Here is a 49,222-nt window from a genome sequence, read left to right on the forward strand (position 1 = left end):
GCGAGTGGAATTATATAACTCTTGTGGAGCCTACTGGCGAGTGGCACAGAGACGTCAATATCCAGAAGGATAACGATACGTGGAAGTTTGAGTTTAAGTACTCCGATTCTTCCTGGAAGATTGTTGGCTGCGAACAGGTAGATGGCTAATGTGCTGAGAATTAGCGCATTTCAAAATTCTAGAGTTTTGTATTTCTGAGGATAGGAATTTCTGTGTCTTCTTTTGTTATTAACCGCCGTGCATTGTTCGCTGGCGCCGTGTCCCTTGGTGCGTCAGCTTTGCTCGCAGCGTGTGGTCAGCAGGCAAATAACGAGGCGGCAGCTACCGCATCCGCTGCGCCGAGCGAGTCGGCTTCGGCATCTGCGGTAGCTACCGATTCTCCCTCTGCGAGTGCTACCCCGTCTACTGTCCGTGGCTATTCGGGCGGGTCGAAGGCTCCGGATGGGGAGTACCGCCCTGCTGACAAGCACGGTAACGCTCAGAATGTGCCCAAGCCTAACGCTCCTGAAGAGGGCTATCGCGAGAAGTCTATTGAAGGTATCCGTAAGACGATGGATGCATGGATTAAATGGGGTAATTATGGTGTGCAGACTGGTGACTATTTAATGGCTCGTCAGTTCATTTCACCGACTTTTGAAGTTGAGCTAAAAGAATACGATGATATTGAAGACCTTTATCGACGCGGAGGTTGGGTAATTGACGGAATAGAAAACCTGCGTGCTGATGGTGCGCCTTGGTCAGAAGATGGAGAGATATATTTCTGGAAGGCATACCGAGAATGGAATCGCGAGATATATGTTGAATATGATGGTAGCTGGCGTGGATGGAATAATGATGATAAAAGCGATGATACGTTTAAATATGAATTTAAACATAATGGAACAAAGTGGGAAATTGTGGGCTACGAAGGTGTGGATAAGTAATCATGGAGAAATTTTTGAAGGATTCTGATGTGTTGAGTCGCCGCACCCTGCTGAGTAGCGGTGCGCTTGTGGGCCTGGGGGCCCTGCTTGCGGCGTGTGGCCAGCAGGCAAATAACGAGGCGGCAGCTACCGCCTCCACCGCACCGAATGAGTTGGCTTCGGCTGCGGTATCTGAGTCGCCTTCGGCGAGTGCTACTCCGTCTACTGTTCGTGGCTACTCGGGTGGTTCCAAGGCGCCGGATGGTGAGTACCGCCCTGCGGATAAGTACGGCAATGCACAGAATGTACCCAAGCCTGCTGAGCCAGAAGATGGGTACCGTGAGAAGTCTGTTGAAGGCATGCGTAAGACCCTTAAAGCGTGGGTTGAATGGGCTAACTATGGCACCGAGACTGGTGATTATTCCGTGGCTCGTCAGTTTGTGTCGTCGGAGTTTAAAGATGAGTTGCAGGCATATGCCGATGTTGAGGATCTTTACGCTAGTGGCGGTTGGATTATTGGTGGAGTTGACTATTTTGAGGCTGATGGTGCGCCGTGGTCTGAGGATGGGGAGACGTATTTTTGGAAGGCGTATCGTCACTGGGATCGTGAGATTTATGTTGAATCTGACAGTAGTTCGCGTAGCTGGGTGAATGAGGATAAGACCAATGACACTTTCAAATTCGAGCTGAAGCATGATGGTCAGAAATGGGAAATTATGGGCTACGAAGGTGTGGATAAGTAATTATGAAGAAATTTTTGATGGATTCTGATGTGTTGAGCCGCCGCGCATTTTGAAGCAACAACCAAAGTGAAGCCCTCCTAAACTTTCCGCAAGATAGACCGCCACCCGCCCGGAGGGTAGGAAAGCAATGACAGGTTCCACGTGCGCGCTCGCGCATAATGGAGATAAGCGGGAGACCATGCACTACAACGATGTGGAGGACCAACCATGAACCCGAACATGCTGAACCGCCGCTCAATGCTGACCGGAGGCACACTCATCAGCCTCAGCACCCTACTCGCCGCCTGCGCACCGCACGACATCACAACTGCAGGAGACGGATCCACCGCCTCCGGCAAGTCTGCCACCAACAGCAGCCCAAGCAGTAGTTCCGGCAACAATGCCGGTAACAGCGAATACCGCAAGGCAGACGCCAAAGGCCCCGCCCAGAACGTCCCCAAACCCAACGCCCCCGAAGACGGCTACCGCGCAAAGACCCCCGACGGCCTCCTCAAAACCATGGACGCCTGGAACCAATGGGTCAACTACGGCGTCCAAACCGGCGACTACAGCAAAGCCCGCGAATTCCTCTCCTCATCAAACGACGGAGAACTCAAAATCTACAAGGAAATAGAAGCGCTCTACCAGCGCGGCGGATGGGTCATCGACGGCATCGAACACTTCGAACCCGAAGGCATACCCTGGAGCGACGACGGCCAAACCTACTACCTGAAAACCAACCACGAATGGGACAAACACACCGAGGTAGAACCCGACGGCCGCCAAGAAACCTGGAGCAGCGACAAGGAAGAAGAAATCTACACATTCGCCCTCGAACACCGCGACGGCAGGTGGCAGATCCTCTACTCCCGAATCGAAGCCTAACCGTACCGGCGTATAACCACGACATATACGTCCACGCGTAAGAGGGTAAGAATTAGCGGGCACAAAAATAGGGGAGAGGCCTTGAACCTTCAGGACCTCTCCCCACACCCAACAAGCACAACCCCCACAGAGCCACTAGGGAGCCACACCGCAGGGCACAAACGACTTAGTGCGGGTACTCGCCGTACTTCACCATCGGAACCGGGCGGCGCATACGACGAATCATCATCATACGGTTAAACGCATACATGCCAGAACCACGCTGAACCTCGCCGAACTTCGCAATCAGCTTCTTCTTCAGGCTGCGCCACAAAATAAAGTAGTCAACAACCCACAGAATCATCAGCGCATACATTGCGTACACGGAACCGTAATAAATCGGTGCCGCCGCAGTAGACGTACCCGACACACCCTGAGCAATCCAGCCACCAATAAGCAGAACCAGCAGCACAGCCAACATAAAATCGCCAAGGTTACGGCGCGCATCCACATAATCACGGATATAACGGCGCTGCGAACCACGGTCCACGGCGGGCAGGTAACGTTGATCGCCACCCATCAACGCATCATTCTGACGCTCACGAGCCTTCGCCATCGCCTCACGTTCACGCGCCTTCGCCTCCTTACGGTCATTAACAACCAGAGGCTGACGACGAGCCGCCTGCTGCTCCTTACGCGAAGGAGTAGGACGGCCCTTCTTCGGGGTGAACTTCGGATTAACCGGAGCCTGAGGCTCCTCTACAACCTGCGGCTGAACAGCTTCCGCTTCAGCCTTCTCTTTCTTACGACCAAACACCCTCCCATCATACCCGAACGGCACACACCAAACCCGCCCCCACAAGCCCACACCAGCAACTGAAACAACCCCAACCACCCGGCGGCGGCGGGTAAGGTAGGGGTAAGGTAGAAACATGACTACTGAATTCACCCACCACAGCGCCCTCCGCGACGCCGTCACCAAAAACTTCGAAGCAACCCTGCAGACCCTCACCGAGCTCGTTGCCATCCCCTCCATCGCCTGGGAATCGCACGACCTCACCCAGGTAGACCGCAGCGCCGAGGCAGTCGCCGCGCTCGCAACCAAGGCAGGCTTCAACAACGTACGCATCGAACGTGCCACCTACACCACCGCCGACGGCACCGAAAAGCAGGGCATGCCCGCCGTCATTGCCTCCCGCCCCGCCGCAGAAGGCTACCCGACCATCCTGCTCTACGCCCACCACGACGTACAGCCCGCCGGCAACCTCGACCTATGGGACACCGACCCCTTCGTCGCAACCCGCAAGGGTGGCCGCCTCTACGGCCGCGGCGCAGCAGACGACAAGGCAGGCATCCTCGTGCACCTCGCCGCGCTCGCAGCCCTCAACGAAACTCTCGGCGAGGACTTCAAACTCGGTGTGAAGCTCTTCATCGAAGGCGAAGAAGAGGCAGGCTCGCCCTCCTTCGTCTCCTTCCTCAACACCTACCGTGAGGAACTGTCCGCCGACTACATCGTGGTCGCAGACTCCGCCAACTGGCGTGCCGGCGTACCCGCACTGACCACCAGCCTGCGCGGCGTCGCATCCGGCGACATCGAGGTGCGCGTCGGCAGCCACGCCATCCACTCCGGCATGTTCGGCGGCCCCATGCTCGACGCACACACCCTCATGGCGCAGCTACTCGCCACCCTGCACGACGCCACCGGCGCCGTAGCCGTCGAAGGCCTACACCGCGCCCCCGAGCCCGAACTCGAATACGCCGAAGCAGACTTCCGCAACGACTCCGGAATCCTCGACACCGTACCCCTGGCAGGCACCGGTAGCGTTGCCTCCCGACTGTGGACCCAGCCGGCAATCTCCGTCATCGGCATGGACATCCCCTCCATCGCAACCTCCTCCAACACCCTCGCCGTCGTATCCCGCGCACGCATCAGCACCCGCCTAGCACCCGGCGACAACCCCGAAAACGCACACCGCGCACTCGCCGAACACATCAAGGCACACGCACCCCACGGTGCTCAGGCGAACTACACCGCCGTCGACTCCGGCATGCCCTTCGCCACCGAAGTCGACGCAGACGGCGCACAGACCGCCCTCGACGCAATGCGCGCCGCATGGGACGTAGAACCCGTACAGACCGGCATGGGCGGCTCCATCCCATTCATCTCCGACCTGAAGGACGTCTTCCCGCAGGCACAGATTCTCGTCACCGGCGTAGAAGACCCCGACACCCGCGCACACAGCGCCAACGAGTCCCTCTACATCCCGGACTTCAAGAACGCAATCCTTGCGGAGGCGCTGCTTCTGAGCGCACTCGGCGCTCGCTAAACGCGCTCGCTGACCAGCACCCACTCGGTTAGAAAGTTTCAGGAAGCGCGGGGGAGAAACATCCACAAAAAGTGGGGGAGAAAGGTCACAAACCCCAACCCCCACTTTTTCGGTATCCTAGAAGCAGAATTATTTGTCAAGCCCCCACACCAACACTCACGCCCCCGGCGAACTATGCACACCCTAGGTTGTACATCAAACACCCGGGCGCGTATCGTGAAGGCTAAAACACCCACACGCGGCGCACACGCGGCGCACACGGGCAACCAACAAAACAAAAGGACAACACCAATGAGTGCAACCACCATCGAACTGCCGACCCACGGCGTCAACCTCACCGAAGTAGCACAGACCAAGGTCCGCACCCTCCTCGAGCAGGAAGGCCGCACCGACCTGCGCCTGCGCATCGCCGTCCAGCCCGGCGGCTGCTCCGGCCTCATCTACCAGCTCTACTTCGACGAGCGCGTCCTCGACGGCGACGCAGTCCGCAACTTCGACGGCGTAGAAGTCATCGTCGACAAGATGAGCGCGCCCTACCTCGATGGCTCCACCATCGACTTCGAAGACACCATCGAAAAGCAGGGCTTCTCCATCGACAACCCCAACGCAGCAGGCTCCTGCGCATGCGGTGACTCCTTCCACTAAACCGCCACCACGCGCCACTAAAGCGCAACGCGCCTAATAAACCCCCGTCTCGCATACTGCACCCAACCATGCAGATACGCGGCGGGGGTTTTACACTTAACACATGACTACGCACGAAATCACCTGGAAATACATCCTCAACCAGCTCGTCAAACACCAAAACCTCACCGACACCGAAGTCGCCTGGGCAATGGACCAAATCATGACCGGCCAAACCGAACAGCCGATCCTCGCGTCCTTCCTCACCGCCCTCCACTCCAAAGGCGAAACTCCCGAAGAACTCGGCGCACTCGCAGCCGGAATGATTGCCAAAGCCGAAACCGTCGACATCGACCCCAACGCCGTAGACATCGTCGGCACCGGCGGCGACCAGCAAAACACCGTCAACATCTCCACTATGGCCGCCCTTGTCATCGCAGGCACCGGCGCAACCGTCGTCAAGCACGGCAACCGCGCCTCTACCTCCAAATCCGGCTCCGCAGACGTCCTCGAAGCCCTCGGAATCCGCCTCGACATGCCCATTCCCGCAGTCGCCGAATGCGCTCGCGAGACTGGCATCACCTTCCTGTTTGCCATGACCTTCCACCCGGCAATGCGCCACGTGGGCCCGACCCGCCGCCTGCTGGGCATTCCGACCGCATTCAACTACCTGGGCCCCATGACGAACCCGGCCCGCGTGAAGTCCTCGGCTATTGGCGTTGCTAACCCGGTCATGGCTGAGAAGATGGCTCACGTCTTCGCAGAGCGCGGCGACCACGCCCTGATTTTCCGCGGTGATGACGGCCTGGACGAGCTGACCATCGCCACCACGAGCCGCCTGTGGGAGGCTGTGGACGGCGAGCTGACCGAGTACCGTTTTGACCCGACCGAGTACGGCCTGCAGAACGCGCCGCTGGAGCAGCTGCGAGGCGGCGACGCCGAGTACAACGCGGGTGTTTTCCGTGCCATTTTGGCGGGGGAGGGCGAGGCCCCGAAGAGCCCGCTGCGCGCTATTCACGACGCTGTGCTCATCAATGCGGCCGCAGGCCTGGTGGCGTACCGCCCGGTCAACGGTGAGAGCTTTGAGACCCGCTTCACTCAGGCGCTGGCCGATGCACGCGAATCTATTGCATCCGGTGCAGCAGAGCGTGTGCTCAACGCCTGGGTAGAGTTCAGCTCCAGGCACGCAGAATAAAGAAGCCTAGTAGCTGATGATAGGCACCCGAGATGGGGCGCACCGAATGGTGTGAGCTCGTCTCGGGTGTTTGTCGTTTAACGGGAGGCGTTGAGGAATCCGAGGTTCGGAGCATGTGAGCGTACGGCTAGCTGAGGCGCGCGGAGTTCAGAACCGCGGATGGAACAGCGCGGTCGCACTGCGAGGAGCGCAGGTTTGACCCGTGCCAGCCTGAGCGTAGAAAGCACCGGTGAGCAGTCGGTGGGGTAGTGAAAAATAGGTCTACTTTACATAATGTATATTATCGGCTTTTTAGGGAGGTCTAGAATGAACTCAAGATTCCCGTATCTAAATAAAGTCTTAACAGTTCATGTATTAACCTCACTCGGTCACCAGAACTATCGCCTACACTCAATCCACCTGAAATAATGGATATACCCCGCATCACGAAGGTGCTGTCGCCTCGTGTGCAGATCCAACGTCAACCACGCCGGTTGATGTACATCAAAGGAGAAACTCGTGGATTGGCTCTTTGAGACACCCTGGACACTCTGGGTTGCACTCGCCCTCGTTTTCGCCGTCATAGAAATGCTCAGCCTCGACTTGTTCTTTCTCATGCTGGCGATTAGCGCAGGCATTACCGCAGCAATATCGCCCTTCGTCGATAACATGCTGATTCGAACCGTTATTTTCGTGGTGATCTGCCTGATTCTGGTTCTTGGCTTGCGCCCGCCGTTGCTGAAAAAGCTCAATAAATCAGCAACCGGCGCTGTTACTAATGCTGAAGCACTCGTTGGTGCTGAGGTGCGCGTCACTCAAGATGTGACTAATGAAACCGGTTTGGTGGTACTAGCTGGCGATACCTGGACGGCACGCACCGCCTCCGGAATGCTCCCTGCAGGATCGCACGCGAGGGTACGAGCTATCGAGGGTGCTACCGCAATTGTAGAGCCTCTCCCCCACGACTAAGACCCATCTGAATACCGGCTCCAAATACCAATTCAGATACCCCAAAAACACACCATATAACTCACCGATAAGGAGAAATAATGCCTATCAGCCTTATTCTGACGGTCCTACTCATCCTCTTCGTGCTGACGATGCTAGCCAAGACCGTGCGCGTCATCCCGCAGGGACGAGCCGGCATCGTCGAACGACTGGGCAAGTTCCACGCCGTTCTCAACCCCGGCCTGCACATCGTCATCCCCGTAGTTGACCGCGTGCTGCCCCTCATCGACCTGCGCGAACAGGTGGTTTCCTTCCCCTCGCAGTCCGTGATTACCGAAGACAACCTCGTGGTTGGTATCGACACCGTCGTGTACTTCCAGGTCACCGACCCCCGCTCGGCAACCTACGAAATCACCAACTACATTCGCGCCGTGGACGAGCTGACCAGCGCAACCCTGCGTAACGTCGTTGGTGGCCTGAACCTGGAGCAGACCCTCACCTCCCGCGACCAGATCAACGCGGAACTGCGAGGTGTACTCGACTCCACCACCGGCCGCTGGGGCCTGCGCGTCTCCCGCGTGGACATCAAGGAAATCCAGCCCCCGGTGTCCATCCAGGACTCCATGGAGAAGCAGATGCGTGCAGAGCGTGACCGCCGCGCCGCAATCCTCACCGCAGAAGGCCAGAAGCAGTCTGACATTCTGACCGCAGAAGGTGAATCCCGCGCCGCTATCCTGCGTGCAGAGGGTGAAAAGCAGGCACAGATCCTTCGCGCAGAAGGTGACGCACAGTCCGCAATCCTGCGCGCAAACGGTGAAGCCGAAGCCGTGCAGAAGGTCTTCGCCGCAATCCACGAATCCAACCCCAGCCAGCAGCTGCTCACCTACCAGTACCTGCAGACCCTGCCCAAGCTCGCCGAAGGCGACGCAAACAAGCTCTGGTTCATCCCGACCGAACTCGGCGATGCACTGCGCGGCCTGGGCAACGCATTCGGCACCCTGCCCGCATCCGACCTCGCGGACGCGCCCAAGAAGCCCGCAGCGGAGGCATCCAAGAGCGCACCGCAGGCACCCGGAAGCTACGGCATCAACGGCTAAACGCGAAATCTAACGCATAAAAAGGCGCGAATCACCAAAAATCACGCCGAATAAACGCCACCACGCTGGGCGGGTGGAGACTATTACCGATATAATGGATGTTTTGTAAACGTTCGAGGGAATAGCTCTCCCCCGCCCAACGTTACGCCTAAAGCGCCAAAGAGCGCACCCGACGACACTGGAGGAAAAATGAGCGATCGTAGCCTGCGCGGTATGCGCCTGGGTTCCCAGTCGATGGAAACCGAATCGAACGTACAGCCCGCGCCCCGCCAGCGCGTCGAATACCGTACCGCTGACGGTGACCGCGTTTTCGTGACCTTCGCGGCAGAAGCAGAAATCCCCTCGGTATGGACCGCAAAGTCCGGTAAGGAAGCATACCTCGTCAACGGCGACTCCACCGCAGACGCCGAAGAAGAGAAGCCCGCACGTACCCACTGGGATATGCTCATGGAACGCCGCAGCATCGAAGAGCTGGAAAAGACTCTGGAAGACCGCCTGGAATACTACCGCAAGCACTACGCGCTCTAAAAGCACCGTAGAGGCGCCGTAGAAAGGCTGTAGAAGCCCGCTAAGAGCCACCCGTGCTCTGAGGCGGGCTTCTTGTTTGGTAGGGGGCTTCCCATCGGCACGTGAGCCAGGATAGAGCGCTACAGAAAGCGTAAAAAGACCGGGGCGGATACGTTATGTATCCGCCCCGGTCTTTCGTATAAGTCTCAGAGCGAGGGACGATTACTTGCCCAGAGCCTTCTTCAGCTTCTGAATGCGGTTAGCCATACCCCAACGGGTCACCTTAGACATGGAGTCAAAGATAATGTTGCCGTCCATCTTCGAAGCGCCAATCTCACGCTCAACGAAGGTAATCGGAACCTCAACAATATTCAGGCCAGCCTGCTCAGAACGCCACGCCAGATCAACCTGGAACACGTAGCCCTTAGAGTCAATACCGTCCAGGTTCAGACGCTGCAGGGCCTCACGACGGTACGCGCGGAAACCAGCGGTAATGTCCTTGATGGAGGTGCCCAGAATCAGGCGGGTGTACAGGTTAGCGCCGCGAGAGAGAACCTGGCGGTGAGCCGGCCAGTTCTTGGTCTTGCCGCCGGGAACGTAACGCGAGCCAATAGCCAGGTCAGCGCCCGCCTCCACAGCACGAACCAGAGAAGGAAGCTGCTCAGGCTGGTGCGAGCAGTCAGCATCCATCTCAATCAGAACGTCGTAGCCTGCCTCAAGGCCCCAATCGAAGCCAGCAAGGTACGCGCCACCCAGGCCGTCCTTAACGGTGCGGTGCAGAACGTGAATCTGGGAATCCTTAGCCGACAGCTCATCAGCAATCTGGCCGGTGCCGTCGGGGCTGTTATCATCCACCACGAGAATGTCCACCTCGGGAGCTGCCTTACGAAGACGCTCTACCACGATGGGTAGGTTCTCCTTCTCGTTATACGTCGGGATGACAGTTAGAACGCGCATATTACTCCCTCACAGGTGTATATAAAACAGACCGGTAGATGTCCAGTATACCGGGTAAACATTCAAATCAATGAATTATTGAGGGGTTGAAACCCCTTAAAAAGCCTCTGACAAGCTAAAAATTAGTTACTTTCAGTGTAAATAGATTCCAGGATGGGCAGAGGCGAATCTTCATCCAACACCGGAAGCAGCGGAATGCGAGCGCGGGGGTCGGTGCTCCACGATGCAACGCGGGAGTCGGGTGCTTGAACCATGAGGGCTTCGACGCGCCATTGTGCTACGTATGCGGGGGTGTCGGGGGTGAGCTGACCGGTGAAGGGGTTTTCTTCGTGTGCTAGGCGGTATACGCCGCGGGTGAGGGCGGCGAAGGCGCTGCGTGCGGAGATGCCGTGTTCGTCGTTGACGAGTTCGCGGATGAGGGACCAGGCGCCGGGTGCGTAGAGTTGGGTGTCGGAGCCGAGGGCGATGGAGGTGCCGGTTGCGTTTGCGCGGCGGGCGACTGAGGCAACAGACTCACGCGCTTCTCCCCCGGCGTGTGCGAGGAGTGCCTGGACGGTGTCGTTGGTGGCTTCGTCTTCTTCGGGTTCGCAGACGCTCAGGCCGAGGTTGATGCGTGCTTCTGCTAGTTGGATGAGGTGTTCGTCGGTGATGGGGTCTTGCGGGGTGCTGGTTGCTGCGTCGAGGCGGATGGGCAGCCAGGGGCGGTTTTTGCGTGCGGTGAGTGCTGCGTCGGCTGCGTCGGCAAAGCTGGTGGATGCGTCGATGGAGAGCAGGAGTGCTGCGTCTTCGGCTACCTGTGCTGCTGCGGGTGCCTCGGTGGGTGCGACGGAGATACCGACTAGCTGCAGGCCTTTGATGGCGCGTTCGCCTTCGGTGAGGGGGCGTAGTGCCTTGATGGCGCTGATTAGTTCGTCGGTTTCTACGCCGGTGGCGTTGAGGATGAGGCGGATGTCGGGTACGCCGTGTTCGGCGTTGTAGTAGCTGAGTGCGGAGACGAGGTCGGGTACGTCTTCCATGCCGGCGAGTAGGGTGTGCGTGTGGTAGCCGGCGGCGCGGTATGCCTGCAGGTAGTCGAGGATTTCGGGTGCTTCTTTTCCTGCTACCGGTGCCAGTGCGCGCGCAAAGGCGGGGGTCAGCAGGGCGCCGTCGAGTTCGGTGATGGTGGCTGATTCGTCGGCAATTGAACGTGCCCCGGAGTCGGAACCAACCCAGCGGACGAAGCCGTCTTCGACGAGCATTGCGGTTGCGTACGGGTCGACCGGGCTGTACACGCTACCATCTACAAAAATACGGGTAGACATTAGATTCCTTTCACCTTTGAGGCGCGCCGAGGCGCACACGGGGCGGGCACTTCAATTGTGCTCGCGTAGCTTAGCTGAGCGTCTCATTTGAGTATAGAAGCACCCCCGCTGCCTGTGGTAGTTCGTTCGTCCTTAGATGAGGCGGAACTTAGATGATGCAGAACAATGCACAGTCGCGGGGGTGGTGGCCCGAACCGATCGGGCGCGGTGTAGCACTCTGTACGGTGTAGCACTACGGTGCGGGTTAGACGTCGAGTGCGACTACGCCGCGGCGTACCGCCTCGATTGCTTCTTCACAGCGGGCGCGGATGACCGGGTCCAGTGAGCGGATGTGCGCGATCTGGTCCAGTGCGTCCAGTACCTGCTTTGCCCAGCGCACGAAGTCGCCGGCGGCAAGGCCGGTGTCCTCGATTGCCTTTGCGAGGTGTGCGCCGTTCGCCCAGGCGTACATGGGTTCGACCAGGCCGAAGTCGCATGCGGGGGTCGGGTTGACCTTGAACTGTTCTTCGGCTGCGTTCAGGTCGGCGAGGCGCTGCGTAATTGTCGCGATGGGTGCGCGCAGGGACGGGTGCGGGTAGTGCGCCAGGTATTCTACGGCGTCGCGCTTACCCTGGTAGGTTAGTGCGGCGACGGTTGCCGCGATGGCGGCGGGCTCCAGTCCGTCGAGGAAGTGCGCGTCCAGGCACAGGGCGGTCAGTAGGTCGCGCTCGCCGTAGATGCGGCGCAGCGCCTGGCCGCCGGTGGTTAGCGACAGTTCGTTATCCTCGGTGCGTTCGACGTAGCCGTAGCTCTCCAGCAGACGCGCAATGCGGTTGAAGACCTGCGCAATCGTGTTGGTGCGGCGGGCAATCTGACGGCGCAACCCTTCCGTCTCAGAGTTGAGCTTCTGCCAGCGTTCAGCCCAACGCATATGGTTCGTGCGGTCGGAGCAGCCGTGGCACGGGTGGTTACGCAGCTGAGCCTGCAGAGCCTCCAGCTGCGCGTCAATGCTGTTCTGACGAGCCGGGATGTTCTGCTGTGCGAGCGCACGCGGGGCGCGGCCGTCGTAGAGTGCCTGGCGCATGCGGCTTGCGGTGTCGCGGCGTTCCTTGGCGGTTTTGAGGCTTAGGCGCTTGGGGATTTTGATGCGTGAGACCGGTTCGATGGCGCCTTCGAAATCGCGGGTTGAGGCGGTGCGCTGGTGCGCGTCCTCGGTAAGGATGCCGATGCGCGGGTCGGCGTGCGAATCGGAGCGGGTGATGACGACTGCGTAGCCGCGGGAGCGGCCGTGCGGAATGTAGATGATGTCGCCGGGCAGTAGCTGCTGGATGCTGTGGTGTGCCTGCGCGCGTGCGTGGCGTTCGTTGCTCTTGGATGCCTTCTTTTCCAGTTCGGCGATGTTGCGGCTGAGCTGGACGTATTCGGTGAAGTCGCCCAGGTGGCATGCCATGGCTTCGCGGTAGCCTTCTAGGGCGCTTTCGTTTTTGCGTACGCGGGAGGCGACGCCCACGACCGACTTGTCTGCCTGGAACTGTGCGAAGGAGGATTCCAGGATTTTGCGGGTGCGTTCGGCGCCGTAGGAGGCGATGAGGTTTGCCGCCATGTTGTAGGTGGGGCGGAATGAGGAGTTTAGCGGGTAGGTGCGGGTTGAGGCGAGGGTTGCCACGTGTTCTGGGGACATGCCGGGGCGCCACATGACGACGGCGTGGCCTTCGATGTCGATACCGCGGCGGCCGGCGCGTCCGGTCAGCTGGGTGTATTCGCCGGGGGTGATGTCTACGTGGGATTCGCCGTTGTACTTGGTGAGCTTTTCCAGGATGACGGTGCGGGCGGGCATGTTGATGCCCAGTGCGAGGGTTTCGGTGGCGAAGACCAGCTTGATCAGGCCCTGGGCGAAGAGGGTTTCGACAACCTCCTTGAACAGGGGTAGCAGGCCGGCGTGGTGCGCGGCGATACCGCGGATGAGGCCGTCACGCCATTCGTAGTAGCCGAGGGTGTTCAGGTCGCGGGTGTCCAGGTGAGCGGTTGCTTCCGCAATGTAGGCGCGGATGGTCTGCTGCTGTTCGGGGGTGGTCAGCGTAATATCGGCGGATACGCAGTGGCTGACCGCGCCGTCGCAACCGGCACGGGAGAAGATAAAGCAGATTGCGGGCAGCAGGCCCTGTTTGTCGAGGGCGCGCACCATCTCCGGGCGGGTAATGCGCTGCGGGCGCAGAGGCTTCTGCTCACCGCGCGCATCAAAGTCCCGGTCGTTACTGAAACGATCGTTGCTGAAACGGTCACGACGGTTCGAGCGGCCGCGCTCGCCGCTGCTGAACGTCTCATTGAGCCAGCCTTCACGGCGGTGACGGAAACGCTCACGCTTGCCGCCGTAGCGTCCACGGCCCGGCGCGGAACGGAAGCCGGGGCGTAACGCCTTCAGCTGCGGGTTCAGACGCAGACCGGCAAGCAGTGGGTTGGCGCCCGCCTCCACGGTTGCGCCACGCTGCTTAGCTTTCTGTGCCTTCTTCGCCTGCTTGCGGGAGAGCTTCTCCTCCGGCTCCTGGTTCTTGCCCTGGGTGTGGTTTTTGCCCTGCGCGGAGTTGTCTTCGGGTACGAACAGGTCCACCACGCGGTGACCGACCATCATGTGCTGCCACAGGGGCACCGGGCGGTGCTCGGAAACGATAATGTCCGTGCCGCCGCGCACCGTATCCAGCCACGCGCCGAACTCCTCAACGTTCGACACCGTAGCCGACAGGGAAATGACGTTCACATGCTCGGGAAGGTGAATAATCGCCTCTTCCCACACCGCGCCACGGAAACGGTCCGCCAGGTAGTGCACCTCATCCATGACCACATAGCCCAGGCCGGTCAGCGTGGTCGAGTTGGCGTAGAGCATGTTGCGTAGCACCTCGGTGGTCATCACGACCACGGGTGCTTCCGTGTTAATGCTCGTATCGCCGGTGAGCAGACCCACGTAATCCTCACCGTACGCGCGCACAAAGTCGTGGTACTTCTGGTTGCTCAGCGCCTTAATGGGGGTCGTGTAGAACGCCTTCATGCCGCGGCGCAACGCCAGGTAGATACCGAACTCACCCACAATGGTCTTACCGGCACCAGTAGGCGCGGCAACGAGGACGGAGCGGTCCGCCTCCACAGCGGCACACGCCTGACGCTGAAAATCATCCAGCGGAAAATCAAGGGACGCCTCAAAAGCCCCGAGGGCGGTCTTCGCGTATGCGGCGCGTTCTCGGGATGCGGCGTATGCGGCAGCGTAGTCGGTGCGCTCCGCCGGGGTCTGTGCGTTAGAAGCGTCAGAAGTGTGTGCGTCAGAAGTGTGCTGTGCGTGGTGCTTGCTCATAGTATGTCCAGTGTAACGGTTCACCCGCCGCGAGCCTTCAGAAAGCACCCTGCACGGGCACTAATCCGGTATGGGCGAACAGCGAGCGCATCGGCGGCGTGCGAAAGGGGCGCGGTTTTTCGTGGAGATGTACCGGCGGGCGCTGTAAAAATTCGTCTGTGCGCCTCGGGACGCTGTTGCGGAACATGCGAAAGGGGCAGGGTACAGGTTCTCTGTACCCCGCCCCTTTCGGTTAGGTTGCTCAAAGCGAGCTATTCAATTTAGGAAGTCTTCTCGTCCTCGAAGTAACCCATCTTCGCCAGGTCTTCACTGCTGGTTGCGGTGTTCAGGCTTGCTTCATCCGAACCCTGCGCCAGCTTGGCAAGCTTGCGGTCGCGGCGCTTGTCGTTAATCATGCAGATGAGGATTGCTGCGAAAAAGAAAATCAGCAGCGGCGCCATGAGCACGAACATCATCATGATGTCGCTACCGGGTGCAGTCAGCGCTGCGATAACCGCAACGAGCACAACAACCCAGCGCCAAGACTTCAGGATGGTCTTACCGCGAATCAGGCCCAGCATGTTAATGCCGACCAGAATCACAGGGATGATGAAGGCGCAGGAGAACGTCACAACGAACTTCAGGATGAAGGAGATGTACACGCCCGCGTCAATGTAGTTACTGTCGTTGAGGGGGGTGAACTTCAGCAGTGCGTAGACCACGCCGGGGAGGGTGAAGTACGAAATGGCGACACCGCAGGCAAACGCGAAAATAGATGCGGTGAGGAAGCCGAAGAGATACCTCTTCTCCTTGGTGTGCAGTGCCGGCAGCAGGAATCGCAGCGCCTGGTAGAGCCAGACGGGAGAGGCGATCACCAAGCCGATGTACATACCGACCTTAAGCAGCTGGTCGAAAGGAGATGCGACGCTACCGTAGTTCAGGTTTGCGTTGCGGCCGGTTTCTGCGTTGATCTGCTGCAGGGGCACAGAGATCATTTCGATGAAAGGCTGGTAGAGGAAGACCGTACCGATGATGGCTGCGATGACGGTTGCGATAGCCGCTTTGATGAGGCGGTCGCGGAATTCGCGCAGGTGTTCCTTGAGTTCCATGCGTGCTTCAGGATTGATTTTGCGGTTGCGCACGTCCTGGTCGGGTGTTGCCACGTGGTGTCCTCTGGGTGTCGGTGCCGTGTGTGATTCGGCTGAGGGGGTCTGGTGGGGTGTTTATGGGGTGGTGCCGCAAAACCCGTGCCGGCCGGTGGGCTGGCACGGGTTTGGTGCGTCGGTGGCGGGACCGTTACTTGGTTTCGGTCTTGCCGTCCTTGCCGTTGTCTACGACCTCAGCGGTGACGACCTCTTCGCCGTCCTTCTCGCGGGGGTCCTTCTTGGAATCGTTCTTCAGGCCCTCAACTTCGGTCTTGAAGATGCGCATGGACTGGCCGAGGCTGCGTGCCATGCCGGGCAGCTTGGGTGCGCCGAAGAGGAGGACGATGAGGAGGATAACGACGATGATGGTCGCGGGGTGGCTGAAAATCTGGCCCATGGTGGTGTGCCTTTCTGTTAGAGCAGGTCTCCGATGTTTTGAGGTTGGCCGAGTCGATCTCGTCGGGAGACCCGTCGCTTGATCCGCTCAGACCTGCGTGTCTGCTTACCTTGTTCGTAGTTATTGTATGCCTCGGTGATGGGTGTGAATACCCCGAGGGTGGTGTCTCGCGGGAGTTTTCGGCTTGCGTTCGCTTGCGCTGCGTCGAATTGTCCCTCGATTGACTCGACCCAGGTTACGGTTTCGTCAAGGAGTGTGAAACCGCGAGTGAGTGCTTTGTAGGTGAACCATGCCAAATAGAGGAGCGAGCAGATGATGAGCGCGCCCCATAGCAAAATCCAGAACCACCAAGACATGAGCACCATTATACAAGTTTTAGGTTAATGTTTTGGCCCCTTAGATGGGTTTTTAGGGCGTTTTTGCTTGTGGGTGAAGTTCTATTTTTCTGCGGGCGCACCCCTGCGGCTACTCGCGTTGAGGGTCTGCAACTGGTCAAGCAGCGCCGCGCGTAGGTGCGCAGGGCCGACCAGTTCGAGGGCACCTCGGTGCGCGATGACGGTGTCGAGGATGTTCTTATCGCCAGCGCCGTGGGCGTTGTTGTAGTAGTGGATGCGCACGTACTGGGTGCGTGAAGCCTTCTTCACGTGGTGGGTGCTTCGACGCATGTACGTTGCGGTGAGAGTATCGAGCGGCTCACCGCTGGGAATATGCTCGGTCGGGTGAATCCGTAACTCAGCGAACGGGTTGGTCTGAGTGCTGTGCTGTTGCGCGTGCCAGCTCGGCACGGTGTCACCGGTGACCGGGTGGGTACGACCCGCGCCCGCCTCACGGATGTGGTTGATGCGGCTGAGGCGGAAGTTACGCCAGAAAGTGGGGGTTTTCTCCCCCGCCTCACTGTCGGCAGTCTCGCCGGTGGCTACGTGAGCAAAAGACTCAGGTACCTGCGCGGGTACATACTCGGGCACCTCTTCACCGCGCGCAGCATAGTAACGTTGCTCAGCGGTACGGCACCACGCATGCAGGTACATGTGGTCGCGGTGCAACACCAACGCATACGGGTCCACCAGACGATCAGCGGCACGCTCAGAAGTACCGTACCCAATGGTCACGGCATTGCCGCTACTCAAGGCGGCAGTCGCCTCCTGCAACAGAGGCTCCTCCGGGGCGAAGCACAGGTGCTGCGCATAGACGGGCGCGTTCGGGTACGCGGCGGCGAGCGCCGCACGGATACTGCCCAGACGCGCATCCGCCGGGTGCAGAATATCTGCGGCAGAGAGGGTAAAGACGAGAATGGCAAGCTCAGTGTCAGTAAGTCGCGCGTAGTTCAGCAGCGTGTTCGGGGTAGCGCCGTCAAAATCCGGCAGCAGGTTACTGTAGGTGGGCTTGAGGGCGTCCGGGTCCTTGGGATCAGAATCGAAAGGAACGGTGTCTACCCGCGCGAAAATCTCGGCAATGGTTTTGCCGAGGGCACGGTTCTTCTCGGTGTCCACGCTATAGAGGGCGTTGAGCTGGTTCAACGGCATGGGCTCCTCACCGTGGGCGCTCGCCCAGCGGTCGGCACGGTGCAGACCCAGGAGCAGGTCAACAAGGTCGTCGAGGGAGTTGTTGCGGTTGCGCTGGTTGATATCCGCCCAGGTGCCGGGGTCTTCAACTGCGCCGCTGTGCAGGTCGGTGAGGGTGCGCAATAGCTGCTGCTGGGCGGCGTAGCTGTCACGCTGGCGGGTAGATGCAGCCTCCGATTCCTCGGGCGGCTCGATCAAACAGCTGTAGCTGGTCGCCGCCACAGCGCTATCAATCGTGCCGTACGAGGGCACGGTGAAGGGCTCCGACAGCGTAGAATCGGCGCTGACCTCGGCAACAATCAGGCTCTCTTCGTAGCCCTTAATGTCTTCAAGCCAGTTCTTGGCTTTAAACGTCGCATTGATGGGGGTCGAATCGATACGTGAAAGCATCGTGAGCTTCTGAATACGGCTGGCACGGAACGTGTACTCCTTACGCTCCGCGCTCTCAGTGTAGTAGCCGACAAAATACCAGGTGCCGTAACGGTACCCAATACCGGCAACACTGACCTTCTCCTGCACGCGAGTCGCACCGGCAGCCGTCTGATAGGTGAACGTGACCGTCTTACGCTCCGCATAGGCGGTAAACAGCTCATTCAGGTGCGGGTTATCGCTAAAGTAAATGCGCTGAAGAGGCTCGCGGTAGGTGTACAGGTTCTTCGCGCGCTGACGCTTGCCGGTCTTCGGCTCCAGGATCTTCGCGGCGGCGAGCGCCTCATCGGTGAGGTTCTCGCTGGTCAGCGCAATCTTACGCAGGATGCGGTAGGCGTCATCCTGCAGTTCGGTGCCTTCCCAGCCGCGCAGGATGGTGTTGATGAGGCGGAACTCCTCGGCGGTGGGGTTCCAGGCAGGCAGCTGCGCGGCGTTGCTGGTTTCGAGGCGGTAGCGCTCCCCCAGGTCCGTGGTCACGTGGGTGATGCGTGCGCCGGCATCACGCAGGGTCTGTTTGGCTCGTTCAAAGGCGCGTTCCTGGGCCTCGCTGAGGGAGCCGTTAGCGCGCGTGCTAATACCGAGCAGGGTCAGTAGCTCGTTGCGGCTGATGCCCTGGGTTCGGGTTGCGGCATCGGGTGCCTCGGCGGCGGTGGCGAGGCGGTGAAGAGTCATGTAAAGCTGGGCTGCGGTGGACATGATTCCATCATACCGTGTGTGTTCCGCGGCACTTACTTGCGTGTGGGGTGGCTGCGAGAAGAATGCGCGGGTATAAAATTTCGCGGACGCGCCGATAGCCCAGTACAAAAAAGCCCAGTACAAAAACTTGATACACAAAAGCCCGGCGCCCCTCCCACAATCGGGAGAAAGCACCGGGCTGCGCGTCTCTGCGCGTCTTACGTGAGAAGCGCGAAAAACGCGAGAACCTTGCTAATCCTTAGCGGACGTCCAGCAGGTCCACCACGAAAATCAGGGACTCGCCGGGCTTAATGACCGAACCAGCGCCGCGGTCACCGTACGCCATGTCGGCGGGAATCTCCAGGCGACGACGGCCGCCGACCTTCATGCCGAGCAGACCCTCATCCCAACCGCGGATAACCTGGCCAACGCCCACCTGGAAGGGCAGCGGCTCGCCGCGGTTCCAGGACGCGTCGAACTCTTCACCGGTGGAGAAAGCCACACCAACGTAGTGGGTGAGCACGCGGGAGCCGGGAACAACCTCAGCGCCAGCGCCCTCAATCAGGTCGGTAATGACCAGCTCGGTGGGGGCGTCGCCCTCGGGGAAATCGATTTCGGGCTTTTCGCGGTCGAGGTTACGCTGACCGAAAGACATGGGTGTCTCCTTTGATTGGTTCGACATACATCGAAATAGTGGGTGCGCCCGCCGCCTAAGCCGTATAGGCGACGAGCGCGGTATAAAAATGTGACGTAAAAACGTGGGTCCCGAAAATCTGGGTCCCGGGCTACTGTGCGGTTGCCGAGGCGGTAGCCGCCGGGGTCGCAGAAGCGGTTGCCGAGGCGCTCGCCTCCGCAGCAGCTGCGCTAGAAGCCGCCTGGGCACGCTGCAGGGTCTGCGGGTTCTCCTCCGCGCCCAGAATATCAACCACGAACACGAGGGGACCCGAAGGCTTGGAACCGCCGGTGTCGTTACCGTACGCCAAATCCGCCGGGATGACTAGCTCAACGCGGGAGCCGACCTTCTTGCCCTTCAGACCCTGAGTCCAGCCCTTGATAACGCCCTGCAGGGAGAGGCCCATCGGGGTGGAAGCGTCATAGTTGCCGTCGAAGACCTTACCGTCGGAGTACTGCACGCCAATGTAACGCACGTACACGGTATCGGTTTCCTTGACCTCGGCGCCCTCGCCCTCAATGAGGTTCTTCGAGACGAGCTCAGTGTATTCCTGCTTGGTGTCGGGCAGCTTAATATCAGCCTTGCCGGTGGACTCATCCAGAGTGAAGGACGGCAGCGACGGGTCAGCCTCAACAGCCTTACCGGTTGCGTACTTGGGCAGCTTCGTCTTCACGGTGTACACCTCAACGTTAGTTGCGGCACCGGGCGAAGCGGTCGTAGTGGTCACGCCCGCGGTGCTACGCTGCTGCAGAACGTTGGTGGTGTACGAGAAAGAACCGCCAACCTTAATCTTCTTCAGGGTTTCGTACACCTGCGGTGCAGCCTGCTTCAGCTGATCGTTAATCGGCAGCAGAATCGGCTCGCTGGAGTAAGTGGAACCGTTAAGCTTGCCGTCGGTGCCGTTGAACACGGCAGCCTCAACGAGCACGTAGTCACCATCGTTGATGGAGTCGCCGTTACCTTCCTCAATCACGTATGCGGAGGGGCTAGAAGCGGCGAAGGGAGTCGCGAAGGACGCCTCAGGCGCAGCGGTCGCGTTCTTCAAGGTGTACTGCACCTTGGACAAATCGCCATTGCTGGACTGCGCGCCACATGCGGACAGTGCAAGCGCGAGAGCTGCCGCGCTGGCACCGAAAATAGTGAGCTTAGAGCGTTTGGTCATAGTGTTATCCTCTGGGGTTTTCTGTGAGAGTGGGGCGTGTGAGTGCCCGTGTGCCACAGAACAGTTTACAGGTATAGGTTTAGCTGTTTTATGCTACGGCACGTAGCTGTGTTCAGGCTGTGTCGCGGCGCGGGGTGCGCCGAGAAACTTTGGGGTGCGAACTTTGGGCGGGAACACGCTGTGCCGTAACGGTGGTGATCTGATGTTTTAGCAGGGTCGTTTAGCAGGGCGGCGGGAATGCCGCCTCCTGATGCTGACGCGCCTTGCCCTCCAGCAGGGTCAGCACTTCCTCCAAGCCTTCACTGTCAGTTGCGAACGGGTCCTTACACACCAGCGTGTGCTGCGGGTAGGCGTTGAGCTTCAAGTGCACCCAATCCACGGTGAACTGCTCCCCCGCCGCAACCGCCGCGTTAATGAAACGCGAACGCTGCAGAGCGCGAGTGTTCGGCGGCTGAGTCTTCGCCGCCTCCGCAGCACCCTCGGGCAGGATGCGCTTGACCGCACCGCGACGAACCAGCGCGTGGAAGACGCTACGCTCCGGGTCGATGTCGTGGTACGCCAAATCCAGCTGACGGATGCGGGCGCTCGCATAATCGGCAGGCTGACCAGCCGCGCGGGCGCGGGCAATATACGCATCCAGAAGCTTCTTCTTAATCGCCCAGTCAATCTCAGTGTCAATGCTGCTGTAGTCGCCGGACTCGATAGCATCCAGGGTGCGCTGCCACAGGTCCAGGGCGTATTCCACGTGGCGGTGGTGCGCGCCGTACTGCTGCACGTACTGGCGTGCCGCATCCAGGTAGTGACGCTGAACGCTCAACGCCGTGTAGTGCTTACCGTCCGTGGTTTCGAAGGTCGCGGTGCCGGTCAGGTCGTGGCTGATAGCGCGCAGCGCCGCCGGAACAGACACAATATCCAGGCTGGTGACCGGGAATCGGTCCTCCAGCATGCGCAGCACCAGGTCGGTGCTGGCAATCTTCAGCAGGGTCGTCGGCTCCGCCATGTTCGAATCACCGTTAATGACGTGCATGCGGCGGAACTTCGACGCGTCCGCGTGCGGCTCGTCGCGGGTGTTAATGAGCGGGCGAGCGCGCGAGGTCGAGGTGGATGCCGCCTCCCAAATATGGTCGGCACGCTGCGAGAACGAATACGAGGGCACACCCGTGCTAGACGCCGGGTCGGTCGAGCCGGGCACCGGGCCACCATTCGGGTGGGTCTTACCGGCACCAACCAGAATCTGGCGGGTCACCAGGAACGGCACGAGCTGCTTAATCAGGTCGTTGAACTGCAATTTGCGGCTGATCAGGTAGTTCTCGTGGCTACCGTAGGAGTTGCCCGCCGAATCCACGTTGTTCTTGAACAGGTACAGCTCACCGGCGAGGGGGCGGCCCTCCGAGCCTGCGAGCAGGCGCTTGCGGGCAGTACGCGCCAGATCAGCGAAAAGCAGCTCACCGGCGCGTTCCTGCGCGAGTAGTTCGTCAATGCTGCCGCATTCGGCGGAGGCGTACTCGGGGTGCGAGCCCACGTCAAGGTAGAGCCTACCGCCGTTGGGCAGGAAGACGTTGGTTGAACGCCACTGATCCAGGACGGGCTTGAAAAGGGCGGCGGCGGACTCTTCGATGCTCAGCCGGCCCATGCCGTGCGGGACGTAGCTGAGCCCGAATTCGCTTTCAATGCCGAAAATACGGTGTTCCATGATGCTGACCCGGCGCGGGTGTGCCGGTTACTCGCCGCCCTTCTGGACGAAGCCGGTGACGAAGTCTTCAGCGTTCTCAGCGAGCAGGCCGTCAATTTCGTCGAGCAGGTCGTCGACCTCGCTCACGTCAGAGACAACGTGGGAGGCGGCGAGGGTCAGTTCCTGCTCCTGCTCGGCTGCGGTGGTTTCGGTCTGCTGTGCGCTGATGCGTTCGCGGCTCATGGTTCTCTCCTCAAGGGGTTTTCGGTTGTGGACAAATAAGTTTTGAGTGGGGTCGGGTGCGGGGTGTCAGGGTTTTGGTACCTGGACCTTCCTGCACCCTACTTGTGGGTTATGTGGTTTTTACTCTTCCGAATGGGGGTATTCGCCCCGGGGAAGAATATGAGTTTATGTGGGTTTGCGGCTGTGAGGCGCTACTAGCGCAGGCGGTTCAGCAACTCATCCGAATGGTTCACCTCATCCAGCAGCGGCTCCACCTGGGCGGCACCGTACCGGGTCGGCTCCATCATCGTAAAACGAGTCAGATCCTTCGAATACCTGCCACGGCAGGACACCGTATCCCAGTTAATACCGAGAATCTCCTCCGGCCAACGCGCCATCAACGTGCCACGCAAAAACGCGCGCGTCTCACGCGGCGGCTCAGTCGTCGCACGCTTAATCTGCTCCGCAGAGAACAACGTGCGCATACGGCCACGCGCCACCAGACGGTGATACAGGCTCTTCGACGGGTCAATATCAGCGTACTGCAAATCCAAAGCCTTCAACTTCGGATTCGCATAATCTACGCCCTGAGCGACATAACCGCGCACCAGCGCATACTTCGCCACCCAATCCAGACGATCCGCCAGCGAGAGCGGGTTGGTTTCCAGGGCATCCAGAACCTCACCCCACAGGTTGAGGATCTGCGCGGTCGCAGCATCCACACCCGCCGGGTTCGACTCCTCGTGCGCACGGGAGGCCTCATAGTAGGCGCGCTGAATCTGCAGGGCGCTCGCCGAACCACTCGTGGACACCGGGTTCGGCAGGGTCGCCGAAGACGGCGCCAGCGGCAGCTGAACCGACAGCGACAAATCGTGGCTGACCGCGTGCATCGCCGCCACCGGATCGGACAGGCGCACACCCGGCAACGCGGGGTGCTGCTCGCTGTGCGACTCAATCAGGTTCATCACCAGCGCCGCCGTACCAAACTTCAACAGGTTCGAATAGTGCGACATGTTCGCATCCGCCGGAATCACGTGCAGGCGGCGGTACTTAGACTCATCCGCATGCGGCTCATCGCGAGTATTCACAATCGGGCGGCGAATCGTGGTCTCCAAACCAATCGTGCGCTCAAAGAAATCAGCACGCGAACTAATCTGAAAACCCGGAACCTCACCGTGCGTACCAATACCCACACGGCCCGCACCCGTAAAAATAGCGCGGGTCGCAAAGAACGGCAGGAGTGCATCCGCAACCTGCTCAAACGGAACGTCACGGCTAATCAGGTAGTTCTCGTGGGCGCCGTACGACTGGCCCTTCGAGTCGGTGTTGTTCTTGTACAGCTTCACCTGCGGCAAATCCTGCGCGTGGTTGCCCAGCTCAACCAGCGACTCGTACGCCAGCGCGTCACCGGCGGCATCGTAGAGCACCGCGTCGGCGGGGCTCAGCACCTCGGGCGAAGAATACTCCGGATGCGCGTGGTCCACGTACAGGCGCGCACCGTTGGGCAGGATCGCGTTCATGGTCACGCGGTCCCAATCCAGACGCTCCGGGAAACCACCGCGGCCGTGTACGCCGGCGAGCGCATCCAGGGCGCTGCGCGGCTCGGCGGGTTCGCCCGGTGCCTGCACGCCCGCCTCGCGCATAATCTCCAGGGCGATGTCCTGGCTGGTCAGCTCGGTGCGGGTGTGGGTCATCTGGCTCGAGTGCGCGGTGGAGGCGTCCTGCACCCGGCCGAAGGCGTCGCGCAGGGGCGACTCGGACTCCCCCAGCCACTGGCCCTCGGGTGCGGCGGGGGCGCTGGGTTCGGTCGAGTAGTTCTCGGCTTGGCGGGCCTCCTCGGCGACGAGCTCGGCGGCCAGGGCGCGGCGCTGCAGCTGCTCGCGGAAGGCGGCGCCGCGGCGGAAGGCGAGCTTGGCGTAGGTGTTGACCACCAGTGCGGACAGCACGGTCGGGTTGGTGCCCGGTGCGGAGGGCGCGATGACGCCGTATTCGGTTTCGGCGCCCATGATGCGGTGCACGCCGTAGCTGGGTGTGGAGTTCATGGGGTTCTCCTGAAGGGTTCCTATATAAATTCTGGACCTGCGGTAATGCCGGTTGTGTCGCGGGATAAGCGCTCGGTGAGTGCCGGATGAGCGCGACCCGGCTCATGCGTGTAAAGGCGGTTTAGCGGGCCGGTTCCACCGACACGAGGCGGCCGCGCACACCGGCGACGGTGAGCGCATCCTCGATATCGGGCAGAGGCGGCAAATCCACCTGGTCCTCAAACTCGGCGCGCACAGCCTCCAGCAGGTGGCGGGTGCCAATACCCACACCCGCCGCGCCATTTACCTCGGCCGCACCGGAAGCGCCGGCGGCGGTCAGCGCCTGCAGCTGCTCCTTAATCGCGGCCTTCTTCGCGCGGTCCACAATATTGCGAATCACCGCACCCGAGGCGAAGTCGCCGCGGTAGAGCGTGTGCGTGGAGAGGTGGCCGGTCGCGGCGTTCGAAGAGCCCACAATCATGGAGGAATCCACGGTCGCCACGGCGTACGCGGTGGAGGGGGTACGCGCGTACAGCTGGCCGGTTGCGGCGGCAATCATCGAGGTCAGGGCGGCGCGGACGGATCCGGCGGCGGCCACCTCCGCGGCGTCTAGCGGCAGGTCCTCGGTCAGGTACAGGCCGAAGATTTCGGCGGCACCGGCAGCGTCCGGGCGGTTAATGCGAATCTTCAGGTCCAGGCGGCCAGGGCGCATCACGGCGGCGTCGATGAGGTCCTCACGGTTGGTCGCACCAATGACGATGACGTTCTGCAGCGACTCCACGCCGTCAATTTCGGCAAGCAGCTGCGGCACGATGGTCGTCTCAATATCGGAGGAACGACCCGAACCGCGCATACGGAACAGCGACTCCATCTCGTCAAAGAACACGACGACCGGGTGGCCCGCCTCCGCCTTCTCGCGGGCGGCAACAAAAATATCGCGAATCTGACGCTCCGTCTCACCGACGAACTTATCCAGCAGCTCGGGGCCCTTAATGTTCAAGAAGTAGCCGCGAGTAGCCGAACCCGGGTTCAGCGCAGCCGCACGAGCCGCCAGGGAGTTCGCCACAGCCTTAGCAATCATGGTCTTACCGTTACCGGGAGGACCGTACAGCAGAATGCCCTTGGGCGGTGCCAGGTGGTAGCGCTCAAAAATCTCGGGGTGCAGGTACGGCAGCTCCACCGCATCGCGGATCTGCTCAATCTGCGCGCCCAGGCCACCAATCTGCTCGTAGGTGACGTCCGGGATCTCTTCCAGAACCAGCTCCTGCGAGCGGGAGGCGGGAACCTGCGAGGTCAGCATGCGGGTGCGCGTGTCGAGGGTGACCGCGTCACCGGTGCGCAGCTGCTCAATGTCGAGGGAACCAGCCACACGCGCCACCTGCTGAGCACCCGAGGACGTATCAACCAGCACGCGCTGCTCATCCAGCACCTCGCGCACGGTCACCACATCACCGAAAGGTTCGGTGTCCAGGGCGAGCACCGCCTCCGTCTTGTCATTGAGTAGCACGGTCATGCCGGGGGTCAGCGTGGACAGGTCAATGAGCGGGGACACGGGAATACGCATCATGCGGCCGCTCACCTGAACATCAAGGTACGTATCAATTTCGGCGGGGGTCTTATCGTCCGCGACCTGCTCGTAGGTCATGGTCTGACCCTCATGCACCGCCAGCACAATTGCCGAATTCAGCGGCGGCATAACGTTCTGCGACAGGGACGCGCGCAGACGCTCCACCTGGTAGCGCATGCTGGTGATTGCCTCAACGAGCTTGCGGTTCTTCTCCCCCGCACCACGAATCTGTCGGCTCATATTGTCGCGGGTTGCCTCCGCCGCGGAGAGTCGACGCAGCACGGCATCATACTCCTGCGCGCTGACGGGCTGACTGCCGGGCAGGGAGGTCGACCCGAAAGCAGCCGAGTAGTGCGGTGCCGCGCTGGCTGCACTGTGGGCGGTGCCGTACTGGGGGGTTCCTGCCTGATCTGCAGATTCGTGGGTGGACACGGTAGCTCCTTTAGCTGTTCGTCCTAATCGGCGGCTACTCGGTGCGGGTGGTTGGGCACAGTGAGTAGCCTGGTGAGTGCACTGCGGGGGCTCCAGGCAACGCCCGTGCCCCCGCAGGTCAAAGGTGGTTCAAATTATTCGGCGGATTCAGTCACCGCAGAGTCAGTGTCAGCGGCTGCGCCGTTTTGTTCGAGCGCAATCTCGTTCGCGCGTGCGGCGTGAGCGGCAAGGTTCTTCGCATCGCGGGCTGCGCGGCGAATCTTCTTATCGGTCACCTCACGCTCACCCACGTTCATGGGAATCCACGCGTTCATATCCTCTTCGGAGAAGTCAGTCTTGGACGCGCGACGCTTCGGTGCCAGGCGCACCGCACCGTCAGCGAGGCGACGAGCCACCACCAGGAACGCGGTGTGTGCAACCATGCGGTGGTCGGGGCGCACAGCCAGGCCCTCCACGTGCCAGCCGCGCACAATGGTTTCGTCGCATTCGGGTTCGGTGAAGCGGCCGTCCAGGCGCATGCCCTCAACCAGGCGGGACATCTGGGTCACGGTCGCAACGTAGCAGATGAGCACGCCGCCGGGTGCGAGCGCCTCCGCTACAGCGTCCAGGCATTCCCAGGGTGCGAGCATGTCGAGTACGACGCGGTCGACGCTGCCGGGCTCTTCAACCTGCGGAAGGGTGTCCTGCAGGTCGCCGATGCTCAGCTTCCACGCCGGGTGGGGTCCACCGAACATGGTTTCAATGTTGCCGCGGGCGACATCTGCGAACTCTTCACGACGTTCGAAGGAGTGCACGCAACCGTAGTCGCCGACTGCACGCAGCAGCGCGATAGACAGTGCACCGGAGCCGACGCCGGCCTCGACGACGCGTGCGCCGGGGAAGATGTCTGCCTTGACGATGATCTGGGCGGCGTCCTTGGGGTAGACGACGGCTGCGCCGCGCGGCATGGAGAGCACGAAGTCCTTGTAGAGGGGGCGCAGCGCCTGGTAGAGGATGCCGTGAGTGTTGGCGATGACGGTGCCTTCGGGTGCGCCGATGAGGTCGTCATGCTTGAGGAAGCCCTTGTGGGAGTGGTACTCGCCGCCTTCGGCGAGGGTGATGGTGGTGATGCGGCCGCGTTCGTCAGTGATTTGGACGCGCTCGCCGGGGCGGAAGGGGCCGCGGCGGTTGATTGCGCCGGTGGGGGTGGGGGTGCCGCTGCTCACGGGGTGATTCTCCTCGGGTTTGGGTCAGTCTGTGCTGTTCGCCGTCGCGGCGAACTATGGACGGAAAAAGTCTTTTTCTATTTTAGCGGAGTCTGCAAATCGGCTGTGGCGCATTACCCCGCGGGTGTGATAACCGGGAAACTGGTTTCTTGTGCGGTCAGCCGGCGGGGCGGTAGAAAGCGGGCGCAGAAAAGCGCAGGGCGGCAGCCACGGCTTTCACACCGTAGCGCCGCTCCTGCGCTTCAACGTTTCGTAGGGTGTTATCCCTAGAGGACCACGCCCAGGCGTGCCGCCAGGATGTCACGCACCAACGCGCCACCACCGACGGTGGTGTCCGCCAGAGCCTTCACAGCCCACGCATCTACAGCTGCCAACGCCGCCGGAGCGTTCAGATCCTCACCGAGTGCCTCACGCACAGCAGTCAGCAGCTCAACCGCCGCCTCATCGGTGACACCTTCGGAACCTTCACGGCCCTCAGCCACCGACACCGCATGACGGTAGGTGTCCAGGCGAGCCTTCGCGTGCTCCAGTAGCTCATCAGTCCAGAACCAATCCGAACGGTAATGCTGACCCATAATCGCCAGACGCACCGCGTTCGCATCCTCACCGGCTGCACGCAGACGCGAAACCAGCACCAGGTTGCCGCGGGACTTGCTCATCTTGTGGCCGTCCAAACCGACCATGCCGGTGTGCGCGTAATGCTTAGCGTGCGGGCGTGCAGACACAGCCCACGAGTGACCCGCACCCAAATCGTGGTGCGGGAACGTCAGGTCGTTACCGCCCGCCTGAACGGTCAGCGAACCATCCACAAAACGGCGGGCAATCATCGTGCACTCAATATGCCAGCCCGGGCGGCCCGCGCCCAGCTCGCCGGCATCCCAGCTCGGCTCGCCCTCACGCTCAATACGCCACAGCAGCGGATCCAGCGCGTCACGCTTACCTGCACGGTTCGGGTCGCCGCCGCGCTCAGCGAAAATCTCCAGCATCTCATCACGGGTCAAGTGGCAGACCTCGCCCGGCGCCCACGAGTAACCCTCGGCGTTCGCGGGCAGCTCACGCACAGCCTTCAAATCCAGGTACACGTCACCGTCAGGATGCACCACACCCTGCTCGTCCGTGAAACCGGGCACGCGGTACGCCAGGCCGCGGCGGAACAGGTCCTCAATCAGCGGGAACAGCCACTCAATGGACTCCACCACACCCACATAGTGCGCCGGCGGAATCACGTTCAGCGCCTTCATATCGGTGCGGAACAGCTCCGTCTGATCCTCAGCCAGCTCACGCCAATCAACATTCGTCGCGGTCGCACGCTCCAGCAGCGGGTCGTCCACATCGGTCACGTTCTGCACGTAGGTGACCGGCACGCCCGCATCCAGCCAGGCGCGGTGCAGCAAGTCAAAAGCAACATAGGTGGAGGCGTGACCCATATGCGTCGCGTCGTACGGGGTGATACCGCAAACGTACAGGCTCGCCGCCTTATCCTCCTGAACCTGAACAATCTCACCAGCCGCGGTATCAAAAATACGCGGCAGCGCAGCCTGACCGGGCAGAGTCACAGAGGCGGGGGCATCCCAAGCTCGCATGGGTTTCCTTTCCGTAAAAACGCCCACAACCGGTGGACGCGCCACACCCGCCGCCCAACCTCAAGGCATGCGGGTGCCAAAAAATCTACTCCAATAAGAATACCCGCCCGTGAGAAACTCACGGACGGGTATGTCATATCACGCTGAGGGCTAAAGCCTTAGAACGCCGAAGAAGTAGCGTTCAGAACGCCAGTGCCCAGACCAACGAAAATCAGGATACCGAGCGCAATACGGTACCAGATGAAAATGCCGTAGGACTTCGACGACACGTACTTCAGGAACCAGCCAATCATCAGGTAACCCACCACAAACGCAACCAGAGTAGCCACGATAGTCGAGGGAATACCGTAGAAGCCGGTAGCTTCCTCGCCGGTGACCACCTTGAAGGTCTTGTACAGGCCAGACATGAACACGGCGGGCATGGCCAGCAGGAACGAGTAACGTGCCGCAGCCTCACGGGTGTAACCCATGAACAGACCCGCAGTAATCGTACCGCCCGAACGGGAAACACCCGGGATCAGTGCCAGCGCCTGTGCGCAACCGTACAGCAGGCCGTGACGGAACGTCAGGTCCTTCAGCTCACGCTGCTCGCGGCCAAAACGGTCCGCAAGACCCAGGAACACAGCGAAGACAATCAGCATAGTCGCCACAATCCACAGGCTACGGAACTGGGTGTCAATGTAGTCTTCCAGCAGCAGGCCCAGAACGCCGATGGGCAGGGAGCCAATAATAATCAGCCAACCCATGCGGGCATCCGGGTCATTGCGCGGTACACGACCGGTAAGAGCGCCAAACCACGCCTTCACAATGCGCACAATATCGCGCCAGAAAAAAATCAAGACCGCGGTCTCAGTACCCAGCTGGGTGATTGCGGTAAACGCGGCGCCCGGGTCAGCCTTCTCCGGCAGAATCTGGCCAACAATGTTCAGATGCGCCGATGACGAAATCGGCAGAAATTCGGTCAGGCCCTGAACAAAGCCCAAAATAATTGCTTGAATCCATTCCACGCATTCAAGGATACAGGAGGTGCACCCGCCCGGGGCGGTTCGCCGAAGGTGATGTGGAACTTCCGCAAACCGCCCCGTCCACACTGTGAAACGCTCAGGGTGCCGTTTCAGGAGGTACACCGCGGTGCATCCGGGGCTTATCCACGGCTCATCAACGGCTCCTCCACGGTTCAAGGAGGCCGCGCAAACACCTCAAATGCGCGCTCTCCGGCGCAAGCGTACTAGCCGCACGACCAGTCAAAAACACCGGTCTCAAAATCAAAAACAGCGCTACCGCACCCAAAATTCAGCACATCAAACTCATCGAACTCAATATAACGAGCCGTCAGATCATCCGGCAGAGCCTGCGCATAAAAATGAGTGCCACCCAGGTGAGTACCCACCGCAATTAGCGGCTTCGCCCACTCAAACCACGCAGAATCCTCAGCATCCCAATCGAAAGGACTCAGATAACCAGTCTGCGGGTCAACATTCTCAAACACATCACTGGGGACCTTACCGGCATTCGGGTCATCCGTCGGAACCCACCCCACAAGAGCAGGCTTACGAGCCAGCGGCTGCTGACGATCCGCCAAAGCCCAGGCGCTGAAGCTCTCCTCCTCACCGCGATGCTCACCGGGCCGGCGCACATCCTGCGGCGGCTCCGTACGGGACGAGAACTCCTCCTCACTCAGGTACAGCACCGCAAACTCGGCATCCAAAATATCGCGCAACAGAAGCTGATACGGATGCACCCGAGCCTGCGCATACTGCACCTCAAACGGGTCATCACTAGTAGCATTAGCAACACCCTCAGTCGCCTCATCCTCAGCGAACTGGCCATCACCGGCGAAGAAAGAGAACGCCACCACACCCGGATACTTCTGCGCATCCGGCAGGTACTCCCCCGGCAACCTCACCGTAAAAATATGCTGCATCGGCAAACCAGTAAACGTACTGCGCGGCCACTGATCCTGCTCAATACCGGGACCAGTCGAACCCACCCAGCCAGCCTCCCACACCTCGGTGGAACCTGCAGGCAGAGCAGTATCATCACCACCGCGCAGCTCATAATTCCAGGCACGAACAGAAGAATCGGTGCCCGCCGCATCAACGGGGCTGAACACCATCGCGTAGCTTTTCATGAGAGTTCCTCTCTGCAGATTATTCGCCCCACAGCACGCCGATACACACAACAACTGCGCACATTAAACGCGTGAGGGCGGGATACATACTCCCAGTATGCATCCCGCCCCCACATCATGCACGGCTAACGGTCACCCGCCAACCCCGCGCGAAATATGTACGGCTATCGCCTACGCCTGACGCTCATCACGCAGCGCACGGTTCACAGCCGAAATCATCGCCTTCAAAGCCGCACGAGTCGTCGAGCTGTCCACACCAATACCCCACAGCACGCGAGAACCAACAGCAGCCTCAACGTAGCAGGCAGCGTTAGCAGTCGACGAAGACGACATGGTGTGCTCCGAATAATCCATCACGCGAATATCCACGCCCTCGCCCGAAAGGATGTTCTGCAGAGCATCCACCGGACCGGTACCCGAAGCCGAACGAGTGTACGTGTGACCATCAATGTTCAGACCAACACGCAGAGTAGTCGCACCAGTATCAGCCGAATCAATATTAATCGACTCAATACGGTACTTACCCCAACGGTTCTGCGGATCCGGAGCCGGCAGGTACTCATCCGCGAAGATGTTCCACAGCTTCTGGCTGGTCATCTCGCCGCCCTCAGCGTCAGTACGAGCCTGAACAATCTTCGAGAACTCAACCTGAGCACGACGCGGCAGATCCAGGCCGTGATCCTGCTTCAGCAGGTACGCCATGCCGCCCTTACCGGACTGCGAGTTCACACGAATAATCGCCTCGTAGGTACGACCCAGGTCGCGAGGATCAATCGGCAGGTACGGAACCTCCCAGTACACCTCATCCACGGTCTTACCCGCCTCAGCGGCGGTACGCTCCAGAGCCTCAAAGCCCTTCTTAATAGCGTCCTGGTGAGAACCAGAGAACGCGGTGAACACCAGGTCACCACCATACGGCGAACGCTCGTGCACCTTCAGCTGGTTGCAGTATTCAACAGTCTTACGGATACCGTCAATATCAGAGAAATCAATCTGCGGATCAATACCCTGGGTGTACATGTTCAGACCCAACGTCACCAGGTCAACGTTACCGGTGCGCTCGCCATTACCGAAGAGGCAACCCTCAATACGGTCAGCGCCCGCCAGGTAACCCAGCTCAGCAGCAGCCACGCCGGTACCGCGGTCATTGTGCGGGTGCAGCGACAGCACAATGTGCTCGCGGTGGTTCAGGTTGCGGTGCATCCACTCGACAGAGTCGGCGTAAACGTTCGGGGTAGCCATCTCAACGGTAGCGGGCAGGTTCACAATCAGCTCGCGGCCGTTCTGACCGACCTCCAGCTCCTCAGCCACAGCGTTCACCACGCGAGCCGCGTACTCCAGCTCAGTGCCGGTGAAAGACTCGGGCGAGTACTCGTAGATGACCTTAGTGTCAGAGATCATCTGCTCTTCGTACTTGCGGCACAGGCGCGCACCCTGCAGGGCGATATCCAGCACGCCCTCCTGATCCTGGTTGAACACCACGCGACGCTGCAGAACGGAGGTCGAGTTGTAGAAGTGCACAATCGCCTGCGGTGCACCCTCAATCGCCTCAAAAGTGCGGGCAATCAGGTGCTCACGAGCCTGCACCAGAACCTGAATGGTCACATCCGAAGGAATGTGGCCGTCCTCAACGAGAGTGCGTACAAAATCAAAGTCAGTCTGCGACGCCGAAGGGAAACCAACCTCAATTTCCTTGTAACCCATCTTCACCAGCAGCTTGAACATCGCAAGCTTACGGTCGGTGTCCATGGGGTCAATCAGCGCCTGGTTGCCGTCACGCAGATCCACTGCGCACCAGCGCGGAGCCTTCTCAATGACCTTATCCGGCCAGGTGCGGTCCGGCAGGTCAACAACAATCTGCTCGTGGAAAGGGCGGTACTTGTGTACCGGCATGGGGCTGGGCTTCTGGTGGTTTTTCATGATGAATTTCCTGTGGGTTGGTCCGTCTCGCTCTACCCCAATTGTGGGGCTCGTACCGTGCCGGGTATCGGTCCCCGGCAGCCGTGGTCAAGGCGGTGCATCAGAAAGGATGCAAAGGTGAGATGCCGCGTCAAAAAGCCGGAACGGTTGCGGCAGATTCTAGCGTGCCCCGTTCCGGCGAATAAGCAGCAGGTTCACTGCCTGGCGGGTAACCCCGCGCATGCTCTCACCGTCAATAGTCATGCCTCCACGCTATCACAGGGGTCGGAGGCGGCGGCAGGGCACCCGGGAAGCCGTCCATCATCTGGAAAGAATTAACGGTAAAGGGGCGCAGCCACCATTTCTGGCGCTACGCCCCTCACTCAAAATTCACGCATCTGCGCTATGCCCTAGCTAGAACCTAGTAGGCGAAAGCAGTCTGGCACTTGTTCTGATCAGCAGTCTGACCGGTTGCGTTACCCGCAATCGCAGCCTCCTGCTTCTCCATCGCCTCACCGGACGGGAAGTCAGTACCGATAGTCACCGACACGCCCTGAACCTCTTCGGTCGCCACCACTCGGGTCACGTTCAGCTTTGCGGCGATTTCCTTCGCCTCCGCCTCGTAACCGGTCGAGTAGAAGACCGTGGTGAAGTTCGTCGGGTTAGCCGAGGTACCCGGAGTAACATTCGAGTAGCCCAGGCCCTCAATCACCGAAGCGATCGTAGCCGAACGGCCATCCAGACCGGTCGCGTTGTACACGTTCACCGGAACCGTACGGTCCAGCTGAACCGGAGCGGCAGCAGTAGCCGGCGCCTCCGGAGCCTTCTCCTCCTTCAGCGACTTATCGTCACGCAGACGCTGGAACACGTTCGCAGCATCCGCAGAAATCTGCAGGCGGTTCTCATCCTGGCTCCACGGCTCAGTCGGCACCGTCGCAAACACAACATTCGACAGGTCCACGCCACCAAGAGCCGCACCAACACCCACCAGAGTGCTGATATTACCCAGGTTCTTATCCACCGTCACGTTCTGAGTAATCGCCTCAGCAATGTTAATCAGACGGCCCGGATTCGACAGAGTACCCTCACTCTTCACCTTACGCAGCAGCGAAGACAAGAAGCCCTGCTGAGCCTGAATACGACCAATATCGGAACCATCCGAGAAGCCGTGGCGGCTACGCAAGAACGCAAGAGCCTGCTCACCCTCAACCGAAGAAGTACCGGCAGGAAGCTTCAAGCCACTGTACTCGTCATCAATCGGAGCGTCCACACACACCTGAACGCCGCCAACAACCTTCGACAGCTCCTTCACAGCGTTAAAGTCCACCAACATGAAGTGGTCAATATTCACACCGGTCAGCTTGCTAATGGTCGCCACAGTACAACCGGCACCACCGCGAGACAGAGACTCGTTAATCTGAACGTTCTCCTCAGCCGGGTACACGGTGCCGCTCTCAGGATCAGTACACTGCGGCACATCAACCATCAAGTCACGCGGGAACGACAGCACGCTCACGTTCTTACGGTCCTTGCTGATCTGCAGCAGCATCATCACGTCCGCGCGAGCCTCAGAATTGCGGTCATCCTCATCACCGTACGCGCCGTTATTACCCTTACGGGTATCGGAGCCAATCACGAGAATGTCCAAGGCGCCGTTCTCCAGGCCGTCCTTGTAATTGCTGATGTTCAGCTCCTGAGTATGCAGATTATTGCGCATACGCAGAGCCAACACGCCACCAAAGCCAACAACAATGACGAGCATGCAAGCAGTAAGCAGAGCAATCCACTTATTGCGGTTTGAAGTCATCACCGTCGTGCGCATATGACGACCGGTGCTTCGTAAACGAGGTGCCTGGGGCATACCTTTTCTCTTTCTGCCGGTGAGCAAGTGCTTTCTCAGAGTAACACTCTTCCCTATGAGCGCCGAATGAGAGTGAAAAGTTTCACCCGGAGGCATGCACATATTTCTGCAAGCCACCGGGTGAAAACTAAGGATGCGCGACCGCCCCCAAGGACAAACCCCTCAGGGCGATGCGCTCAGGAAAGCTACTAGAATCCCAGACGGTTCAACGCACGCGCGTCAGACTGCCACTCCTTCGCAACCTTCACATGAATATTCAAATAAATGCGGGTACCGAGCATCGCCTCAATCTGCTCACGAGCCTTCGTACCAATCTTGCGCAGGTTCGAGCCGCCCTTACCGATAATGATGTACTTCTGCGACTCACGCTCCACATACAGGTTCACGTGCACATCCAGCAGCGGGTTATCCGCCGGGCGGCCCTCGCGGAACTCCATCTCCTCAACCGTCACAGCAATCGAGTGGGGCAGCTCCTCACGCGCACCCTCCAGGGCAGCCTCACGCACCAGCTCCGCGATGAGGGTTGCCTCCGGCTCATCGGTCAGCTCACCGTCCGGGTACAGCGGCGGCGACAGCGGAGTGTACTGCGCCAGCAGGTCAGCAACCGCATCCACCTGGAAATGCTTCACAGCAGACACCGGGATAATCGCAGCCCAGCCGCCCTTACCGTCAACCGGCATCGGCTCAGCAACCTCACCGGCACGGCGCTTAGCCGCAGGACCCGAACCTTTCGCGAAAGGCACAGCATCATTCTTGCCGTCCTTACCCTTGGGGCCCTTACCCTTCTGCTTCGCACGATGCGCGGCACGCTTAGCACGAGCCGCACGCTCAGCGCTCATGACCTCCTCGCCGAGCGCCTCAACAGCCAGCAGCTGCTCACGCAGCTCCTCAGAGCTCACAGTGTCAGCCTTCGTCACAATAGCAACCACCGGCTTATTGCTCGACGCCACCAGCTGCGATGCAATGTAACGGTCACCCGGGCCGATCTTCTCATTCGCCGGAATGCAGAAGCCCAGCACATCCACCTGCGAAAGGGTGCTCGCCACCAGGTCGTTCAGACGCTCACCCAGCAGAGTGCGGGGGCGGTGAATACCCGGGGTGTCCACCAAAATCAGCTGGTACTCGTCCTTGTGCACAATACCGCGGATCGTGTGGCGGGTCGTCTGCGGACGGTTCGAGGTGATAGCCACCTTCTGACCGACCATAGCGTTCGTCAAAGTAGACTTACCCGCATTCGGGCGGCCCACCAGCGACGCGAAACCCGAACGGAAATCCGACGGGTAGGTCGGCAGCGGGGTGCTCAAGTCCAGAGTGCTCAAATCGAGCGGGGTGTACTCCTGGTCCATTGTGTTTCTCCTTGTCAAACCCCGTGCGGGGTGTATGGGGTGCCAGCTTCATCTGCCTGCGCCTTCCGGGGCGGGGCGGCCGACTCAAAGTGTGTTAGGGAAAATGCGGCGTCTATGCTCGATATCTAGCGGTTGCCGTGCTGATCAGTTGCCGGTTCAGCCTCTGCAATATCTCCCGGAAGATCCGGATGCGCATGCGGCTCAGCCACAGCGGGCGGCTCCGTATCCACGGTGAGGATGTCAGCAACCTCCGCGGAATTAGGCTCCGAGGAAGACGCAGAGGAACCTTCAGCGGTCTGCTGCTCATCACGAGGCGGCTCATACCACGCCTGCAGCATATCCACCTGGTGGCGGCGGCCCGACGAACCAATCGCACGAATATGAATGCCGTCAATCTCAATCTCAGAACCGACAATCGGCACCATACCCAGATGCTTAGCGAGCAGACCGCCCACCGTATCAACATCTTCATCGTCGAGTTCACGACCGAAAATCTCGCCCAGCTCATCAATACCCAGACGGGCAGAGAGACGGAACGTGCCGTCATCGTTCAGCGTGTACTCGGGGCGCTCATGGTCGTACTCATCAGAAATGTCACCGACCAGCTCCTCAATCAGGTCCTCAAGCGTGATCAGACCGGCGGTGCCGCCGTACTCATCAACAATGATCGCCACGTGCGTGGACTCGCGCTGCATCTCACGCAGCAGGTCCATGGCGCGCTTCGACTCGGGCTCAAAACGAGCCGGGCGCATCAGCTCAACCACGGTCGGCAGGGCGGTACCTTCGGGGGCCTCACCGTGCAGGATGAAGGCGCGCATCGCGTCCTTCAGGTAGAGCACGCCCAGAATCTCATCGCTCGAATCACCAATCACCGGCATACGCGAATAACCCGAACGCAGGAACAGGCTCAGCGCCTCACGCAACGTGGTGTCGCGGCTAGCGGTGAGCATGTCGGTGCGCGGAACCATGAGTGAACGGATGCGGGTATCGTCCATCTCAAAGACGGACTGCACCATCTGCGCCTCGTCGTCCTCGATGGTTTCAGCGTCGGAGGCGCGGTCCAGGAACTCGCGCAGCTCCTCCTCATCAAACACACCCACCGGGGCCTCAGCCGAACGTTCCGGCGCCAGGCGCACACTGAGCTTATCGAGCAGACCGGTCGCCGGGCTCAGCAGAACCGACAGGTAGTGCACCGGGCGAGCCAGCACACGAATCGACGCGACCGGGCGGTTACGGCCCAGAGCACGCGCCAGCACATGCAGAATCGGGTAGCCCACCAGCGCAACAATCACGAGGGTCAGCACGATGGCGAGCGCGTGCACCTCAACCAGGTTCAGCAGGCAGGTCATGGTAGCGAGCACCGCGGCGGCTGCCGCAATGAGGCGGGTCAGGCGCAGCGGGTGCGTGTACGCCTCGGAGTCACCGTCGAGGGTGCGCTGCAGGACGCGCGCACCGAGGGTGTCCGGGTGTGCCTCCACCGCTTCCTCAGCCTCGTTGTGCGGCAGGTAGGTGAATGCGGTTTCGGCGATTGCCGCGACCACGGTCAGGCAGAGCGCGAGAACGGCGAGGAGGGCTGTGAGTAGAATGTCCACGCCGCTCCCCTAGTGTCGGGTTTCGACCGGTGCCGGGCGGCCCAGGAACTCTTCGAGGATGGAACGCTGAATGCCGAACATTTCAGCTTCCTCTTCGGCGGTGCCGTGGTCGTAGCCGAGGCAGTGCAGAATGCCGTGGGTGGTGAGCAGGCACAGCTCATCGAGGGTGCTGTGACCCGCGTCTACGCCCTGACGTGCGGCGACGGGCGGGCAGAGGATGATGTCGCCGAGCATGCCGCTGGAGGGGTTTTCGGGGGTTCCCGGTTCCAGCTCGTCCATGGGGAAGCTCATCACGTCGGTTGCGCCGGGCAGGTCCATCCATTCGATGTGCACGCGTTCCATTTCGTCTTCGTTCACGATGGCGATGGACAGGTAGGTGTCATCGGCAAGATGCATGCGTTTGAAGGCGTGCTCGACGAGGCGGGTGAGCACCTCGGTGTCTACCGCTTCGAAAGATTCGCGGATGAAGGCGTCGGTTGCCGGGTCGGCACCGGTTGCGGGTTCTTCACAGTCGAATTCGATCTCTGCCACCGTTTAGCGTCCTTCCGGGGTGGTCTGTGCGTTGTTGGGGTTCTGCTCGGCGTTCTTTTCGGAGCCGCCGTTGATGCCGGCGCGGTCCAGCAGCTTCTCGGCTGCGGCCTCGATGGTGGCGCGCTTGACCTTGCGGTTACGCTTGCGTTCCATCGCCTTCTGGTCTTCGCCCCACTGGTCGTAGGCGGACACAATGTTCGACACCAGGGTGTGGCGAACCACGTCGGAGGATTCGAGGATGCTGAAGTGAATATCCTCTACACCCTGCAGAATATTGCGCACCTGCTTCAGACCGGAGGCGGCGCCACCGGGCAGGTCGATCTGGGTGATGTCACCGGTAATGACCATCTTCGAGCCGAAGCCCAGTCGGGTCAGGAACATTTTCATCTGCTCGGCGGTGGTGTTCTGCGCCTCGTCGAGAATGATGAATGCATCGTTGAGGGTGCGGCCACGCATGTACGCCAGCGGTGCGACCTCAATGGTGCCCGCCTCCATGAGCTTGGGGATGGTTTCGGGTTCGAGCATGTCGTGCAGCGCGTCGTAGAGCGGTCGCAGGTACGGGTCGATCTTCTCGTTGAGGGTGCCGGGCAGGAAGCCCAGACGCTCGCCAGCCTCCACGGCGGGGCGGGTGAGGATAATGCGGTTCACTTCGTGGGTCTGCAGCGCCTGCACTGCCTTCGCCATGGCGAGGTAGGTCTTACCGGTACCCGCCGGGCCGATGCCGAAGATGACGGTGTTCGCGTCGATAGCATCCACGTACTTCTTCTGGTTAATGGTCTTGGGGCGAATCGTGGTGCCGCGGGTGGAGAGGATGCTGGTGGACAGCGAGTGCGCCGGGTTACTCAGTTCGTCGCCGAGCATGCCCATGAGGCGGTGAATGACCTGCACGGTAATCTGCGTGTCGTGGCTGGAGAGTACGCGCAGCTCGTTCAGCAGCTTTGCGGCGGTGTTGACGGCCTCGGAGGGGCCGGTGATGAGCACGTCCAGGTCCTTGGGGCGCAGGCTAATCTGCTCGAAGTAGTCCTCGATAATTGCCAGGTGCGCGTCCTGCGGGCCGAGCACGGCAATCATTTCTGCGGCGCTCTTGAAAGATACGGTGCGCGCGGTCGAGAGAGGTCGGGAGGTAGTCATATGGGCTCCTTGGCTAGTGATGTATTTACAAGTATAGATGCGCGTGATGCACCACGCACCGGTTAGGTTCTGTCAGCTGGGTGCTAACGCGGGCGCTCTACCAGCGGCCCAGCACCACGTTCAGGGTGCACATGGCGGCAGAGCCAGCGGTGGAGGAACGCAGCACCTCATCGCCGAGTAGTGCCAGTTGCGCGCCGGCGTCGGTGAAGAGCTGCACTTCGCGGTCGCTGATGCCGCCTTCGGGGCCGACGAGCAGGTAGATCTCTTCGGGCAGGTTCTCTGCCTCTACAAGCTTGCATACCAGGGCGCTGAGGCGTTCGGTCGCCTGCTCATGCAGGATGAACACGGCGGCGGACTGCTCAGAGCCGGCAACTTCTTCAATGAGTTCCACCAGGTCGGCGGTGCTGTACAGGTCGTACACTTCGGGAATGAGCGCGCGGCGCGACTGCTTCGCCGCGGCGGTGACGGTATTCTGCCACTTGGTGTGTGCCTTGGAGGCGCGCTCCCCCTTCCAGCGCACAATCGAACGGTCCGCGCTCCACGGAAGCACACCGTACACGCCCAGCTCGGTGGCGGTTTCGATGGCGAGCAGGTCGCGGCCGTCCTTCGCGAGCGCCTGCACCAGGTAGATGGAGGGCACGCTGCGTTCCTCGCGCAGCTCCTGCACCTGCACGCTCACACCGTCCGCATTGATGGAGGCGACCGTACCGAGTGCGCGGCGGCCGGTGCCGTCACCCAGGTCGATGCGTTCGCCGAGCTCAAGGCGCTTGACGAGGGCGTGCTTGCCTTCGGAGCCGCCGAGCGCGCAGGTGGCGCCGGGGGTGAGTGCGTCGTATTCTTCCGTGCTGATGTAGAAGATGGGGGCGCTCATGGTTCTCCTTGAGGTGCGGTTTAAAAGCGTGGGTAGTGTGCGGGTGGCGTGTGAAATAGGTGTGCTGCTTAGCGCGGGCGCGTACAGCGCAGCGCTGACAGCAGTGCTGACAGGAATGCGGCGGGTGCGGGTTGAGTACCGCACCCGCCGCATCCTCAGCTTGGTGTAGGAATCCTACTTAAACTGGTCCTTCAGGCGGGAGAAGAGACCGCCGCGGTGCTTGACCTGCGAACCCTCGGTGAGGGATTCACCGCGCAGGGCGGCGAACTGGCGCAGCAGTTCACGCTGTTCTTCGGTCATGTCGGTGGGGGTGACCACCTGGATACGCACCAGCAGGTCGCCGCGACGCTCGGTGCCGAGCACGGTTGCGCCCAGGCCGTTGAGGGTGATCACGTCACCGCTCTGAGTGCCTGCGGGGATCGCAACTTCCTGGTCGCCGTCGAAGGTCTTCAGCGGGATGGTGGTGCCCAGTGCCGCCGCAACCATGGGGATGTTCACGGTGGTAACCAGATTGTCGCCCTCGCGGCTGAAGTACTTGTCGCGCTTGACGTTCAGGTCAATGTACAGGTCGCCGTTGGGGCCACCGTACAGGCCTGCCTCGCCCTTGCCGCGCAGGCGGATACGCGCCTGGTCGTGCACGCCGGCGGGAACGTTGAAGGTCAGCGGCACGTCTTCACGTACTCGGCCCTGACCGTGACATTCAGGGCAGGGGATCTTGATGACGGTGCCGTAGCCGTGGCAGTCGGGGCATTCAACCTGCTGCATGACGGTACCGAGGATGGACTGCACGCGGCGCTGCATGAAACCGTGACCGGAGCAGGTGGTGCAGGTTTCGGGCTGGGTACCCTCTGCGGTGCCTTCGCCGTTACAGGATTTACAGGTCACAGCGGAGCGACGCTCAATGGTCTTCTCAACACCGAACACGGCATCCTGCAGGCTGATGGAGACGGTAATCAGGTCGTCCTGGCCCTGACGCATGCGGGATGCGGGGCCGCGGGCACCTGCCGCGCCGCCGGTGAACATGTTCAGCAGGTCCTCGAAACCGCCGAAGCCGCTGAATCCGCCACCCGGGTAGCCGCCGCCTCCGGGGTAGCCTGCGCGGCCCTGTTCGTCGCCGGTGGTGTCATAGTTGCGGCGCTTTTCGGGGTCGGAGAGCACCTCGTAGGCGAGGGTGACGCGCTTGAACTCTTCGGCTGCGTCCTCGGAGGGGTTCACGTCCGGGTGCAGCTGGCGTGCCTTCTTTCGGTACGCCTTCTTGATCTCTTCGGGGCTGGCGTCGTTCGATACGCCGAGAGTATCGTAGTGGCTCATGCGTTTCCTTCCTCTCGAGACGATGGCGGTGCTCGATGAGTGCACCGCCAACAATGGTCGTATCAATTCTAGGGGATACTACCCCCGACCCGATACAATGGCTAGGCTGAAAGGGGGTCGCTCCCGCTATCCGCTTAATCTGCGGTGCGCCCCGAACCCCGTTTTAGTTCCCCGCCGGTTCTGTCTCACGGTTCCGTCTGATTGTTCTGTCTTATAGTTCCGGCGCTGTCACCGCCCCTACTGGCTCTGCTGCCCCTACCGCCCCAAAGGAGAATACGTTGAGTACCCACCACTCCCCCTACGGTTGGGGTGCCCAGGACCTAAACGCCGCCCGCATGAGCCGCCAGGCGCCGCCCCCGCGTAAGGTGCCGCTGCGCCGCGGCCTGCTGATTGAGGATATTAACGGCTGGGTGGGTGAGGTCGTGAAGGCTGAACGCATCGGCGGTGCTCTCTTCTTCGGACTCGAGGACGCGAAGGGTCGCGTAAAGAATTTCCCGTTGGGTCCGGGCTACCTGATTGAGGGTGAGCCCGTTGAGATTGTCGCCCCGGTGGCTGCGAAGGAGCCTAAGCGCACGATTTCTCGTTCCGGTTCTATTGCGGTGAAGAACGCCCCGGCTCGGGTGGCGCGCGCCTCCCGCATCTGGGTTGAGGGTCTGCACGACGCCGAGCTCGTGGAGAAGGTCTGGGGCCACGATCTGCGCGTTGAGGGCATTGTTGTGGAGCCGCTGCACGGCGTGGATGATCTCGCCGGTGCTATTCGTGAGTTCGCGCCGGGCCCGGGCCGCCGCCTGGGTATTCTGGTCGACCACCTGATTGAGGGCACGAAGGAGCAGCGCATTGTTGCGGAGGCTCTGGCTGTGCCGGGTGCCGCCGGGCACGTGAAGATCGTGGGCCACCCGTTCATCGATATTTGGCAGGCGGTCAAGCCCTCGGTGCTGGGTTTGAAGGCGTGGCCGCAGGTGCCGCGCGGTGAGGACTTCAAGAAGGGCACGCTACGTCGTCTGGGTCAGCCGCACGAAACGCAGGCGGATGTGGCGCAGGCGTGGAAGCATATTCTCTCCCGCGTTGACTCCTACGCTGACCTGGATCCGACGCTGCTCGGCCCGGTCGAATCGCTTATTGATTTTCTCACCGAGCCGGGTGCCTAGCCGCACCCGAAACCCACTATTGCGCCCCCGTCTGCGGGCGCAGGTGTGAGTTTGCTCAGAGCCTTTCCCCCGAGGGCATTATCCTGTGGGTTTTGTTCCCTAAAGCGGTACAATAGTTGAGCGTGTGGCATTGCCCCTGTGGGTTTTGCCGCAACATCACTACACTCTGGGTCACCACCGCTCAAACGATTTGCCTCTTCGGAGGGTATATCCACCGGCTTAGGTGATCACCACAAGAAACTTCTATCGAACCAGGATTTTCGTGACTAACGATGTTCGCCCGGCAACTGGGCCTCAGAAAACCCGTAAGATTAGCGTGATTCAGGACCGCAACCGTGCGACTTTCGCGCATTTCGGCGGCATTCTCGGCATCATCCCCTCCGCTGCGGTTTTCTACGTCAGCCGCAATAACGCGCCCTTTGCTGAGCAGGAGGCTCGCGAGGCAATGAACTTCACCCTCCTGCCCTCCATTGCTCTGGTGGCGCTGTGGGTTGTGTCGTTCCTGCCCGGCATGGGCAACATTGCCATGGTTCTGGGTGCGCTCGTGTGGCTGTTCATGGCTATTGCGTCGCTGCGTGCCGGTATTGAGGTGAATCGCGGTGAGCCGTACAGCTACCGTATGAACCCGCGCCTGCTGGACCGCTTCTACTCCACCGAGAACGCAGAATCCGCAGAGTCCTAAGAACTGCCGGTCCTAAACCGCGCTGATGGCTTTTACGATGAACGCCCCGCACGTTGTGTGCGGGGCGTTCTACGTTTAAGTGGAGCTTCTTTGCTTAGTGCGCGTGAATTACTGCAAACTCTACCAAATGGTGCTGTAGATAATCGTTGTTAAACGATCGTGGGCCCCTGTTACCAGGAGCCCACAACCGTATTCACTCAACTTCAGCAAAGACGAGAACACGCTGTTAGACATATACCGTCCTGCCATGACCTATTATGGCACAGCGTAACCTTCAACCACAACTTGAAATTGGGTGTTTTGGAGAATTTTTTCTAAGGAAAATAATCGAAAAATACGCATCCCAAAAGCGGCATGAAGGAGTGGAAAATTCTTTCGGCTAGTCCAGCACAAATGCGAACAATTAGCACACCGGTGTAAGGTGTGATGCTCCCCCAAAGTCCCTCCAAACAGCCCCGAAAAATTTTTTTAAAAGTTTTTTGAGACCTGCAAAAACGCCCCGAAATCACCGAAATATTACGGCAATACCGGGGCGCACGCCATTCGCAGGCAGTGTTAGAGAAAAGCATCAAGTGGAGATGCGACAGACCAGAACCGGAACGCCGCCCCGATTGAAAAGCCCCTTGTCAGACCAATGCTTCTTAGTGTTCCTCGTGCTCTTCTGAGACCTCCGGGAGCAGCTCACGGGTCACAGCGTCGCCCAGAAGGCGGCCCTTGAGGGTCAGTCGCACGTGAGCTTCAGGGTCAGGTTCAGCTTGAGAATTCAAAGCATCAGGCTCAATCAGAGCTTGAGAAACTAGCCAGCGCAACGAGGCGCCCAGCTGCGCCTCATCGTGCACCGCGAGCAGCTCGCACATCGCCAAGCCCTCACGCACACGGATCATGAGCATAATCGTCTCAAAAGCACGAGTGGCGGTGTCCAGCACCTCACGTGCCGCCGCCGGGGACTCCCCCGCACGCACCTTCTGCGCGTAGGGCACCGGGTGCTTCACGTTCCACCAGCGGGTACCGTTCACGTGCGAGTGTGCGCCGGGGCCGATGCCCCACCAGTCCTGGTTGCGCCAGTAGGCAAGGTTGTGGTCGCTGCGGGTGTCCTCGCTACGCGAGTAGTTGGACACCTCGTACCAGTTGTAGCCGGCTTCGGTGAGCAGCTCCTCGGCGAGCAGGTACATGTCCGCCATGAGGTCCTCGTCGGGCATGGTGTATTCGCCGCGGCGGATCTGCGCGGCAAGCTTGGTGCCGTCCTCCACAATCAGCGAGTACGCGGAAATATGGTCCGGCTCGTAGGAGATCGCGGCGCGAACACTGCGCTCCCACTGCTGCAGGCTCTCCCCCGGCGAACCGTAAATCAAGTCCACAGACACCTGCAGGCCGACCTCCTTAGCCCAGGCGACGACCTTCGGCACGTTGGAGGGCGTGTGGGTGCGGTCGAGTACCTGTAGCACCTCGGGGACGACGGACTGCATGCCGAAGGATACGCGGGTGAAGCCGCCGTCCTTGAGGGTTTGCAGGTCTTCGCGGGTGACGGAGTCGGGGTTCGCTTCAGTAGTGACTTCTGCACCTTCGACGAGGCCGAATACGTCGATGGCTGCCTGCAGGATGCGTACGAGGTCACGGGCGGGTAGTTTGGTGGGGGTGCCGCCTCCGAAGAAGACGGTGTGCATGGGGCGTTTTGCGACGCCGGAGGCTTCGAGGGTGCGGGCTGCGAAGAGGATTTCTGCGATGGCGTCGTCGGCGTAGGTGCCGAGGCCGATGCCGTCGCCGAAGTCTTCGGTGGCGTAGGTGTTGAAGTCGCAGTAGCCGCAGCGTACGGAGCAGAAGGGGATGTGTACGTAGAGGCTGAAGTCGCGGGTTTCGCATCCTGCCGCGCTGGTGGCGGGGATGCGCCCGTCGCGGGGTGCGGGGGCGCCGGTGGGCTGGGCGGGCATTCTGCCTCCTGGAACTAGGTGTACGGGTCGTGAATCAATAATATGGCGGGCGGCATCAACAGACAGCGTGCAGAGAACCCGGCGGTACACGAGGCACCAGCCGGGTTCTCCACAATCAACAGGTCAGCACACAGCCGGAAAAGCTACAGCAGCGAAAGGCTACTTCTTCTTTTCCTTCTCCTCGCTCGAAGACAGTGCCGCAATGAAGGCTTCCTGAGGAACCTCCACACGACCAACCATCTTCATGCGCTTCTTGCCTTCCTTCTGCTTCTCCAGCAGCTTACGCTTACGCGAAATATCGCCACCGTAACACTTCGAAAGAACGTCCTTACGCATCGCGCGAATATTCTCGCGGGCAATAATACGCGAACCGATAGCCGCCTGAATCGGCACCTCAAACTGCTGGCGAGGAATCAGCTCACGCAGCTTAGAAGTCATCATCAGGCCGTACGAGTACGCCTTATCGCGGTGAGTAATGGCGCTGAACGCATCCACCTTCTCACCCTGCAGCAGGATGTCGACCTTCACCAGGTCAGCCTCTTCCTCACCGTCGAACTTCCAGTCCAGCGACGCATAACCGCGGGTACGGGACTTCAACTGATCGAAGAAGTCGAACACGATCTCCGCCAGGGGCAGGCGGTAACGCATCTCCACACGATCCTCGGAGAGGTAATCCATGCCGCCAATCTGGCCGCGGCGAGCCTGGCACAGCTCCATGATTGCGCCAATGTACTCGCTCGGGGCAATAATCGTACACGCCACCATGGGCTCGCGAATCGTCGCGACCTTACCCTCGGGGAATTCGCTCGGGTTGGTCACGCGCTTAGCGTTGCCGGCCTCGTCCACCACGTCGTAAATAACGTTCGGTGCGGTCGAAATCAGGTCCAGGTTGAACTCGCGTTCCAGACGCTCACGCACAATCTCCAGGTGCAGCAGACCCAAGAAGCCACAGCGGAAACCGAAGCCCAGAGCGGCAGAAGTCTCCGGCTCGTAAATCAGCGCGGCGTCGTTGAGCTTCAGCTTATCCAGTGCGTCACGCAGCGCCGGGTAGTCCGAACCGTCAATCGGGAACAGGCCGGAGAACACCATCGGCTTGGGGTCCTCGTAACCGCCCAGGGACTCCTGCGCAGGCTTCGCGGCGGAAGTGACGGTATCACCCACACGCGACTGACGCACGTCCTTCACACCGGTAATGAGGTAGCCCACCTCGCCCACGCCCAGGCCCTTCGAGGGCACAGGCTCAGGGGAAATCACGCCGATTTCGAGCAGGTCATGCTCAGCGCCGGTGGACATCATCTTAATCTTCTGACGCGGCTGCAGGCTACCGTCCACAACACGCACGTAGGTGACCACGCCGCGGTACGAGTCGTACACCGAGTCAAAAATCATGGCACGGGCCGGGGCGGATGCGTCACCCTGCGGGGCGGGAATCGCCTCCACAATACGGTCCAGCAGAGCCTCAACGCCCTCACCGGTCTTACCCGATACGCGCAGAACCTCGTCCGGCTCGCAACCAATCAGGTTCGCCAGCTCCTCAGCGTACTTATCCGGCTGAGCCGCGGGAAGGTCAATCTTGTTCAGCACCGGGATGATGGTCAGGTCGTTCTCCATCGCCAGGTACAGGTTCGCCAGGGTCTGAGCCTCAATACCCTGGGCGGCGTCCACGAGCAGAAGCGCACCCTCACACGCAGCCAGGGAGCGGGACACCTCATAGGTGAAGTCCACGTGGCCGGGGGTGTCAATCATATTCAGCGCGTAGGAGGTGCCGTCAACGTCCCAGGGCATGCGCACAGCCTGGGACTTAATGGTGATACCGCGTTCACGTTCAATGTCCATGCGGTCCAGGTACTGCGCCTTCATATCGCGCGGGGCAACCACGCCGGTGGCCTGCAGCATACGGTCTGCGAGGGTGGACTTACCGTGGTCAATGTGGGCGATAATGCAGAAGTTGCGAATAATCGCGGGGTCGGTCGCCGCCGGAACGGGCGGGTTCTTCGACATGGGTGCCAATCACATCATCCTTTCGAGATGCTGGCTGCGGGTATGGGCATAGTTACCTATCATTTTCCCATACCCGCGCCATATGTGCGAACGGACCTAGCGTTCCGAAGAATCCTCCGCAGAATCCGCACCATCATCGGCAGGGTTTACGCCCTCGGAGGCGCCGCTGAGGGAATCCAGGTAGCCCTCAATATCCTCGGCAATCACCTCACCGGAGACAGTGCGCAGAGTCGAATCCATCTTCTGCTCAATCTCACGCACCAGCTCAACCTTCTCGTAGTCCTTCGCCATTTCTTCGGCGAGCTCCGCCTCCCACTCACCAGCGTGGGCGCGCAGGCGGTCGTACTCCTCCGACTCGACCTTAATGCCGAGGATGACCTCCAGCGCCTCGATCAGGCTCACGACCGCGCGCGGGTTCTGCTGGTCAAAACTTAGATACCCCGGGATGCTCATACGCAACATGACCGAGGAAGACAGGCCGTGCTCGGCAGCGAGCGCAGACATTGCCATCGTCACCGAGGTAGAACCGGTGAAATACTCGTGCAGAATACCGGGGATTGCCGCCAGCTTCTCGTCGTGAGTGGTCAGCGTGTACGGGTACGGGCGGGTGTGCGCCACCTGATCCTCAAAGGTCTCAACGAAGATCGCGTGGTCCACGTGGAGCTTCTTCACGTACTTGAAGAAGCGGGTCATGAACCGCCGCAGGCACAGGCTGGGAGCGGGGCCGGTCACCACGAGCAGGCGCAGGCGACGCTCCGGGATGGTGACCATGTTGTAGAACATCTTGGGCCACACCAGAACCGTGGATTCGGAGTCGTCGCTGTTCTGCAGCTGCGGGGCGACGGAAGCATAGTCGTAGAAGTCGTCCATGTCGAAGCCGGGGCTCTCATCGCACGGGTCGAATGCGCGGTGAATCACGTCGAGGGCGTCCTCGCCGTTGCCCGGGGGTTCCTTCGCGGAGTTGAAACCGACCAGCATGACGGTCGTGTAGTTGTCCTCCTCGGAGGACTCGCCCAGGCCCAGCTTGCCAAGCAGGCCCTTCTTCGCGGGCTGTTCTGTGGAGGCGGGCTTGGCGAAAGCGTCAAAGAGTCGGGCGGGCGGGAAGTTCGGCTGGCTCATCGTTGTCCTTAGCTCGTGGTCGGTTCACCGGGTACATGGGGGTGTATGGAAAGTTGCCGGTGAACCATCGGTGGTTGTGTAGTGGGTGGTGTTGTAAAAAATATGTTCTATATTCGGTTATGCCGCCCAAAACCCCGGACGGAAAGGGAAACTATGTTAGAAAGGCAGAAGCGCCAAATCGTATGGAGTGCCAGCATAAACA

The 49,222-nt window shown here is 60.4% G+C and carries 39 protein-coding genes; 11 read left to right on the plus strand and 28 right to left on the minus strand.

From position 1 onward, the window contains the following. Positions 1–212: 212 nt before the first annotated feature. The 3 genes from HMPREF2980_RS04085 to HMPREF2980_RS04095 all read left to right on the plus strand — a co-directional run bounded on the left by HMPREF2980_RS04085 (position 213) and on the right by HMPREF2980_RS04095 (position 2,509). Entirely contained in the window at positions 213–923 is a 711-nt protein-coding gene (locus tag HMPREF2980_RS04085) for a DUF6318 family protein (RefSeq protein WP_070690280.1), read from the plus strand. A gap of 2 nt (positions 924–925) precedes the next feature. Beyond that, complete coding sequence (locus tag HMPREF2980_RS04090) at positions 926–1,645, plus strand: DUF6318 family protein (RefSeq protein WP_070688241.1); 720 nt, start codon at positions 926–928, stop codon at positions 1,643–1,645. Positions 1,646–1,852: 207 nt separating this feature from the next. After that, on the plus strand, positions 1,853–2,509 hold the full coding sequence (locus tag HMPREF2980_RS04095) for a DUF6318 family protein (RefSeq protein WP_070634065.1): 657 nt from the start codon (positions 1,853–1,855) through the stop codon (positions 2,507–2,509). 166 nt (positions 2,510–2,675) lie between these two features. Here the strand turns inward: HMPREF2980_RS04095 and HMPREF2980_RS04100 are convergent, their stop codons facing one another. Beyond that, positions 2,676–3,305 carry a DUF3043 domain-containing protein gene (locus HMPREF2980_RS04100; RefSeq protein WP_070634064.1) on the minus strand — a complete coding sequence of 210 codons (630 nt, stop codon included), beginning with the start codon at positions 3,303–3,305 and terminating at the stop codon, positions 2,676–2,678. A 115-nt stretch (positions 3,306–3,420) separates the two neighbouring features. Here HMPREF2980_RS04100 and HMPREF2980_RS04105 point away from each other — a divergent pair, with 115 nt between their 5' ends. The 6 genes from HMPREF2980_RS04105 to HMPREF2980_RS04130 all read left to right on the plus strand — a co-directional run bounded on the left by HMPREF2980_RS04105 (position 3,421) and on the right by HMPREF2980_RS04130 (position 9,186). Then, a complete protein-coding gene (locus tag HMPREF2980_RS04105) occupies positions 3,421–4,815 on the plus strand; it encodes a M20/M25/M40 family metallo-hydrolase (protein ID WP_049341233.1) in 1,395 nt (464 codons plus the stop codon). Between the two features lie 291 nt (positions 4,816–5,106). Further along, positions 5,107–5,460, plus strand: coding sequence for a HesB/IscA family protein (locus HMPREF2980_RS04110; RefSeq protein WP_049337623.1), 354 nt, complete (start codon positions 5,107–5,109; stop codon positions 5,458–5,460). 103 nt (positions 5,461–5,563) lie between these two features. After that, positions 5,564–6,634 carry an anthranilate phosphoribosyltransferase gene (trpD, locus tag HMPREF2980_RS04115; protein ID WP_049337622.1) on the plus strand — a complete coding sequence of 357 codons (1,071 nt, stop codon included), beginning with the start codon at positions 5,564–5,566 and terminating at the stop codon, positions 6,632–6,634. Positions 6,635–7,132: 498 nt separating this feature from the next. Then, on the plus strand, positions 7,133–7,582 hold the full coding sequence (locus HMPREF2980_RS04120; RefSeq protein WP_070690281.1) for an NfeD family protein: 450 nt from the start codon (positions 7,133–7,135) through the stop codon (positions 7,580–7,582). Between the two features lie 80 nt (positions 7,583–7,662). Further along, complete coding sequence (locus HMPREF2980_RS04125) at positions 7,663–8,658, plus strand: SPFH domain-containing protein (protein WP_070690284.1); 996 nt, start codon at positions 7,663–7,665, stop codon at positions 8,656–8,658. 189 nt (positions 8,659–8,847) lie between these two features. Next, the gene (locus tag HMPREF2980_RS04130) at positions 8,848–9,186 is read left to right on the plus strand and encodes an RNA polymerase-binding protein RbpA (RefSeq protein ID WP_005506034.1); all 339 of its coding nucleotides are present in this window, start codon (positions 8,848–8,850) and stop codon (positions 9,184–9,186) included. Between the two features lie 201 nt (positions 9,187–9,387). Here the strand turns inward: HMPREF2980_RS04130 and HMPREF2980_RS04135 are convergent, their stop codons facing one another. The 24 genes from HMPREF2980_RS04135 to dnaJ all read right to left on the minus strand — a co-directional run bounded on the left by HMPREF2980_RS04135 (position 9,388) and on the right by dnaJ (position 42,142). Further along, positions 9,388–10,122 (minus strand): polyprenol monophosphomannose synthase, encoded by a 735-nt coding sequence (locus HMPREF2980_RS04135; protein ID WP_049327188.1) that lies wholly within the window; start codon positions 10,120–10,122, stop codon positions 9,388–9,390. Positions 10,123–10,244: 122 nt separating this feature from the next. Beyond that, complete coding sequence (locus HMPREF2980_RS04140; protein WP_070690286.1) at positions 10,245–11,423, minus strand: amidohydrolase; 1,179 nt, start codon at positions 11,421–11,423, stop codon at positions 10,245–10,247. Between the two features lie 244 nt (positions 11,424–11,667). Beyond that, a complete protein-coding gene (locus HMPREF2980_RS04145) occupies positions 11,668–14,745 on the minus strand; it encodes a DEAD/DEAH box helicase (protein WP_070690288.1) in 3,078 nt (1,025 codons plus the stop codon). A 260-nt stretch (positions 14,746–15,005) separates the two neighbouring features. Beyond that, positions 15,006–15,887: a twin-arginine translocase subunit TatC gene (gene tatC, locus HMPREF2980_RS04150; protein WP_070666591.1), complete on the minus strand. Its 882-nt coding sequence runs from the start codon at positions 15,885–15,887 to the stop codon at positions 15,006–15,008. A gap of 133 nt (positions 15,888–16,020) precedes the next feature. Next, complete coding sequence (gene tatA, locus HMPREF2980_RS04155; RefSeq protein WP_005506024.1) at positions 16,021–16,266, minus strand: Sec-independent protein translocase subunit TatA; 246 nt, start codon at positions 16,264–16,266, stop codon at positions 16,021–16,023. A gap of 437 nt (positions 16,267–16,703) precedes the next feature. Continuing rightward, positions 16,704–18,953 (minus strand): WYL domain-containing transcriptional regulator, encoded by a 2,250-nt coding sequence (locus HMPREF2980_RS04165; RefSeq protein ID WP_070690290.1) that lies wholly within the window; start codon positions 18,951–18,953, stop codon positions 16,704–16,706. Positions 18,954–19,191: 238 nt separating this feature from the next. Next, positions 19,192–19,587, minus strand: a complete 396-nt coding sequence (locus HMPREF2980_RS04170; protein ID WP_005508667.1) for an FKBP-type peptidyl-prolyl cis-trans isomerase — start codon at positions 19,585–19,587, stop codon at positions 19,192–19,194. A gap of 130 nt (positions 19,588–19,717) precedes the next feature. Further along, on the minus strand, positions 19,718–20,767 hold the full coding sequence (locus tag HMPREF2980_RS04175; protein WP_070690292.1) for an FKBP-type peptidyl-prolyl cis-trans isomerase: 1,050 nt from the start codon (positions 20,765–20,767) through the stop codon (positions 19,718–19,720). Between the two features lie 220 nt (positions 20,768–20,987). Beyond that, positions 20,988–22,460, minus strand: a complete 1,473-nt coding sequence (gene pafA, locus HMPREF2980_RS04180; RefSeq protein ID WP_070690293.1) for a Pup--protein ligase — start codon at positions 22,458–22,460, stop codon at positions 20,988–20,990. Positions 22,461–22,487: 27 nt separating this feature from the next. Continuing rightward, positions 22,488–22,682 carry a ubiquitin-like protein Pup gene (locus HMPREF2980_RS04185; protein WP_005506016.1) on the minus strand — a complete coding sequence of 65 codons (195 nt, stop codon included), beginning with the start codon at positions 22,680–22,682 and terminating at the stop codon, positions 22,488–22,490. Between the two features lie 194 nt (positions 22,683–22,876). After that, positions 22,877–24,703, minus strand: a complete 1,827-nt coding sequence (dop, locus tag HMPREF2980_RS04190) for a depupylase/deamidase Dop (protein ID WP_070690295.1) — start codon at positions 24,701–24,703, stop codon at positions 22,877–22,879. A gap of 121 nt (positions 24,704–24,824) precedes the next feature. After that, the gene (gene arc, locus HMPREF2980_RS04195; RefSeq protein WP_070690297.1) at positions 24,825–26,681 is read right to left on the minus strand and encodes a proteasome ATPase; all 1,857 of its coding nucleotides are present in this window, start codon (positions 26,679–26,681) and stop codon (positions 24,825–24,827) included. Positions 26,682–26,815: 134 nt separating this feature from the next. Then, positions 26,816–27,886, minus strand: a complete 1,071-nt coding sequence (locus tag HMPREF2980_RS04200; RefSeq protein WP_070690299.1) for a tRNA (adenine-N1)-methyltransferase — start codon at positions 27,884–27,886, stop codon at positions 26,816–26,818. A gap of 266 nt (positions 27,887–28,152) precedes the next feature. Continuing rightward, positions 28,153–29,469, minus strand: coding sequence for a cysteine--1-D-myo-inosityl 2-amino-2-deoxy-alpha-D-glucopyranoside ligase (gene mshC, locus HMPREF2980_RS04205; RefSeq protein ID WP_070690301.1), 1,317 nt, complete (start codon positions 29,467–29,469; stop codon positions 28,153–28,155). A gap of 158 nt (positions 29,470–29,627) precedes the next feature. Further along, a complete protein-coding gene (locus HMPREF2980_RS04210) occupies positions 29,628–30,476 on the minus strand; it encodes an undecaprenyl-diphosphate phosphatase (protein ID WP_044150432.1) in 849 nt (282 codons plus the stop codon). Positions 30,477–30,697: 221 nt separating this feature from the next. Beyond that, positions 30,698–31,600, minus strand: coding sequence for a hypothetical protein (locus HMPREF2980_RS04215; RefSeq protein WP_070690303.1), 903 nt, complete (start codon positions 31,598–31,600; stop codon positions 30,698–30,700). 171 nt (positions 31,601–31,771) lie between these two features. After that, positions 31,772–33,520 (minus strand): 2-isopropylmalate synthase, encoded by a 1,749-nt coding sequence (leuA, locus tag HMPREF2980_RS04220; RefSeq protein ID WP_012903522.1) that lies wholly within the window; start codon positions 33,518–33,520, stop codon positions 31,772–31,774. 400 nt (positions 33,521–33,920) lie between these two features. After that, on the minus strand, positions 33,921–35,360 hold the full coding sequence (locus HMPREF2980_RS04225; RefSeq protein ID WP_070690305.1) for an LCP family protein: 1,440 nt from the start codon (positions 35,358–35,360) through the stop codon (positions 33,921–33,923). A 188-nt stretch (positions 35,361–35,548) separates the two neighbouring features. Continuing rightward, on the minus strand, positions 35,549–36,706 hold the full coding sequence (locus HMPREF2980_RS04230; RefSeq protein ID WP_193389289.1) for a GTPase Era: 1,158 nt from the start codon (positions 36,704–36,706) through the stop codon (positions 35,549–35,551). Between the two features lie 125 nt (positions 36,707–36,831). Next, positions 36,832–38,298, minus strand: a complete 1,467-nt coding sequence (locus tag HMPREF2980_RS04235; protein ID WP_070690307.1) for a hemolysin family protein — start codon at positions 38,296–38,298, stop codon at positions 36,832–36,834. 9 nt (positions 38,299–38,307) lie between these two features. Next, the gene (ybeY, locus tag HMPREF2980_RS04240; RefSeq protein WP_070690309.1) at positions 38,308–38,829 is read right to left on the minus strand and encodes an rRNA maturation RNase YbeY; all 522 of its coding nucleotides are present in this window, start codon (positions 38,827–38,829) and stop codon (positions 38,308–38,310) included. Between the two features lie 3 nt (positions 38,830–38,832). Then, complete coding sequence (locus HMPREF2980_RS04245; RefSeq protein WP_070690311.1) at positions 38,833–39,960, minus strand: PhoH family protein; 1,128 nt, start codon at positions 39,958–39,960, stop codon at positions 38,833–38,835. Positions 39,961–40,057: 97 nt separating this feature from the next. Then, complete coding sequence (locus HMPREF2980_RS04250) at positions 40,058–40,831, minus strand: 16S rRNA (uracil(1498)-N(3))-methyltransferase (RefSeq protein WP_070690312.1); 774 nt, start codon at positions 40,829–40,831, stop codon at positions 40,058–40,060. Between the two features lie 174 nt (positions 40,832–41,005). After that, positions 41,006–42,142: a molecular chaperone DnaJ gene (gene dnaJ / locus HMPREF2980_RS04255; RefSeq protein ID WP_070690314.1), complete on the minus strand. Its 1,137-nt coding sequence runs from the start codon at positions 42,140–42,142 to the stop codon at positions 41,006–41,008. A gap of 278 nt (positions 42,143–42,420) precedes the next feature. Between dnaJ and HMPREF2980_RS04260 the strand changes: the two genes are divergently transcribed. Continuing rightward, positions 42,421–43,290, plus strand: a complete 870-nt coding sequence (locus HMPREF2980_RS04260; RefSeq protein WP_070690316.1) for a DUF3097 domain-containing protein — start codon at positions 42,421–42,423, stop codon at positions 43,288–43,290. A 262-nt stretch (positions 43,291–43,552) separates the two neighbouring features. Continuing rightward, positions 43,553–43,972, plus strand: coding sequence for a DUF4870 domain-containing protein (locus HMPREF2980_RS04265; RefSeq protein WP_005508694.1), 420 nt, complete (start codon positions 43,553–43,555; stop codon positions 43,970–43,972). Between the two features lie 641 nt (positions 43,973–44,613). Here the strand turns inward: HMPREF2980_RS04265 and hemW are convergent. The 3 genes from hemW to HMPREF2980_RS04280 all read right to left on the minus strand — a co-directional run bounded on the left by hemW (position 44,614) and on the right by HMPREF2980_RS04280 (position 49,020). Further along, complete coding sequence (hemW, locus tag HMPREF2980_RS04270; RefSeq protein ID WP_070690318.1) at positions 44,614–45,900, minus strand: radical SAM family heme chaperone HemW; 1,287 nt, start codon at positions 45,898–45,900, stop codon at positions 44,614–44,616. Between the two features lie 159 nt (positions 45,901–46,059). Next, positions 46,060–47,901, minus strand: a complete 1,842-nt coding sequence (gene lepA / locus HMPREF2980_RS04275; protein ID WP_371260001.1) for a translation elongation factor 4 — start codon at positions 47,899–47,901, stop codon at positions 46,060–46,062. Positions 47,902–47,997: 96 nt separating this feature from the next. Continuing rightward, a complete protein-coding gene (locus tag HMPREF2980_RS04280) occupies positions 47,998–49,020 on the minus strand; it encodes a PAC2 family protein (RefSeq protein WP_070690320.1) in 1,023 nt (340 codons plus the stop codon). Positions 49,021–49,222: the final 202 nt, after the last annotated feature.

It is taken from the genome of Rothia sp. HMSC076D04, from assembly GCF_001814645.1.
GTDB classification, from domain to species: domain Bacteria; phylum Actinomycetota; class Actinomycetes; order Actinomycetales; family Micrococcaceae; genus Rothia; species Rothia mucilaginosa.

Coding starts and splice junctions, on each gene's coding strand:
- HMPREF2980_RS04175 (WP_070690292.1), bottom strand. CDS start 20,767: ATGACCAAACGCTCTAAGCTCACTATTTTCGGTGCCAGCGCGGCAGCT.
- pafA (WP_070690293.1), bottom strand. CDS start 22,460: ATGGAACACCGTATTTTCGGCATTGAAAGCGAATTCGGGCTCAGCTAC.
- HMPREF2980_RS04230 (WP_193389289.1), bottom strand. CDS start 36,706: ATGGACCAGGAGTACACCCCGCTCGATTTGAGCACTCTGGACTTGAGC.
- HMPREF2980_RS04140 (WP_070690286.1), bottom strand. CDS start 11,423: ATGTCTACCCGTATTTTTGTAGATGGTAGCGTGTACAGCCCGGTCGAC.
- HMPREF2980_RS04215 (WP_070690303.1), bottom strand. CDS start 31,600: ATGAAAAGCTACGCGATGGTGTTCAGCCCCGTTGATGCGGCGGGCACC.
- HMPREF2980_RS04225 (WP_070690305.1), bottom strand. CDS start 35,360: ATGCCCCAGGCACCTCGTTTACGAAGCACCGGTCGTCATATGCGCACG.
- leuA (WP_012903522.1), bottom strand. CDS start 33,520: ATGAAAAACCACCAGAAGCCCAGCCCCATGCCGGTACACAAGTACCGC.
- HMPREF2980_RS04090 (WP_070688241.1), top strand. CDS start 926: ATGGAGAAATTTTTGAAGGATTCTGATGTGTTGAGTCGCCGCACCCTG.
- HMPREF2980_RS04105 (WP_049341233.1), top strand. CDS start 3,421: ATGACTACTGAATTCACCCACCACAGCGCCCTCCGCGACGCCGTCACC.
- HMPREF2980_RS04145 (WP_070690288.1), bottom strand. CDS start 14,745: ATGAGCAAGCACCACGCACAGCACACTTCTGACGCACACACTTCTGAC.
- HMPREF2980_RS04165 (WP_070690290.1), bottom strand. CDS start 18,953: ATGTCCACCGCAGCCCAGCTTTACATGACTCTTCACCGCCTCGCCACC.
- HMPREF2980_RS04125 (WP_070690284.1), top strand. CDS start 7,663: ATGCCTATCAGCCTTATTCTGACGGTCCTACTCATCCTCTTCGTGCTG.
- HMPREF2980_RS04250 (WP_070690312.1), bottom strand. CDS start 40,831: ATGAGCGCCCCCATCTTCTACATCAGCACGGAAGAATACGACGCACTC.
- HMPREF2980_RS04170 (WP_005508667.1), bottom strand. CDS start 19,587: ATGTCTTTCGGTCAGCGTAACCTCGACCGCGAAAAGCCCGAAATCGAT.
- hemW (WP_070690318.1), bottom strand. CDS start 45,900: ATGCCCGCCCAGCCCACCGGCGCCCCCGCACCCCGCGACGGGCGCATC.
- mshC (WP_070690301.1), bottom strand. CDS start 29,469: ATGCGAGCTTGGGATGCCCCCGCCTCTGTGACTCTGCCCGGTCAGGCT.
- dnaJ (WP_070690314.1), bottom strand. CDS start 42,142: ATGAGCCACTACGATACTCTCGGCGTATCGAACGACGCCAGCCCCGAA.
- HMPREF2980_RS04280 (WP_070690320.1), bottom strand. CDS start 49,020: ATGAGCCAGCCGAACTTCCCGCCCGCCCGACTCTTTGACGCTTTCGCC.
- tatA (WP_005506024.1), bottom strand. CDS start 16,266: ATGGGCCAGATTTTCAGCCACCCCGCGACCATCATCGTCGTTATCCTC.
- HMPREF2980_RS04095 (WP_070634065.1), top strand. CDS start 1,853: ATGAACCCGAACATGCTGAACCGCCGCTCAATGCTGACCGGAGGCACA.
- dop (WP_070690295.1), bottom strand. CDS start 24,703: ATGAACTCCACACCCAGCTACGGCGTGCACCGCATCATGGGCGCCGAA.
- lepA (WP_371260001.1), bottom strand. CDS start 47,901: ATGTCGAAGAACCCGCCCGTTCCGGCGGCGACCGACCCCGCGATTATT.
- HMPREF2980_RS04185 (WP_005506016.1), bottom strand. CDS start 22,682: ATGAGCCGCGAACGCATCAGCGCACAGCAGACCGAAACCACCGCAGCC.
- trpD (WP_049337622.1), top strand. CDS start 5,564: ATGACTACGCACGAAATCACCTGGAAATACATCCTCAACCAGCTCGTC.
- HMPREF2980_RS04130 (WP_005506034.1), top strand. CDS start 8,848: ATGAGCGATCGTAGCCTGCGCGGTATGCGCCTGGGTTCCCAGTCGATG.
- HMPREF2980_RS04135 (WP_049327188.1), bottom strand. CDS start 10,122: ATGCGCGTTCTAACTGTCATCCCGACGTATAACGAGAAGGAGAACCTA.
- HMPREF2980_RS04245 (WP_070690311.1), bottom strand. CDS start 39,960: ATGACTACCTCCCGACCTCTCTCGACCGCGCGCACCGTATCTTTCAAG.
- HMPREF2980_RS04110 (WP_049337623.1), top strand. CDS start 5,107: ATGAGTGCAACCACCATCGAACTGCCGACCCACGGCGTCAACCTCACC.